Consider the following 57671-nt stretch of genomic DNA (forward strand, 5'->3'; position numbering starts at 1 on the left):
CTCAATTATACCACAGACAAGAGGTTTATGCCTTTTTTATGTGTTAAAGTATTGATTTTTCAAGGTTCAACACACCATGCGGTGTGGGAAGTTTGAGTTATTAATTTTCCAAAAGAAATTCTCCTTAAACCAGCTCCTATTATAAATCATTTTTTCCAAAGGAAATGGCTTCCTTATTCCCAGTTTCTTTGGTACGTTCCTTTTCCTGTTGAAATGTTCAGCAGCACATTCAAAAAAAACCGCTGTCCCACTTTTTCTGTCAGCATCGCGCCATAATATTTTTCCGCCACCGATTTGATATTGGAAGGCCCGATTCCCGCTGGAGGCAACGGTTCATCTAAACAGGTGTTTTCAAATGCCAGCATATAGAAATCGCCCTGCCGCTCTCCGCTGATACGAATTGACTTTACTCCCTCGGTCAACCGGCACGCATTGATTGAATTATCCAAAGCGTATGCAAAAATCACGCACAGATCAAAATCTTCTATCCCACAGGGCCTTGGCAGTAACAGAGAAATCTCTGTTGTAATTTCCTTTGCCAGTCCCAATTTTCCACTCAGCAAAATATCCACTACCGGATTGCCGGTTTGGTATGGAAAAGACAGGGAAGTTGAAAACGTTTTCAGCTTGTTCAGGTATGCTTTGCTTTCATCCAGTTCTCCATGATTTAACAGCCCATTAAGTACAGACAAGTGATTTGCAATATCATGGCGAAATGCCTCCGTTTTTCATATCTTTCGAATCCGATAACTGTCCTTTACAACGGTTTTCAGACATAACCCTGCCTTAAAATCCCTTGTTCCAGTTACACATTCCCTGATCGGAACGGCAAATTCTTTATCTAACCCCAATGGAGTAAACTCATTGCTGTGAAACAAAACCATTGGCGGATTGGTTACCGTTAAATGTTCCTTTCTGATTCTTCCGACTAACTTCCCCAAATGCGTGTCGCATTCCAGTTGATGCAGGCTCTTTTCCTGTTCGTGTAATTGCTTTTTCATCTCTTCCCTTTTCCGGGTTGATTTCACTCGGCAGAATCAGCCCTATTTCAGCATAATATCTGAGAGTTTTGGCAGACACGCTGTATATTTTTGAGAACTCACCAATAGACAGCACTGATAATCACCACCTTTTCTTTCTTACCAGTATACACGTTACCGTAAGGGAAAAGTCAAAGGCATTTTTTATTGAATCCGTTTTCTTTCTGCCACGCAGCCAAACCGGCAAAGCGCATGGAAAAGTGAAAAAAGATGCCTGGGGCAGACATTCCGTATCTACACGATGGCCTCCACCAGCACCTTATCTCCCACAGCAACTTCTTTGACGCCGATTTCTTTTCTTTTATTAAACTGAAATGTCACCATATACCCTGTTTTCAAATGGTAATGCTCCAGATAATCTGACAATTGCCGTTCCCCCTCCGCATGTCTTGCAGGTCCATACCAGACCTTGGTTTCGATGATAAAACGCTCTCCATGATAGTCCACAATCAAATCCGTTCGTTCTCTGTTTCTTGTCTCGGCTTCCACATAACAGTTCCCCTGCCCGTTAATTACAGGCTTTAAAAACAGCATAAAATACCGCCGTCCGTCATCTTCATAAAATTTCTCTCCCAGATCCCCGTAGAGGTCATCAAAGTGTATCACAAACCGCTCTATGACCCTCTTCATATTCAACCGTCCGTTTTCTATAAAGAGGTTTTTGTCTTTCCATGCGGCATCGCAGATCCCCTCCCGCTGCATTTCCGGGGATACAAGGAAAAAATTATACAGCAATGTTTCGAATATCCGGTTCGCGATTTGTACCAGATTGTCCCTTATTTTTACAAAGCCAAACATCAGAGCAGCTTCAATCGACCGTACTCCGATTACATAGGAGATTTCTTTTCCCTGGAAGAGAAGGCTTCGGAGCATCGAATCCAACTCTGGATAGTCCTCTAACTTATGGAGCAGCGAATCAAACAACGTGTTTGGTTCAGATAATAAAATGCGGACCGCCTTCAAAAATCCATCTTCCGTCCACGCGCTCTGCCTGTCTGGAAATAATTCATCACCGGCAACCCTTTCATCCATAAGTTTACAAAGCCTGGATACCAGATACGGATACCCTGATGTATAATCATGAAGCAGCCCCGCGATCTGACAGATGTCCATATTGGTATGATGGTCCTTCTCGTATTCGTTCAGCATTCCGATAATATCTTTTACCGAAAAACTCATATCTATCAGGAAATCTGCCGCAATATTCCACGGACTATTGACCTTCTGTTCCTCATCAGAACGGATTTTTCTCTTTATGCTTTTCACATCATAAATCCCTGCAAGGATCACAGAGTGGAAAGCCGCAACACTCTTCCTGTTGATATAATATCCACGAAGCTGTGCAAGAAAATCCAGGAAAACCTGGTTGTTCGAAGCACTGTCCACCTCATCGACAAGCAGGATGACCGGTTTGGGGGCCTCTCTGCAGATATCGCTTAAAAATTCAAATAGCTCCAGAAGTTCCAGTTCTGTTTTATGTTTTTTAAGCTCTTCCTTTAAGGGCATAGTCTGTCTGGGATTAATCCTTGCATCTCTTTCCAACGCCCGAATAAAATGTCTGGCAAAAGCAACGGAAAAAACATTTTCGTCTTTAAATTTTGCCGCACCCAGCATTTGAAAATCCAGACTCACCACGATATAATCCTTTTTTAAAAACGCTCCCAATGCCTGGAGTGTCGTTGTCTTTCCATATTGTCTGGCCCGGTTGATGGTAAAATACTGACCAGCGTCTACCATTTCTTTTATCTTTTGAAGGCGTTCTGTAATATCGACCATGTAATGCAGATCAGGCTGGCAGTCTGCGTTAACGTTGAACATTTTGTCAATTTCCATCTTAATCACCTGTTCCTCTCAAAAATACGATCGTATATCCCCGGTCTGTTTTCAGGCGGCCTGCATTGCGCCTCCAAAGAACCAGTAAAACCGGCTCTCTTTTTTCCTAGTATACAGGCTTTCACAGAAAAATACAACAAACTCATTGCAGTTCCTTTCCTTCTGCGCCCTGCTCGTTACTGGTCAGACCCTGGCCAAAAGTAAAAATGAATATACCAAGCAGCTTCTCTCTGACACGAGGAAGCTACTTGGCATTATTCTGGAAATATGGCTTATTAACAGCGGACCGATTTACTATTTTCGTAAACAATGATAAAATAATTTCATGGAGGGGCGAAATAAGATGATTACTTTAGATAACAGCCAGTGGAATCAATTGGACGAAATGATTCTGAATTTACATATACAGAAGGATGTCACTGCATTGCAGACGCAGATCCTGGAGCGGCTCGCGGTTTTGATTCCCCATCGGCGTTCCTTTTTCGACCTGTGTACCACGCAGAACGGGCAGCGGGTCTTTTTCGCGCCGGTTTCCCTGGGAACTACAAGCCGGACACAGCTTCTGCGGATGGTTTATGAGAAGATGAGCATTGCGGCAGCGTTGCCGGAGGAACCGTTGGATTTGGATAAGTGAGGTTGACAATCCGTTAAAAAATCAGTATTGACTCTCCCGCGGCGTCATGGTTTAGGATGAAACCGAAAGGAGGAAACAAGACCATGAAAACCGTAAAAGAGGTGTCGGAGATCACAGGGGTGAGCATCCGGACGCTGCGGTATTACGATGAGATCGGGCTTCTGAAGCCGGCGGCGATGACCGAAGCCGGCTACCGCTTATATGACAACCGGACCATCGAAAGGCTCCAGGAGATCCTGTTTTTCCGGGAGCTGGAGATCCCTCTGGCGGATATCCGGAGGCTCCTGGACAACCCGGATTATGACCGGGAGCAGGTTCTTCGGACACAGAAGTCCCTGTTGGAGCGGAAGCGGAACAGGCTGAACGGGATCATCGAACTGATCACAGATGTAATGAAAGGAGTCAATATCATGAGCTTTGAAGCATTCAGCAATGAAGAGGTACAGAAGATCTTAGACCATACTCTGGAGTGTATGCCGAAACAGAATCTGGAGGAACAGGCGGAAAAATACGGCGGCCTGGAGCAGTACCGGGAGTACCTGGCGTCCGGCTTTCAGAATAAGCAGGCGCTCTCGGATATATTCCGCTGGTACGGCAGCAAGGAAAAGGCCATGGAAGCCATCCTGCAATCCACCGGGAACACGGAGGATTTTGCGCAGCCCCAGGAGGAAAACGAGCAGATCTACCGGCAGTTCATGAAGGCAAAGGAAACCGGGGATGCATTACTTGCAGAAGAGGCCGTGAAAAGGCTTGCCGAGAGCTACAAGAACATGTTCCGGCTGGACAACGCAAGGAGCATCCTGCTGGATCTGGCGAAGGAATATCTGCAGAACGGGAAACTGGCGGAGGTGACGGACGCGCAGTTTGGAGAAGGCTGCTCGGAATATGCGGCGCGGGCGATCCGGGAGTATTATGGGGTATGATATGGAACAACTGAGGAATCCTGAAGGAAGATGAATGAACTTATGAAGGGCCGGCGGTCACAGAAAGTTCACAAAAAAATTAGCACTCGCTATTGACGAGTGCTAATTTGCGTGTTATAGTACAGATAGAACAAAGGAGAAGGAAAGAAAGGAACCACTTAGAAGTCCCGTTTCCTTCCTGGTATAATCCGCAGGAAGTATCTTGATACGAATTATACGAAGCATCCCCGGTTCGAGTTAACAAGTTGTTTTTCATTAGAAAAGGAGCGATGACTTATGATGACACCCAGTATTTTTGGAGAAAACTTATTTGATGATTTATTTGATGGATTTTTTGATTTTCCCGCGTATGACAACAGGGCAATGGAGAAAGCACAGAGAAAGCTGTACGGACGCCACGCAATGCATATGATGAAGACAGACGTACAGGAGCATGATGACCACTATGAGGTAGACATTGATCTGCCCGGTTTTCAGAAAGAAGAGCTTTCCCTGGAACTGAATGACGGATATCTGGTAGTCGGCGCGGCAAAGGGGCTCAGCAAAGACGAGGAAGATAAGAAGACCGGAAGGTTTGTGCGCCGGGAGCGGTATGCAGGCAGTATGAGCAGATCGTTCTATGTCGGAGAAGAGGTAAAGCAGGAAGACATCCGCGCCAAGTATGAGAGCGGGGTACTGAAGCTGGCGATCCCAAAGCCGGAAGAGAAAAAGCCGCAGGTTGAGGAAAAGAAGTATATTGCCATCGAGGGATAATGGCCCCTCTTTTATAGATGAAGCAACGGATATACAACCCGGAGCGCGGGACAGTGCAGAAGCTGTCCGGCTCCGGGTTTTTGTGATTTGGATAACAGGAGAAAATAGCAGGATACATTGACTGAAATGCTGCGTATGAGTATAATTAAAGAAAAAGTATTGTTAGAGATAACTCGGTAAAGGCGCAATGCGAGCCGGACATGACACAAAAAGCAATACAAAGTAAAGGAGACTGTTTTATGGACAAAAAAGCAATGTACAAGTTAACCTACGGATTATTCGTCCTGACCGCAAAGGCGGACGGCAAGGACAACGGCTGCATCATCAACACGGCCATCCAGGCGGCGTCGGAGCCGAATCAGATGAGCATTGCAGTGAACAAAGCAAATTTTACCCATGATATGATCAAGCAGACCGGAGAATTTACCGTATCGATCATCAGCCAGGATGCGGATTTTGAACTGTTCAAGCGGTTTGGGTTCCAGTCAGGGCGGGACGCGGACAAGTTTGCCGGCTTTGACGCATATGAGACCGGGACCAATGGCATCCGGCATATTACGGAGGGAACCAATGCGTATATTTCTGTGAAGGTAGAGAAGACACAGGATCTGGGTTCCCATACGATGTTTATCGGGACCATCACCGATATGGAGGTTTTGAGCCAGACGCCGTCAGTCACCTACGAGTATTATCTGAACAATATCAAGCCGAAGCCGCAGGCAGCAGGCAAAACGGAGAGCGGCAAGACCGTATGGCGCTGCCGGATCTGCGGGTATGAATATGTGGGGGCGGAGCTGCCGGAAGATTTTATCTGCCCGCTGTGCAAGCACCCGGCTTCGGATTTTGGGAAAGTAGTTTTATAAAATGACAGCTCATTCTGCGGCCCAGTATTACGCTGCATGGCTGCAGGTAAGTACAGTATTGGGGATTGCCCCCTGGCAGGGCAGTCCCCATACTAAATGAAAATTTTCCACCTGTACGGTTGCAATCCGAAGTCTGTAATTTCGGCCTGCAAGCTCAGAGCATAGAGCCTATGTAAACAATGCTTCCAACGGCTCTGTCTTTTTGTACTGGACATATTTTCCCCTGACTGCCCGGCTCACGGTAGACACAGAGACCCTCAAGTCCGCCGCGATGTCCTCCATTCCCATGGGCTTCAAGGAGTCCCGATGTATAAAATAATCCTCCTGCCGCGCCAAAATCGCTTCCATAATGCGGGTAATGGTTTTTCGCCTCTGTTCCACACAGCCGAACACAAACCTGGCCCGTTCCAGTCGTTCCTTGAAGTAAGCGGTGAGCTCGGGATCCGTCGCGTCCTTCATCATGTGGATGTAATAATCGCTGAACCGGTATTCCCCCATCCACTGGTCGTTGATCTCCACGGTCCATTTTCCCCCTGGGCGGGACACGATGATATCCGGCACAACATAGGATGATTCCTCCGACTGGACGTCCATGAGCGGGCGGGGGTTCAGGCTTCCGATCAGGTGGATATATTCCTTGACCCGGATCGTGGAAATGCCCAGGCTCCGGGAGATGGTTCCGATTTGTCCGCTGACCAGCTCTGTCAGATAATCCCGCAGAAGCACGCATAATGTTTCCTCGGCAAGATCCTTTGCCTCCAGCTGCCTGATCAGGCATTCCGCCAGATTCGGCGCAAAGATCCCCGCAGGCTCCAGCTCCCGCAGGACGGCAAGGCACTGATCCAGCTCCTCCTTCGGATAGCCGGACTCGGCGGATAGCTCGCCGGAATCATGGGTGAAAAATCCCTTATCGTCCAGACAGTCCACCAGATAGCTCATCATTTTCATCTGTTTCTGGGAATAGTCCTTCCAGTTCAGTTGTCCCAAAAGGAGTTCCTTTACCGGGTCGCCGGATCTGGCTGAAAATTCCTGCTCAAAATGTTCTCTGTCGTCAGGATTGCCGGGGTGCTGGTCTGCGTAGGAAGTCCCGGCATCGGACTCAGAAAACTTTTCAATGCTTGTCATCAGGTCATTTTCCCGCTGCTCCGCGCGCTCCAGCAGCGGGTTTTCCAGATATTCATTTACCATAAAATCCTCCAGCTCCTGGTTGGTGAGCGCGAGAATATCCAGGGACTGTACCTGGCCGGCGGACAGGACCTGCTTCTGTTCGGCGGCGGTGTAATTCATTAAATCCATAGGCTTCCTCCGTGATTCGTATTTTTCGTTAACAGCTTTTACCCCAGGCCGACTATATCTCGGTTGGCTTTATAGTAGTTAGTTCCGGCGGCCTTATCCTTTTCCAGATAGTGATGCTCCACCAGATTTTCCAAAATCTTTTTCCGGAAATAAGAAGAGTCGCTTAATTCCAGATATTCTGCGATCTCGGCGGCCTTCCTTGCGGTATTGTAGCAGAAGGACAGTACCTTTTCATCATGCGGGGTCCCATTTGGTACAGGTACAAATTCCACATTTTCGGCATCATCCGCGATCACACCCTCGGAATAGGTCAGATCCGGCAATACCAATGTAAAATGATCCGACGCGGAATAGATATAGGGGCGATGGCGCTCATCAGCATCCATATATTCCTGCATGATTTTATCAAAGCCTGTGCCTGCCGCTTCCATAACATTGCATTTGACCAATATCCCGCAGATCAATTCATTTCTTCTTTTGGAAATTATTTTAGACAGATCATAAGTTTTGCCAATCTTTTCTCCCTGATAAAAACTTCCCGGTGAAGAAATTTCGAGCCTGTCTTTCAACATATCGACTTGAATCTGCGTTCCATCCAGAAAATAATCTCGGTGTGCTACGGCGCTTACAATGCCTTCAAACAAGGCGCGTTCCGGATAAGAATCAATCGTTACGCGAGAATTTGCCAGCTTGATAAAGGTATGGTTCATTCGCTGCTTTACAAATTCCAGCATATAGCAAATGCTGTCTGTGATATTTCCTTTGAAACGATTGATGGTGACGATTCTTTCGCTGCCTTTATTAAAACCTGAAAAGACAGAGCACTGCACTTCTGTTTTGGGCTGATCATACCCGTCCCGGAACAGCAGGGCACCGTTTTTAAGTTTGTGATCCGGCGTAAAAAATCCAAGCGACATCAGCGCTTTGTCCGTCAGCTTTGCGCCGCCATTATGCTCCTGGTGAAATGCAAAAAGTTTGGAAAATTCCTCTCTTACATAGATTTCTTCCGATTCAAGAATATCAAATTGTGTGTTGCTGCTCTTAATACTCATCTGAATGATTTCTTCATAGGTCGCGCCGTTTGTAAATCCATCCCGCCTCATATAAATAGAAGGGATATGATTAAATTTTACAATGACCGGTTTTATCAGAGATTCCGTTACATCCACCCTGATCAAATATAATTCCCGTCCATTTTTTTCATATCGGATGAAAGATATCCGCAATGCGGGCCTTGGAAACAGGTGTTCATTAATCTGATTATTCAAAAAGTTGCGCTCATTGTCCGCATCTTTTCTGGAGAATCCGATTAATTTGTTTGTCTTATCTTCTACGCCGATGAAAAAAGAGCCGCCTTCCGCATTAGAAAATCCTGCGATCGTCTTGAGCCAGCCGACAACATCATTTCTGCTCAGCTTTGCTTTGCATTCCATATTCATATCTTCTATTGCAGAAATCGCAACCAATTGTTCCAGATACATGATCTCCTCCTGTGAATCGATATCTTTGAAGTACTTCAATTATACTTCAAAGCAACTTCAAAGTCAACTTCAATACGACTTCAAAATACGATTGGAGAGGTTGAAATCCATTTGATTATCTTCTATAATAGGGATATACTTAGCAACTTCGGATCAGGAAACGGATATGGAGGCAATATGGAGAACATTTTTATATCGGATATCACAATAGAATGTGTCAGGCATTTGAAAAATATTACGATACCACTGTCAGACGGAGAGAGAAAGCATTTGATTCTTACAGGCAAAAACGGAAGCGGAAAGACGAGTGTACTGGAGGCGCTGTCTGATTATTTAAATCTTCGAATCACTTCCAAAGAAGTGGCAAATATATTACGTAGTCTAAGCAGTCTTCTACAAGACCCAAAAGCAAGGAGGGATGAAAAAAACTGGGTCGAATATCATGAAGAAGAATTAGAAAAAACGGGTGCCACAAAAACAGGTGTGAAATTACGGTTCAATTGCCAGGAGGAATTACTAAGAGATTACTTTAAAGAGGGAGAATTTGTTTTAGCATACTATAAAGCAGAGAGGGCATTTTATGCAGAGCAGCCAGGCCATATTGAAAAGGTAGAGCTGAAAGATATATATACGATGGAAGAGACGCCACGGCAGGAATTTATAAAATATTTGGCGGATCTCAAGGTGACGGAAGCATTGGCCAGAAGTAACAGAAAACAGGAAAAAGCAGAAGCAATTGCAGAATGGTTCGCGAAGTTTCAGGATTTGTTGCAGAAAATATTTGACGACTCATCTCTTGAATTGATATTTGAAGAAGATACATTTTCATTTTCCATAAAGGAAAAAGACAGAGAAGTTTTTGACTTCAATACATTGGCGAGCGGTTTTGCGGCGGCTTTGGATATCATCTTAGACGTAATGATGCGAATGCAGAAAAGCAAGGGACGGATATTCGATTTCAACATGCCGGGAATTGTTCTGATTGACGAAATCGAGACTCATCTTCATCTTGAACTGCAGAAGAAGATACTGGATTTACTGACAACAATATTTCCAAATATCCAGTTTATCATGTCTACGCATTCGCCTTTCATATTGAACAGCCTGTCCAATGCAGTGATATATGATCTGGAAAAAAGGATGCTCGTACAAGATGGGCTGGCGAATATTCCTTACAGCGGCATTGTTGAGGGATATTTTAAATCCAGCGAACTGTCATATTCGTTAAAAGAGAAATATGAGAGATATAAGATACTTACTCAGAAACATGACCTGTTAGATGATGATTTTGAGGAGATTGCGCAACTGGAAATGTATTTGAACGAGATCCCGGATTACCTGGCGCTTGGCATTACTACAGAATACCAACGGATAAAAATGGAATTTGAGAACAGGGAGGACCTTTGATGGTTAAGGTAAAACGTACGTTTCCGGCCCCTGTGTCTTTGGAGATTGAATCAAAGAAAAGAACCGGGAGCTATGAGAAGCCGGATGTGATAAGACAACTGAGAGACGATTTTCATAATAAATGCTATATATGTGAAATGAAGAATCTGCAGGATCCTGAGGTGGAACATTTACTGCCGCATAAAAACGGAAAATATTGGGACAGGAAGTTTGACTGGAATAATCTTTTCTGGTCATGCGGCCACTGCAACAGTGTTAAAAACCAAAAGAAGTATGATATGGGAATCATAGACTGCTGTAAGCTGGATCCTGAAAAAGTGATTTTTTTCAGGATGACTGAGAATGCGGTTGCGGCAGATGCAAAAAACGAGAATGATGTATCGGCAGTAGTGACGGCGGAGCTGGTCTGCGAAGTATTTAATAAAAAGAATACGGGGTTGAGAGATTGCAAAACGGAGATGAGATTTCAGGAGCTTACCAGGGAAATGAATCTGTTGTATGATAATCTTGAAGAAATAAAAAAGCACCCGGATTCTAAATTCGTATTGAGAAAATTGAAAGCATTGCTGAGGAGAGAATCGGCATTTGCGGCATTTAAAAGGGAGTATATCCGGGAACATGCAGAGCGTTTCCCTCAGCTCAGGCAATATATTGAATGATACAATGAGTTACTGTTTGAAAAGTGGTAAGGAACTGTGCAAAAATAACTTGCCTTTTTTGCGCGGTTCCTAAGCTTCTTACAGCGTGAACTCTCCACCGGGCTGCTTTCAGTAAAACTCAGCCCGCCAGATACAACCGATACAATGCGCCTAACTCTCGGATCTCCCGCATCAGCCTTCCCTTTTCCTTCTGGAAATCCCGGCGGGGCATCAGCGCGATCCGCTGAACTACGGCAAAATTCAATCCGCAGATAAAGGAGACCGCGGCATCGGTATCTAAGTCCTTTTTCAAATCCCCCTCCTGCTTTGCCCGTATCAGCAGATCGGTGAAAAATTTGGTAAGCCTGTCCGCATGAGGCAGGGTAAGCCGCGCCATGGCTTCCATGGTATCGGGCGTTTCCTGATTCTGGGAATGTATTTGAAATAAAAGCAGCAGCGACAGCTCCTCCTGATGCTCCATCGCGTCCGCAAAAAAATCCTCTATAAACCGTAAAAAGTCATCCAGAGCGTTTTCGCCGGATGAAAAATTTTGATATGTGGGCGTCCATTGCCCGAGGATCTCCTTTTGCAGCGCCAGCAGAATATCATCACTGTTTTTAAAATATTTGTAAAGCGTGACCGCGGAAATATCGAGCCTACGGGCCAGTTTTTGGATATTGAAGGAATCCATTCCCGCGGCAAGGATCATGGCACGGGCGGCATCTAAAATTTCCTCCCGCCGTTTTCGGCGGATCTGTTCAAAATAAGCGGATTGATCCATTGTAATTCTGTCCTTTTCATTTTTCTGAGGTTTCTTAACATATCAATTCAAAGGGAATAGCCGGTATATCTGCCTGATTGTACAGATTGACCAGATACCACCGGGTCCGCGCAAATTCTACGGAGACTTTCCCGACCCCTTCCGGAAGCAGGATCACCAACTTCTCGCCTTCCACATCAGCGGTAACTGGAATTTCCTCTCTGCGGTCTGCGCTGCCTTCCGCATCAGTACCAGCCAAGATCGTTTCGCTGTAATCCGCCCTGCTTTCCTCACCGGCGTCAGCCAAGATCGCTTCGCTGTAATCCGCGTCACCTTCCGCGTCAGACGCAGTCAAACACTCATCTCCGCAGCCGGCCCCATGTCCGGCTTCTTCACAAGCGGGCTTCTCCGCACCGGAAAATTCCACTGGATAGACATGCAGTGCCTCCACCGCGTCACCCTTGACCTTCAGCCCGCCCTCCGCGTTCTGAAACACGATCTCAATGCGGCTGCCGTCCCGCCGGATGCTTTCTGCCATGGGCGCGTCGCATAGCAGCGATTCTCCGTATACATGCCCTCTCGCCAGAAGCGCAAGGCGTTCCCCTACGACCTTTTTGTCCTTTGGATGAATGTCCATCTGCTCTCCCGCATCGGAAATGGAGCATAAATATGCATTGCTTACGGTTCTCGCAGCCATTTCCTGACAGCTTCGGATCGTCATGTAATCCCGATTTCCCGGACCGTCCAACAGCCAGTTTTCCCATCCCGGAAGCTGCACGAACAGGAAGGGAAGCCCGGCATCCTTCCAGAGCGCGCGCCAGTCTCCGATCAAAGCAGCCAGCATGTCCCGGTACAGGCACTGCTTCCCGGGCTCATCGTCGCTTTCGCCCTGATACCAGAGAAATCCGCAGATCCCATAGGGGGCGATCGTTTTCAGCATATGCTCATACAGAGATCCCGGAATTTCACACGGCATCATGCATTCCAGATAGTCCTCCGTGCCGGCCGGCATGTTCTGAAAAAAATCCGCCAGCTCCTCGGGGCTGAGTGTCCTTGGCAGCACGGTTTCCCCGAAAGGATCACCAAAGGGGTCTCCCCTGTGGTTCATCGGATTGCCGTGCTGCTTTTCCCAGTATTCCTCCAGATCCATTTCCGCGATCCGGTCCTCGTACATCTGCATCCACGGCTTTCCCGCGCGCTCCACGCTTTCCGCAGACATCCAGGCGCAGGATCGTGTTCCGCCCCAATTGCATCCGATGATCCCCACGGGAACATCCAATACGCGCTCGAGCTCCCGTTCAAAATAATATCCGACCGCACTGAAATATTCCAGATTTTCCGGATCCGCTTTCCGCCAGATCCCCATCCTGCTGTAGTCAAATTCCTCCGCCTGTCCGTCATAGCTGACCTCCGGCACATCAAAAAAACGGACTCTCGGATTGCTGCAGTTCTTCAAGGCTTCCGCCCGGTGCTTTTCATAGCGCATGTGAAATTCCATATTGGACTGCCCTCCGGCAACCCAGACTTCGCCAACCGCAACCTGAGAAAATGTGATTGCCTCCGATTCCCCTGCCGTGGAAACAGAACGCAGTACGAGCTCTTCCTCATCGGAGGCATCCAATGGGGGCAGCGTCAGCGTCCAGTTGCCGGCCGCGTCCGCAGCGGCTTCCCCCTGTCTGCCCTGGATCTCCCCGCGGATCGTCTCTCCCCGCGCGCCGGTCCCCCAGATGACGACAGGCTTGTTCCTCTGTAAAATCATTCCGTTTTGAAATATTGCTGCTGGTTTCATCCTTTTCCTCCTCTGAATCCCCATGAAGCAATCATGTGCTTACATGCTGTAAAATGAATTAATATCATATTAACTCATTTTCGCGAAATTTGCAATAGCTGATAAATGAAAAAGCAGAATGGACTTTAAATCTTAGTACGCCGATAAACGACCGAATATGCAGATTTAGACAAGCCAAAATAAAAGTTTATTTCATGACAGATCCTTAGCGCGGAAAAGGTTAAAATCTGTCTTATCTTTTCACTGATTTTGTTGTAAAATAGAAATAGAGTGAATGAAAAGGAGACGATTCAGCATGAAGAGAAGGAAGAAAATCTATCTGTATATGACCGCTGCCCTGATACTTCTTTATTTTGGGCTGGTGTCGCTTCTTTACTTTTCTGAATATTCCAGCGGCAGCGCGATGATCCGCACCTTCGGTGACGCGGTCTGGTATTCCCTGGTGACGCTGACCACGGTGGGATACGGCGACCTGACGCCGGTCACTCCCCTGGGATATGCGGTCGGAGTGGTATTCCTCCTTCTGTCCGCGGGGATCATGATGACCTTATTCGGCGCGGTCATATCCTTTGTCACCAGTGAGGGGCTCCCGCTCCTCCTGCTGGGCCTGCAGAGGAAAAAGGACTGGTATTACTTTGCGGATTATGGTCCGGAATCCTATACCCTGGCGGCCAACATCTACAAGGAGGATCCGAATACGGTGATCATCTTCGGGGAAAAAAGGGAGGACCAGATGGAATTTCCGGACTATCCCTGTCTGTTCATCAGCGTTTCCCCCAGCCGTATCGTTGCGTGTAAGAAAAACAAGGGGAAAAAATGCAGAGTTTTTCTCATGAAGGAAAACGATATCGGCGTGAACAGCCGCGCGGTTGACCTGTATCGATTGCCGGTGGAGGTTTACGCAAGGACAACCAACGGTCAGGACCATGTCTCAGGAAATATCAATTTTTTCCACAGCTATGACTGCTGCGCCAGACAATACTGGCGTTCCAAGCCGCTGTGCAGCCATGAGGATACAATCATCATCATTGGATTCGGGAACTATGGGCGATGCATTCTGGAAAGGGCGATCCTGATCAACATTATTTCTGCGGATCAGCACGTGGCCTATCATATTTTTGGGGATCCCAGGAGATTTCTCGCCATGCACAGCCATCTGCGGGAGACGTTTTCCGTGGGGGCGGTTTCGGATACAATTGATTCTCTGATCTTCCATGACGACGCCTGGGAAACATATCATGAACTTCTGGAGCGGGCGGACCGCATCATCATCTGTCCGGATGACGAGCCGGAGGGGTGGAATATATTCTGGAGACTGAACCGGTATTACAGGATTCGCGGACAGATCGACCTGCACAGCAGCCGGAAGGCTCCCGGAGTCTCCTATTTTGGTACAAATGAAGAAATCTACACTCCGAATCAGATCATGCGGACAGGACTGAACAAGGCGGCGATCATGATCAATGAGCTTTTCCGCAGCTCGGTTTCTTATCCTACCTATAGCTGGGAGGAGCTGGATGACCTCCACCGGGAGTCCAAGATCGCCGCGGCAGACCATATACTGATGAAGATCCGCGTCCTGCTCAAAGACGAGACGATCACGGAGCTGACCTCCGGGACGGTGGAAAAAGCGTATCGTACATACTGTGAAACAAAGACTGACAAGTCTATGCAGGAGATGTACCGCAGGCTGGACCATATGCGGTGGCTCCGTTTTTATACATTTTATAACTGGAGCTACGGCCCCGCCCGGGATGATGCCGCAAGACAGCATCCCATGTTCTGCCCGTACGCAGAGCTGACGGAAGAGCAGAAGCGGGAGCGCGATGCCGCGTGGGAGCTTTTGGGAAGCATCTCCTCGGCGCTTTAGAATTTGACTTGTGTTTTGGCGGGAGCAATACAGCTCATCTGACAAGCTGCGGATACTTCTCCTTATTCCTGCGCTTGCATTCATACATGATCTCATCCGCCTTTTGGAGGATCTCGTCATAGGACAGATGATTGTCTGCCCCGTCGATATCCACAACGCCGTAGCTGAAGCTGCACTGATACTCGGCATATCCTCCGGTCTGGAAGTCCCGCAGGATCTCCGCCATCTTCCGCTCAATCAGCTCACCGATGCTGCCGCTGAGCACAAGGCAGAATTCATCTCCGCCGATCCGGGCAAATGTATCCTCGCTCCGGAAATTCATCTTGATCAGCTCTACGAAATTCTGGATATAGATATCGCCTTCCAGATGTCCGTACTTATCATTTACATATTTGAGTCCGTCCAGATCGAGATAGCAGAGCGTGGTGTTCTGCTCCTCCCGGAGGACCATTTCCATATACTCTTCAAAAAACAGACGGTTCTTGATCCCTGTACCCGGATCATGGTACGCTTTGCTGGTCAGAGTATGGGCGGCGCGCTTCTCATCTGTGATATCAACGATGATGTGTACGTAGGAGTCATGCTCCTTCCACTCGATCGGAAATGAAGTGATCCGGTAATAGGTGTCGGCCTCGCCGGTCATTTCCCACACCTTGTACTGTTCCTCACTGTTCCACTTGAGGATCTCACCGTGGAACGGGAGCCGCTTTTTACAGGCAGTGCAGACCTCCGAAGCCACGAGCCCTTCCTGTTTTTTCTTATTGCAGTACAGGATTTCCTTTGTATTCATATCAATAACGAGGAGCCACTCCTTCCGTTTGCTGAGCATCTCAATCATCAGCTCGTTATAGCCCTCTATCATCTCGGCGCGGTTCTGGGATCTTATGACCTCTTCCTTCAATTCAGCTTCCCGTGCCCGCAGCTTTTCCAGCTCTTGATTCAGCCGGGCCTCCCGCACCCGCAATTCCTCAACTTCCGCCTGCAGTAATTGAAAGTCATGCTTCAGGGAACGGTAAGGCTCTTCCAGTGTCGAATCTGTCCGACTGTTCATCAAAGTTTTATCTTCCACGATCAATTCCCTCCCTGGTTTGATTTCTATGAGTTATTTTAGCACATTTTAAAAACACTTACAATTCATCCGGGAGAAAATAAAATAAATATCTGCTCAGTAGTTTAGTCCTGATTCCGCCAGTCCAGCGGGCTCACTCCCGTATTCTTCTTGAACAGCCGACTGAAATACCCCTGATCCTGATACCCGATCATCTCGCTGACCTGCTTCACGGACAGCTCCGGGTTGTGGGACAGGTAATGCTTCGCCTGGGACAAACGCATCTGGGTGATGAATTTCAGGGGGGAGACCTGGTACTGCAGCTGGAAGATCTTCGTTAAATAGCTGGGGCTGTAGTGCATGCTGCCCGCGATCAGGTTCAGATTGATATCCATATTATAATTTTGGACCAGGTAATCCCGCAGGGTGGCGGCGATCTGCTCCGGGGAGTTCCGGGTCATGGATTCGTTGAAAATGTCCTCGTAAGCCTTCTGCTCGATCTGATACTGCTTCCGGATGTTCCCAAGGGCCAGGGTCAGCTCATCAGGATCTACAGGCTTTAACAGATATTCGGACACTTTCAGGCGGATGGCGCTCTGTGCGTATTCAAAATCAGAATATCCGCTGATGATGATAAATTTTGTCAGAGGACAGTGGTTGTAGACATTTTTCAGAAGCTCGATCCCGTTCATGACCGGCATCCGGATATCCGTGATCAGCAGATCCGGGTTATGTTCTTTTACAAGCCGGTAGGCTTCGTCCCCAGTCTGTGCCTTCCCCGCGACTTTAAAATCGGGGGCGCACGCTTCGATCTTTTCCGCCAAATGGTCTAAAAGCAGGCGCTCATCCTCTGCCACAATGACTGAATATTTTGTAGTTCCCATAATGCTTTCTCCTAAGTAAAATATGCTCCGGGCCGATAACGCCGTGTTTTTCCGGAACCTACGGAGCCTTCGCGCGTCTCCCGATGGTCACGATCCCGTGGTGCTGCCCGGTATTTCCATATTCAAAAATGATCTGTTCCCCGCAGTGCAGGCGCCAGCGTATGTATACATTGAGCAGTCCCAGACCGTCGATGTTCAGCTCCGGCAGGCCGGGCTGTTCGTCCGCGGTTTGGATGCGCTTCCGGATCTGCTCAAGGGCTTTTTCGGAAAATCCGGTGCCCGAATCCTCCACCTCAATCCGCCAGGCGTCTTTGGTGATCACGCTCCGGATGGAAATGTCCCATGGAGGCTTGCAGTCAATCCCGTATTTCAGCGCGTTTTCCACGATGGGCTGAATGATCAGCTTGGGCACGGGCACATACAGGATGGACTCGTCCACCTCGATGGTGTAATTCAGATTTTCCTGAAAACGTACCTTCATGCAGTACAGATACTTCCGGACATAATCTATTTCCTCACGAAGGGTGACGGGAGCGTTGGAACTGCCTGTGATGTACCGCATCATCCGGGTCAGATTCCGGCAGATCGTGATGACTTCCTCTTTCCGCTCCTTCTCCGCAAGCACAATGATGCTGGCCAGCGTATTGTAATAAAAATGCGGATTGATCTGGGACTGCAGGGCCAGGCTTCGGGACTTCAACTCCTGGGCGCGGGAATCCAGCAGCGCGTTCATGGAATTTTTCAGGTTTACGTTCATATCGGCAAATTCCTGGTTCAGCTCTTCCAGCTCTGCGAAGGAATTGCTCAGCTCCGCCTTGTTGTTTTCATCCAGCGTATCCAGCACGGTACTGCGGATGACCCTCTTCAGCTTCCGGATCGGTTTGATGAGCTGGCGGGAAGTCATATAGGAAAAGACCAAGCAGAGTCCCACCATCAGAAATACAACCATGATCAGAAAGTCCAGCATATTTCGGACCGGAAGAAGAACCTGGGCTTCATCCTGGACGATCACATGTGTCCAATGGGTGTAGGAGGACGTTTTGTGAGTCACCAGCTCCCGCTCCCCTTTGGCGCCCCAGGTTTTCAGGGACTCACTCTCCGGCTGTCCGCTTACCAGAGAATAATAGTCCGACGGGATATGGGATTCCTCAGACTCCACGTAAGGATAGACCTGTCGGCCGTCAGAATCGTAAATATAGACTTCCGGGGCATTTTTGGTCCGCTTCTTGTAAGTGATGATGCTCTTGAAAACAGAGGAACACTTTTTCATGGTCTCAATCACGCCGATCTCTTCCTTGGAGCTGTCCTGCAGTGTGCGGTAGAGGGAAATATACCAGGTGGGCGGCGTGCTGGAGGTGCCGCTTGTCTTTAAGTCGTTTGTGGCATAGGGCAGGCTGATGGTCTTTTTTCCGGCGTTTTTTGAAACCTCGTCCATCCAGCCCAGGGTGCTCAGATCTATGGGATAAATGTTCGTCTTGGTTCCCACCTGCAGGAGATAACCGTTGTAATCGTAGAGGTTGATCTGATCCGCGTTCAGGTTCGTTCCGTTGATGGACATGAAAAGTGTGGTCAGATTTCGAAATTCATCGGAGGCGGCGGGCACGTCCATCCACTCGGACAGCTGTTTTTTGATCCTGCTGCTGTATGCAATGTTGATGGAAACGTTGTCCAGCTCGCGCAGCTCCGCATCGGTCCGGGAGAGGAAGGTGCTGTTGAGCTCCTGCAGATTTTTGGTCTCCCGCTCGATCAGGATCTCGGAGGTGTACTGGAAGAAAAAGATCGAGAAGAGGAACACGACGATCATAGCCATGAAAAAATAGGTCAGGAAAAAATGGGTCTGGAGTTTGTGCCTCATATGAAAATGTCCTTTGTGCGGTTTTATGAATTACTTCTTTTTTAAATATTTGATGGCGCATATTATTATCAGAATAGCGGCGGTTATTTTGACAATTGATTCAAAAACAGCGAAAAATATCGATAAATAAGCAAGATACATGGCGAACCTCCTTTGTTGTTTGAATATTCATATGTTTAAGATGATTATAACATATAATTACACAAAAGGAAAAGAAAAGGGAAAAGATATTCTTGCAATTGCATTAGTTTGTTTATACCCTTTAGCGCACTGTCTTGTACAGATCTAGCCGCAGTACACGGGAATGTCAAAAAATTCAGTCAAAATCAGAAAATCAACGAGAGAATGCACAACACGAACTCTCTGAAAGAATCAAAAATGTATAAAATAAATAAATAGAAGTGAAAAATGTACAAAAAACTGTGAAAATTGTAAAAAATGTCCTAATTTAAAAGCGGAAAGTACATAGACTGAACCGGGAAAAGGAGGTAGGATTAGTGTAACAAAAAACACAGGACTTTAGAAGCAGTCAAGGGAGGATGAAAAGTAATGAAGAAAAAAATGATCAGTGCGTTGTTGTGTACGGCTATGGTGGTTACGATGATTGCCGGGTGTTCGGGGGGATCTTCGGACGGCGGAAGCCAGGGCGGAGACTCCGGCGGAAGCACGGAAGCCGACGGCGGCAGTGACGGCGGGGAAGACGCAGGCAGCGCGGATTTCGCGGGGGAGGAATTGAGCATCCTGGTATCCGCGGGGTGGATGGATAACCGGTATGACGATACCATTGCAAGATTTGAGGAGACCTATGATGTGACCGTGGATCTGCAGACGATTCCGGCGGATCAGTACAGTGATATCCTGCAGTCCAAGCTTTCCACGGATTCCTGCGCGGATATCTTCTGGATTCAGTCCAATCCGTTTGCGATCAGCTCCGTGATCGTGGACCCGGAAAAATACTGCATTGATTTTTCAGACGCAGGCTGGAAGGACATTATGCCGGAAGCAAGGCTGTCCTCCTGCGAATATGAGGACAAGCTGTACGGACTGCAGATCTGGCACAATTCACCGGAATATGTCATGGTCTACAACAAGACGTTATTTGATGAACTGAAGCTGGACATTCCGACGACTTACGATGAACTGCTGGAGGTCTGCGAAAAGATCGCGGCAGAGGACATCACACCGTGGTTCCTGCCCGGAGCGGACGGATGGCAGCATCAGCTTGCGTTTTTCCAGATCGGCGGCGTGTATGAGGAGGCAGAGCCGGGACTGTATGACGCGCTGAACGAAAATACGGCTACCTTTGCGGACAACGAGAAGATGCTGGAAGTGCTGGAACAGTTCAAGGAATTATCTGACAAAGGATATTTCGGAGAGGACTGGATCGGAACCGACAGCGCCAACATGGCAAATGAATTTGGCGACAGGAACTGTGCGATGGCAATGGCAAATTCCAGCTATATCAAGCAGATCCAGGAAGAAACCGGCACAGAGGATGAATTTGGTCTGTTCCTGATCCCGCTGGGCGACAACAGCAGCTTCCCCACCAATCCGGCAGGCCCCACCATGTTCGGCTATAAGGGAACAGAGCATGAAGAACTGGTTAAGACATTCTTTGATTTTGTGACAACCACAGAGAGCCTGCAGGAAATCCTGGACAATTCGCCGGCGTATACCAACCTGGACGTGAACGACGACGAACTGGAACAGCACTGGCTGCCGGAGGAAGAGGAGTTCATGGGAACTGTGGATGAGGACAAGATGGGTACGGCAGTGCTCCAGACCGGAACCAAGTACACCAACGACTACTGGGGAGACTTCGGCGCAGATATGATCTCCTTCTGTCAGGATCAGAGCGAAGCAAACGACGTCCTGAAAAATATGGATGCCAACCGGGCGGAGGCGGCGAAGATCGCCGGCGACAGCGCCTGGAAATAAATAAAACTGTAAAGACGCGGTTCACAGCAACCCAGCAGTTCCTTATGTGAACCGCGATAAGAGAAGCAGAGAAGGTAAAGTGCCGGAGGGGAGGCGCGCGGCATTCCCCCGGCGCTTTCTCAGGAATTATGAAAAAAAGAACAAGCCGGTTTTTCATGGTTCCGTAACTGGAAAGTGGTGGTTTTTTTGAAAAAAAATAAAATTTATCCCATGTGGTTCCTGCTTGTTCCGCTTGCGCTTTACAGTGTATTTTTCCTTCTGCCCAGTATCCTGGGAATCGGATATTCGTTTACGGACTGGAACTCCCGCAGCATGGGGGAAGTTAACTTTGTGGGACTTGAGAACTACATCGAAATATTTACATCGGACAAGGATTACCTGTCAGGGATCGGGCATACCCTGATGTTTACGGTCATTTCCAACATCGTAAAGCTGATTCCGGCCCTGTTTCTGGCAATCATGCTGAACGAGGGCATACGGGGGAAGGGGCTGTACAGGACGCTTCTGTACCTGCCGTCCATTCTGCCCTATGTGATCATCGGTATTTTGTTTACGTCGATTTTGAATTACAACAACGGTATGCTCAACAGCGTGCTGGAATTTCTGCATCTGGATTTCCTGAAACAGAAATGGCTTTCAGACCTGAATGTGGTGTGGAAATCCATTTTCGGGGTGGATGCATGGCGGGGAGTCGGTTATGTCATGACCATCTTCATCGCGGGACTGAGCACCATTCCAAGATCCTACTACGAGGCGGCGCAGATCGACGGGGCCAACTTCTGGCAGAGACTCCGGTATGTGACGCTGCCCATGATTTCAGGCTCGGTCATGATCAACCTGGTATTCGGCATTACCTACGGACTCAAAGTATTTGACATCATCTACGTGCTGACCAACGGCGGGCCGGGGCATGCCACGGAAGTGATCACGACCTATTCCTACCAGCTCTATTCATCCGGGCAGTACGGAATGTCCACGGCGCTGAATACGATCCTGCTGCTGATCACTGCGGTGGTGGGTGTTCTGATCGTGAAAAATATGAGTAAGCAGGAGGTGCAGCAATGACGAAAAAAAGAATACTTGCGGTTTTGAAGCATGTGCTGATGATCCTGCTGTGCCTTGCGGTGGTGCTCCCGTTTTACCTTGTGGTGATCAACTCCTTTAAGACCAAGGGGGAGGCGGCCAGGATGAACCTGTCGCTTCCGACGGAGTGGCAGTTTTCCAACTACACGGAGGTCATTCGGAAAGGAAAGCTGATCCAGGGATTTCTCAACAGCCTGATCTATGCCGGCGTGTCCACATTGATCGGCGTGATCAGCTCCGCTATGGCGTCCTTCGTGATGAGCCGGAGACGGACAAGGGTAAATTCATTTTTGTATTATTTTGTACTCTGCGGGCTGTTTTTCCCGGTAAACTATGTCACCCTTTCCAGAGTGCTTGGCACCTTCCAGCTTACCAATACCAAGGCCGGGATCGTCATCGTATTTACCAGCGCCATGATTCCGTTCTGCGTATTTACGATCCGGAACTTTATCTCGTCCGTGCCGGTGGAACTGGATGAGGCGGCGGTATTGGACGGGGCGGGGCCCTTGTCCCTGTTTTTCCGGGTGATCATGCCCATGCTCAAGCCGGTGCTCTTTACCTGCTTTATCCTGCAGTTCATGGGCGTGTGGAGCGACTTTTTGACTCCCTTGTATCTGTCGTCCAAGAGCAAGCTCTTCCCGATGACCATGGCGGTGTACCAGTTCTTCGGGAAAAATACAAACTATTGGAATTACATATTCGCGGATATCGTGCTGACCTGTATCCCGGTGATTCTCGTGTACCTGATCGGGCAGAAATACATCATCGGAGGGCTGACCTCCGGAGCGGTGAAAGAATAGAAGCAAATTGGTTACAAAAAAAGGAGGAAAAATATCATGAAAGATTTAGCAATGAACACGAAACTGATCGTACGTCCCATCGTCGGATGCCTGACCCACTCCCATTTCTGGGAGGGCCCGTGCCGTGCGGGGTACAGGGAGGACATGACCGTGGAGGCGGAGTCGGCTGCGGCTGACCAGGCATTTGAAGCGGCGAAGAAGGTGCTGGAAGGCGCCGCGGAGGAAATCCATTTCTTAGAAGCGGTGGACGCCCGGTATGATGAAAAATTTATCGTGGGAAAGGATGTTTTCGCGAAAATCGAGGAGGACATGGATCAGGTAGACTTCTTCCTCTGCATGAACTGGCGGATTCCGAAACTGGAGCGTTACAAAAAGCCCATCGTCATTATGCAGAATGGAAATGAAGGAATTGATTTTGCGGCGTACTGCAGAAACATCGGCGTGGAGGCGTATGTGGCAATGGATATACAGGATCTGAATGAGATCGCGCACCTGTTATGGGTAAGGAAGGCTGTGTCCGAGACCCGGGCGCTTGTGCTTACCGCAGGCGGACAGCCCACCTTCGGCATCCAGAGCCTGATCCGCGATCCGGAAGTGCTGCGTCAGAGGTATGGTTTCGAAGTGATCAAGCTTCCCTTCCGTGAAATTTTCAAATATATGGATCAGATCACCGACGAGGAGGCAAAACCGATCGCGGACCGGATCATCAACGGCTCCAAGGAAACGAAAGTGAATACAGACTGGTTTATCAATGATGTGAAATATTATCTGGCGGCGAAGAAAATGATGGACATCTACGACTGCAACGCATTTTCCACAGCGTGCCATGAGCTCTGCACCTCCGAGATTCCCCAGGAGCGGAAGTTCACGCCCTGCATGTGCCATTCTCTGATGAAGGACGAGGGGATTCCAAGCGGCTGTGAGGAAGACCTGAACGCACTGCTGGCCATGACCATTCTGCAGTACGCTGCCCGCCGTCCGGCATTTATGGGCAATCCGAACCACGAGACGGACGAGCTGCTGCGCATCCACCACGCGGTTCCGGCGCTGTGCATGAACGGATACGGCACGAAGCCTTTGGAATACAAGCTGTGGGCATTTACCGGGCAGGGCTTCGGCGGAAAGCTGCAGGTTGATTTTACGGAAAATGAACAGGATCATGTGACGCTGGCCCGCTTCAACCCGGCAGGGGATACGGTCTGCGTAAAGGTGGGACAGGTGCTCCGCTCCGAGTATGACGAGGTTTACTGCAGCCCCTACTATTATATCCAGATGGACGACGCGAGAAGGTATATGCATCATTTGGCGGGCTTCGGACATCACCAGGTGCTGGTGTTCGGAGACTATATGCAGGAGCTGAAAGACCTGGCCGAGATCATGAACTTCAAGGTGCTGGAGGGCTGACCGGATATGATGTATTTGAATAATGCAGCAACGACATATCCCAAGCCGCAGTGTGTGACAGACGCGCACACTGCGGCTTTATCTGCACCTCCCGCCGGGCAATTCCGCAGCAGCGGGCAGGGCAGGGGGAAGGATGTGTTTACAGGCTGCCGGGAAAATCTGGGCAGGCTGCTGGGGATCGGCAGCCCGGAGCGGATTTATTTTACATCGGGGGCAACGGATTCGCTGAACCAGTTGTTCCATGGAATGGAAAGAAAGGGAAAAAAGATCCTGGTCACCCAGACCGAGCACAACAGCGTCCTGCGCCCTTTGTATAACGGGATGGCGGCGGGGGCGGAGGTGGAGATCCTGCCCTGTGACAGATACGGACAGGTCAGCCCGGAGGTATTTGAGGAACGGATCAGCCCGGAGACAGGGCTTTTAGTTCTGAATCATTGCTCCAATGTGACCGGCATGATCCAGGACGCCGCCCGGTTCGGGGAAATTGCAGAAAAGCACGGGATTTTATTTATGCTGGACGCTTCTCAGAGCGCGGGATGCATTCCCATAGACTGTGATGGCTGGCATGTGGACGCGCTGGTATTTACCGGTCACAAGGGGCTGTTCGGCCCCCAGGGGACGGGCGGATTTTTCCTGCAAAAAGGCGTGGGGATGCGGCCTTACCGGTACGGCGGTACGGGAAAGGACAGCAGCAGGCTGGTCTACGGGGACGGCGATTATGAGTACGAGACAGGCACCCAGAACGGGCACGGGATTCAGGCTTTGGGGGCCGGGGTGGAATACATTCTGGATTGCGGCGTGGAGCGGATCGCGGAAGCGGAAAAAAGGCTGATGGGAATTTTGTATGACGGACTCTCGGAAATACAAGGCGTGACGGTTTACGGAGAGAAGGGGCGCAATCTGGGGCCGGTGCTGAGTATGAACTTGGAAGGGCTGCGTCCGTCGGAGCTGGCGTATATCCTGCAGAACGGATACGAAACGGTGGTTCGGGCGGGACTCCACTGCGCGCCGCTGATTCATCAGGCTATGGGAACGGAGGAGCAGGGCACAGTGCGGGTCAGTATTTCGGCGCTGACAGAAGAGCAGGAAATCCTGCAATTTCTGGAGATCCTGCGGGAGATCGCGGCAGCGGCGAAAAATTGACGGAGTATGCGCCGCGGCTGGACAGGGAACAGGCAGGAGGTAAATCATGAACATATTGGAGATCATCCCATCCCGGGAACGGTGCGCGGAAGCGGGATGGCACGCGTATGATTTTATATTGGAGCGCCCCATGGATGACGATTTCATCAGATCACTGCGCCCGCTGGGGAGCTTTCTGTACATGCAGATGCTGAAAAAACCATTTTTTAAGATCGAATCGGATCATTATTTATTGAAGGGAATCCGGGGGGATGATTTTTTCCGGATGGCGGTTCATGGGGATTATCTGGATGAAATAAAACATGTAGAGAATATGATTTTAAATGGATGAGCAGGATGAAGCATTTCCCAAAAGGACGACAGGCGATCATGGGGCGCGCCATGGATGAAGCACTCATGGATGACAGCCCTGCATTATTAAAAAAGAAATGGGAATGAAACAGGCGGGATTAAGAACAGGAAGGAATGACATTATGAAATGTATACAGACAGAGCATTATGCGGAATTAACACGGGAAATGTTTTTCCTGCGTTTGATTCCGGTGGAGGAAGAGGTGTTCCGGTGCGTGTTCAGCCAGGAACCGATTGCGGACACAGAATCGGTATTCATTGACCGGAGGGCGTTTGCCACGGTGCCATATTCTATGGAAGAAACCGAACATAGCTTTCAGATTCGGACAAGCCGTGTGCAGGCGGAAGTCCTGAAGGCGGACGGGCGGATCATCTGGACCCGGCTGGCGGACAGCCGGACAGGTGAGGCGGGGGGCGCTCATGTGATTCTGGAAGAGGGCGGAAGGGAGCTGGAAAAAATTGACGTCATGCGTTATACTACAGGAGACGAGGCGCCTATCATCAACCGGGTAAAAACCGTGGACGGAGAGCGCAATTTTATCCAGAACCTGAAACAGGTGGCGGACCACCAGGCTTACAAAGGGCGGCTGCATTTTCGGTGGAAGCCGGAGGAAGGGATCTACGGCCTGGGGCAGGCAGAGGAAGGGGTCTACAATTACAGGGGACATGACCAATACCTGTACCAGCACAATATGCGGATTCCCATGCCGGTTCTCTTGTCGGATCAGGGCTACGGGATGCTGTTCAATTGCGGCAGCCTGATGACCTTCCACGACGGCCCAGACGATTCCTACCTGTTTTTCGATACCATTTCCCAGATGGATTATTACTTTATCGCAAAACAGACACCCGACGGGATCATCGGCACGATCCGGTCCCTCACCGGGCGCGCGGCCATGCTGCCGAAATGGGCGTTCGGCTATATCCAGTCCAAGGAGCAGTATTATACGGCAAAGGAGCTGGCCGACGTGGTGAGAAAATACCGGGAGCTAGGGGTGCCGCTGGACTGCGTGGTGCAGGACTGGAACACCTGGGATCCGGGTAACTGGGGCGAAAAGCTGGTGGACAAGTCGCGGTACGGGGATCTGAAGGAGCGCATGGAGGAGATTCATGGCATGCTCGCCCATTCCATGGTGTCTGTGTGGCCCAACATGAATACAGGGGGGAAGAACCACACGGAATTTTTCGGGGCGGGACATCTGCTCAATGACTATGCCACTTACGACGCATTCTCCGAGGAGGCCCGGGAAATGTACTGGCAGCAGGCGAAAAAAGAGCTGTTCGACGGAGGCTTTGACTCCTGGTGGTGCGATTCCACGGAGCCCTTCAGCGGCCCGGACTGGGGCGGCGCCATGAAGCGGGAGCCATGGGAGCGCTACAGGCTGGTAGGAAATGAGCATAAAAAATATTTGCCCTCCGAGCAGGCCAACTTGTTTGCGCTGATGCACGCAAAGGGGATCTATGAAAACCAGAGGAAGGAGACGGGGGACATCCGTGTGCTGAACCTGACCCGCTCCGGGTATGCGTCAGGGCAGAAATACGGCGCGGTGCTCTGGTCCGGCGATACCTATGCGTCCTGGGAAACGCTGAAAAAGCAGATTACGGAGGGCTTGAACATGGGCCTGTCCGGCTACCCCTATTGGACGTTGGATATCGGCGGATTTTTCACGGTGGGAAGCAAATGGCAGAACCGGGGCTGCGGCTGCAATACAGACCCTTCGCCGAAATGGTTCTGGAAGGGAGACTATAACGAGGGCGTGTCGGACTACGGCTACCGGGAGCTGTATGTCAGATGGCTGGAGATGGGCACATTTCTCCCTATGTTCCGTTCCCACGGCACCGATACGCCCCGGGAGATCTGGAACTTCGGAAAAAAGGGCGAGCCGTTTTATGACGCCATTGAGAAATACATCCGCCTGCGGTACGATCTGATGCCGTATATCTATTCCCTGGCCGGGGACGTGTGCCTGAACCATGGGACGATGATGCGCAGTCTCCTGTTCGATTATGCGGCGGATCCCCAGGCGCGGAACATGGATCAGGAATTTATGTTCGGGAAGAGCCTGCTCATCTGCCCGGTGACGGAGCCCATGTATTATGGGAAGGAGAACCAGAAGCTGGAAGCGGAGAAGGTGTGGACCTGCTACTTGCCTGCGGGAGACGACTGGTATCATTACTGGAGGGATTGGAAATATGAGGGCGGTCAGTTTGTGACTGTGGACGCGCCGCTGGATGAGATGCCGGTATTTGTGAAAGCGGGCTCGATCATCCCGATGAAAAAGGGACTAACCTATGCGGATGAAAAAAATGAAAATCCGCTGGAGATCCATGTATATCCGGGGAAGGACGGGGCGTTTACACTGTACGAGGATGAAGGGAATAACTACCATTACGAGGACGGAAGGTATGCGCTGACAGAATTTACATGGGACGAAGCAAAGCGGAAGCTGACAATCGACGATACGGCGGGCGGATTTGACGGGATGGAGAATGGATGGAGAAAGAATGTGAAATTACGCATCCATTGAGTCAGGAACGCGCGATGCATGGCATCCGGTCAATACCGTGATGGGGCGGGTTCATAATAATGGAGGAGACACAAAAAATGTACAAAATATTCTATGCGGATCATGCGAAGGAATGGCTGCAGGCGCTGCCTCTCGGTAATGGCCGTCTGGGAGCGATGGTATACGGCGAGCCATCTACGGGCAGGATCCAGATGAACGAGGAAAGTGTGGTCTACGGCGGTCCGATCGACCGGATCAATCCGGATGCGTCGAAGCATTTTCCGGAAATCCGACGCCTGATAAAGGAAGGAAAAATCGAGGAGGCCGAAGAGCTGAGTGTATACGCCTTGTCCGGAACACCACAGAGCCAGAGGCCGTTCCAGACACTGGGGGAATTTTCCTACAAGATTCAAAACAGCGGCGGTGAGATTTCCGGGTATCGGCGTGAGCTGGACCTGGAAAATGGAATCGTCACGGTCCGTTATCAGCAGAATGGGATCACCTATATAATGAAGGCTTTCATTTCCCTGGAAGCGGATACTCTGGCGGTGGAATTCTCGGCGGACAGGCCGGGAAGCCTTTCCATGTCGGGTCTGCTGACGAGAGGGAGATACTATAACTGCGCGGGAAGCGCGGGAGAGGACACGATCTATATCGACGGGGATCTGGGAAAAGGCGGGAGCGAGTTCTGCATACAGGCGAAGGCCTGCGTACAGGGCGGAAGTGTTCAGACGATCGGGGAGCATCTGGTGATCAGAAATGCCGACCGGGCGGTGATCTATGTGAACGGCGTTACCACCTATCCGCTGCGGGAGAAGAAGATTACCGACTGCTATGCATATCTGCGGGAGCAAATGGCGGGGCTGACGTTTGAAGGCTTCGAGGAGGTACGGGAGGCACATATCCGCAGGCATTCGAAAATGTTTGGCAGGTCGGTGCTTGTGCTGGGAGCCGGGGCAGCGGAGAACAAAGCGCATCCGCAGATGACCGCGGATCTGGAGCGGCTTCCCACGGATGAGCGTCTGCGTCGGATTGCCGAGGGTGGTACGGATCATGGAATGGCGGCGCTTTACTATGCATACGGCCGCTACCTGCTGATGTCCTGCAGCCAGCCGGGAGGGCTTCCGGCCAATCTGCAGGGGATCTGGTGCGAAAAGCTGGAGCCCATCTGGGATTCCAAATACACCATCAATATCAACACCCAGATGAATTACTGGCCCGCGGAGATCTGCAACCTTTCCGAGTGCCATATGCCTTTGTTCGGGCATCTGGAGCGGATGCTGGAAAATGGAAAGCGCACGGCCCGGGAAATGTACGGCTGCCGCGGATTTGTGGCCCACCACAATACCGACGTGTGGGCGGATACGGCTCCCCAGGATCTGGCCATTCCGGCGACCTATTGGGTGATGGGCGGCGCATGGCTGGCGACCCACATCTGGAAGCATTTCCGGTATACGATGGATCAGGATTTCCTGGAACGGATGTACCCGATTTTGTTTGAATGCGTACAGTTTTTCGGGGATTTCCTGATGGAGGATGAGGGGGAGCTGGTGATCTGCCCGTCCGTTTCTCCGGAAAATACATATATCATGAAAAATGGAAAGACCGGGCGGCTCTGCATGAGCTCCACCATGGACACGGCAATCCTGCGGGATATTCTGATCCAGTTTTTGGAGAGCGAGCGGATCCTTGGAAAGCAGTCCGACCTGGGAGAGCAGGCAGTCCGGATTTTGGAAAAGCTGCCCGGCTTTGATGTCGGCAGGCACGGTCAGCTGATGGAATGGCGGGAAGACTATGACGAATGGGAGATCGGCCATCGGCATTTTTCCCATCTCTATCCCATTTTTCCGTCCAATCAGATCAATGAATATGAAAATGCGGAGCTGCTGGAGGCTGGAAAAAAGGCACTGGAGCGGCGCATGCAGCACGGAGGAGGACATACGGGATGGAGCTGCGCGTGGCTCATCAACCTGTACGCGCGGTTCGGCGACGGGGACAGCGCGGTCCGGTATATCCATGACCTGTTAGGAAAGCTGACCGCCCCCAACCTGTTCGACATGCACCCGCCGCTGGACCGGATTCCGGGCATTCCCTGGGTATTCCAGATTGACGGCAACCTGGGCGGCGCCTGCGGGATCGCGCAGATGCTGCTGCAGAGCCATCTGGACGAGATCCGCCTTCTCCCGGCTCTGCCCTCATCCTGGAAAGAGGGGCGTGTGACGGGACTTTGCGCGGAAGGCGGATTTGAAACGGATATCTGCTGGCAGGACGGGAGGCTGAAGGAAGCGGTTCTCTATGCGAAGAAGGGCGGAAGGGCTGTAGTCCGCTGCGGGGAGAAGCTTGCGGTGTCCACGGCCGGGAAGGAAGTTCCGGTTTCTGTGGATGAAAAGGGGCGTTATGTGTGGGAGACGCAGGTAGGGGAAGCTTACCGGATGGAAGCGGTTTCCATTGGATAGCGATACTCTTTGTTCTGGAAATATGCCTGGTGCTGTGTTACAATCAGATAGATAAATCGATTGGAGGTATAAAATGAACAGACCTGTTACAACATTATTTATGCTGATGTCTGTTGACGGAAAAATCAGCACCGGTGCGTCAGACAGCTTAGACGTGGATAAGGATTTTCCTAAAATCACAGGAGTGAAGGAAGGATTACATCAATATTATGAAATCGAACAGACAACGGATCTGTGGTCGCTGAATTCCGGCAGAGTGCAGGCCAAGATCGGCGCAAACACAGAGGACATGCCCCCAAAAACGCCTGTGTCCTTTGTTTCGATTGATAATCAGCATCTAAAGGAACATGGCATACGTTATCTTTGTGCTTTATCAAAACAATTTGTGCTGGTTACATCGAATGAAAACCATCCGGCATTTGAAGTGGAAGAAGACAACCTTCATATCATATATCAAAAAGAACTGTCGCTGAAAGAGGTTCTTACAAAACTAAGATCAGAATTTGGATGTGAGAGGATCACGATACAAACCGGCGGTACATTAAACGGGCTGTTTCTTCGTGAAAAGCTGATGGATTACATTGATATCGTTGTCGCTCCTGTTTTAATCGGCGGAAAAGATACTTCTACCTTAATTGACGGACAATCCTTGTTGTCAGAAAGCGAATTATCAAAATTGGGTGTGCTGAAATTACAGGAATGCGTGGTTTTGGAAAACTCATATCTTCGATTGCGGTATGAGGTGATTCATGGATAAGCTTTCTGTTGTGTTCAGGAGATTTTCCTGCTTACCATTCAGAAAACCTCCTGCTTATCTGGATAAAAGCACGAATTTTCTGAAAGGGAAGGGAATAGAGTCCCTTGCATTGATATGTTGCAGATATACCGGAATCCGATGTTCCAGTATCATTGAACTTTAGAAAATACGCTTTTTCTCATTTTAGCATACAGACATTGGGCAGCGCAAGAAAAAATTCAGTGCATTTTCGTAGAAAAAAGCCTGGCATCATGATACAATCGAATAGACAAATTGGGATTTACCGAGCAGATACAGGAGCGTAATCATGAAAAACTATACACAGATTTATGTAAAAAGTGCAAGATGCAGATCGATTGGATGCAATAGGAGAGATAGGAATTGTGGAGGATAGTGTAAATGGGAAAAGAACTATCGGAAATGCCTTTGGAAGAATTATGGGAACTGTTTCCCGTGTTCCTTGTCCCACATAATGATAAATGGAATATATTTTATGATGAAATGGAATCTTTCCTGAAAATCACATTGTCACAGTGCCAGGTTGAGAGAATTAGTCATATTGGGAGTACTGCAATATCTGGAATATGGGCAAAAGATATTGTTGATGTACTGATTGAAGTATCAAAGGATTCCGATATTGAGAACACTGCAAAAGTAATTGAAAAGAACGGGTTTATTCGGATGTCAAAAGAAGCGGGCAGAATATCGTTTAATCGTGGATATACGAAAGACGGATTTGCTGATAAAGTTTTTCATGTACACCTCCGCTATACTGGAGATAATGATGAATTGTATTTTAGAGATTATTTGAATGAGCATACACAAATAGCCAAGGAATACGAAAAGATGAAATTGAAATTGTGGAAGATGTTTGGACATAATCGGGATGCTTATACTGACGCAAAGACAGAGTTTGTTAAGAAATGGACATCTGAAGCAAAAAATGTTTACACAGGAAGGTATCAATAACTTCCTGTTTGGCGGGAAGATATAGGAAACAGAAAATCGGGATTTATGAAATTGGAGGAATAAATTATGTGGGAAGAATTAGGAATCAGTGGCGGAACTGCAATCATTATTTTGATTGCATTGTATTTTATTGTGAAGTGGGCAGTAAAAAACGGTGTAAAAGAAGCGTATAAGGATATTACTGGAAAGAAAACAGCTGAGGATACTGAAATTGAAACGGCACTCGGACTTGACGATGAAGATAAGTAAATTCCAGTTTGTCGGGAAGTTGCAGGAAGTGTAAAAACGGGATTTGTAACGAGGAGAAATCAAATGAAAAGAGAACAAAAATCATTGCGGAGAAGCGGGACGGATATATGTGAATTTCTAAAAGAATTTTATGATGAATGGACATGATGCTGATGCAATTTCGCATTTTGACAAGGAGGTTTCATGAGTAGGGACAAAGTTGTATTATTTGAGACAAATGATAAAAAGATAACCTTATCTGTACAAATAGAATGGGAAGCATATCAATAATGCACTAAAAGAAGAAGTGGATTATTGAACTGTCGCAAAATTTGCGACAGTTCAAAGGGAGGGCAGATGAAATGGAAATGATGGTTACAGTAATTTTAAATTGTTTATAATAATTTTGGTATACTCGAATCGAGTTCGAAGGGAAAAGAAGATGATAGGACTTGGAGCAATTATCAATAGTGTCAGCATAGTGACAGGCGGAGTGATTGGCCGCTTTGCCGGAAAATTATTCAGGCCGGAACAGCAGGAATCATTAAGTAAAGCCTGTGGGATCAGCGTCCTTTTTATAGCCATTGCCGGAGCAATGGAGGGAATGCTGGAAATAAATGGCCAGGAGATCAGCAGCGGAAAATCCATGCTGGTTGTGCTTTGCCTTGCTTTGGGAACAATGATCGGTGAATTAATTGGCACTGAAAAAGGCTTCGAACATTTTGGAGAATGGCTGAAGAGGAAAACTGGAAACGGAAGTGACACAAGTTTTTAGGATTTGGAGGAAAGAATTACTATGGATGTCAGACTGGTGAGAATAGGCATTGAAGATGCAGAAAAATTGTGGAATATGCAAGTAATAGCTTTTAAAGAATTATATGACAAATATCAAGATACAGAAACCAGTCCTGCAACAGAGCCTATGGACAATATAATTATGAGATTAAACCAGCCATTTACTTATTACTATTTTATCATCACAAATGGCATAGCAGCAGGTGCTATCAGAGTTGTTGATAAACATGAATATGGTGTAACTAAGCGAATATCCCCTGTTTTTGTAATGCCGGAATACAGAAATAGAGGATTGGCGCAAAAGGCAATAAAATTAGCAGAAGAAAAACATGGATGTTCCGATTGGGAATTGGATACAATATTGGAGGAAAAAGGCAACTGCTATTTATATGAGAAAATGGGATACTGTCAAACAGGAGAGTTTAAAACGATAAACGAAAAAATGACATTGGTATTATATAAAAAGAATTGATGCAACTTCCAAAAGGAACGGCAATATCTGTCCTTAGTGAAGATGCAAACATTGAAGCAAACTTTGTTTGTTCAGAAAAACATGGAACATTTTTTAGAGAACATATTGGAAATAGTTTTTCATTTAATGTAGCTTAACTTCTGATATTTTGTTTTCGGACGATAGAATAAAGTTTTTATTTAAGTCTGATATTAAGGAATATCCGGAGCAACAGACTTCAAAACTTCCTGTTGTTCCAGATTCTTGTATTTAACCGACTACCAGTTCGCAGATCTCTTCGAATGTTTTTCCAGGATTCTGCATGATCACATTGTAGATTGGAAGAACTTCCTCCGATTCAGTCTCCATCTCTTCTGCGATGTCTGACAGAGACTTGTTCTTTGCGCATTTTTTCCAGATCAGAGAGACGCGTTCTGTGAGCCTTGCCGCCTCTGCTCTTCTTTCTGATTCCTCAACAGGTACTACAACTCCTTTTTCTACGGCCTCTCCTACAGCCTTCTCCGTTTCTTCTTTCAGCCTTCGGTCGAATTTTTTCTGCACAAATTCCATAAAAGTATCCTCTATGCTCATACCATTTACCTCCTTAAACACCTTCTCATTTGCATGTATGATTGCCTCCAGAGCCGACTTGTATAATTCATTCTCCTGGTTCTTCTGATAATCCTCTATCAGTTTTCTGGCATTATCCGAACCTTTCAGGTTATTGGTCAGACTTTTCAGCCAGAGATTTTCCTTTTCGGACAGCTCCTTCGTCACCAGAATCTGTATGGAAAATACATCGCCCTTTACATTGTAGATACCATCTTCCGCCTTTTCGACCTCATACTTCCGAATCGTCCGCAGATGCCGGATCAGCTTTCGGGGATATCGTTCCGAGACAAACGTGATCGTCACTTCCTTTGCGGAAATACTGTCTGCACGCGTTACATCTGCTTTGTTCTTGATGATCAGCACATCAATCTGCATCGGCTTTTTACTCAGGTGATGTTCATTTTCATATGTCAGCTTGTCTGCCTCGTCTTTCAGCTCAATCTGAATGTCCGCATAAAATGCAGGGTGCCAATAGATCACTCTTTTTTTCTTCAATTCCATAGAAAACCTCCTTATTCTGTTGTGTCCAGGAGATTTTCCTGCTTACCATTCAGAAAACCTCCTGCTTATCTGGATAAAAGCACGAATTTTTTGAAAGGGAAGGGAATAGAGTCCCTTGCATTGATATGTTGCAGATATACCGGAATCCGATGCTCCAGTATCGTTGAACTTTAGAAAATAAGCTTTTTCTTATTTTAGCACACGGACATTGGGCAGCGCAAGAAAAAATTCAGTGCATTTTCGTAGAAAAAAGCCTGGCATCATGATACAATCGAATAGACAAATCATTGTTTGTGGAAGGAAATGATGGAAATGGATTATGGCATCAAATACAGGGGCTAAGTTATATTCAAATTTAGGATTTATTCATAATGGAAATTTCATGCAATATAAACTTTAGTGACAACATCAGATTTTTTCAAACACAATACCTCTCCCAACCAAAGGTTGAGTTTGGTGATTCTACTTACAGTTCGTGTATAAGAACTGATAAGAATTGTAAAGTGTAACATGAAGGAGGCATATTTTGATGAATCAAATTGATACAGGAAAGGTCAGAACTTTGCAATATTTTAGGTGTTACGGTCAATGAACTATTGAGTGGGGAGAGGATAGAAATGAATAATTACGAAAAAAAAGTCAATGAAAATCTCATTGAATTGAAAAGGAAATATGAGAATAACATGAACAAGAATGCCATAATATCAACAATATACACAAGCGCTATGATAACTGGTATTATGGTATGCTGCATATGCGACATTGCTATTTCGGGAACATTGACATGGTCGCTTATCGTGCTTAGTTCTATATTGGTTACATGGATAGCAACTTTTCCGGTTATATTATCGACTTAAGGCTTTTGCTTTTATCATTGGAGATTATGCCCGAAGAAAAGGTTATGTAAGATAAGATGTTTTTTGAATCACTTCCAAATTCCAATTTATGAGTCGAAAGGAAAATCTATGAAAAAAATCAGTTTGTTTATTGCGATGAGCCTTGACGGATATATTGGAGATAGTAAAGGCCGCGTTGATTGGCTGGCCGGGCAGGGTAATGATGATAACATTGACGCATATTCTGAATTTGTGAAAGATATTGATACTGTGATAATGGGGTGGAATACTTATCATCAAATTGTTACTGAACTTTCACCAAACGAGTGGGTATATAGCGATTTTGCAACCTATGTTGTAACACACAACCCAAAAACGTCTTCTGAGAAAATTCATTTTACCAATGAAAGCCCCGTTGAGTTGATAAAAAAACTACGAGAAGAAAACGGAAAAGGGATTTGGATATGCGGTGGCGCAAACCTTATCCAGCAGTTCGTTAAGGAAGATATGATTGATTGTTATTATATTACGGTTATTCCAACGATTTTAGGTTCAGGCATTCGGCTTTTTGAAAAGACTGACCATGAAATTAAGTTGAGGCTGCTCAAAACACAATCGTATAATGGTATGACGGATTTAATCTATATAAAAAGATAAATTCCCATTTTTTGGGTGGCTGAACGGAATATATCGTTTGGCAGCCTCTCAAAAGATAAGAATCTAAAGGAGAAATTCAAATGAAAAGAGAACTTGGGATTGCAAGATGTGGTCTGGCCTGCTGTTTATGTTCTGAAAACATTACATGTAATGGCTGCAGCTCTGATGAGTGCATTGATAAAGAATGGTGTGAAAATCGAAAGTGCTCGATTGAGAAAGAAATATCAAACTGTTTTTTATGTGAAAATGACTGCCATAAAGGAATCTTGTCGAAAATGAAACCATACGGATTTACAGAATTCGCGAAAAGATATGGGATTGAAGAACTGCTGGATTGTCTTGAAAGAAACGAAAAAAATGGAGTGATCTACCATCGCGAAGGGGTAATAGGAGATTACGACAATTTTGACGATTTAGAAAAATTGATCGAGTTTATAAAAAGCGGTATATTGGCATAGCTAAGAGTCTTAAATATTACAGAAAAAATTGCCTGGTATGAACATGGATGAAACTGAGTATAGGAATAAGGAGGGGTTATGAGTAGGGACAAAGTTGTATTATTTGAGACGAATGATAAAAAGATAACCTTATCTGTACAGATAGAAAATGAGACAGTGTGGCTAAATCGTAACCAAATGTCGGATTTGTTTGAAAGAGACGTTAAGACAATTGGTAAGCATATCAATAATGCACTTAAAGAAGAAGTGGATTATTCAACTGTCGCAAAATTTGCGACAGTTCAACGGGAGGGCAATAGAGATGTAGAAAGGGATGTTGAATATTATAATTTAGATATGATTATATCTGTTGGATATCGTGTTAAATCGAAACGGGGTGTAGAATTTCGCAAATGGGCGAATTCGGTTTTAAAGCAATACATTTTGCAGGGATATGCTGTAAATAATAGTCGTATCAATCAGCTTGGCGAGGTGATACGGATTATGAAACGTACAGAAAATGAATTGGATAGCAGACAAGTACTAACCGTCATAGAAAAATATAGTGAAGCATTAGAATTGCTGGATTCTTACGACCATCAAAATATGACCCGCCCAACCGGGAATATTGCGATATACGAACTTACTTATGAAGAATGTCAGGAAGTAATTAAAAATATGCGATTTGGAGATGAATCTGATCTTTTTGGAAAAGAAAAGGACGATTCTTTTAGAGGAAGTATAGGTAATATCTATCAGTCGTTCGATGGTCAGGATATATATCCTACATTGGAAGAAAAGGCGGCTCATTTACTTTATTTTATCACAAAGAACCATAGTTTTTTTGACGGAAATAAAAGAATAGCAGCAACAATATTTCTGTATTTTTTAGACAAAAATAAGAGACTTTTTGCTGACGGGAGAAAACTTATAGATGATCATACTCTTGTAGCACTCACAATAATGATTGCGGAATCAAGACCAGATGAAATGGAAATGATGGTTACAGTAATTCTAAATTGTTTAAAATAATTTTGATATATTCGAATCAGGTTCAAGGAAATGAATCATAAGTATTAATAATAGATTAGTTTTGAAAGATAAATTCCAGTTGTGCGGAAGTTGTAGGAAGCGTAAAATCAGAAGCTGTAAAGGAGATCCCCCATGAAAAACATAAGTTCAGAAGCTGAAAAAATAATGGTTGAACGTTTTGGAAAAGATACTGTCATTGCATTAGCAACCGTTGAGGACGGAGTCCCATATGTAAGAAGTGTAAATGCATACTATGAAAATGGAGCATTTTATATCATTGGAATTTATAAGAACACTCCCGTGCGGTAATGCAGATTGCAATGAATTGATTGCTGTGTTGAAGCTATAAGGCAGAAGAGGTGACCAATATGAAAACAAAATCCAAGAGAAAAATTCTCATTATTGTATTATCTGTCGTAATTGTGCTGCTCATTGTCGGAGATTGGGCATTATCTGTGATAATATACAATGAGAATTTTAACCAGCGTTTTGAAAGTGATGAGGCATTTATACGGCGTGTTGATGATTTTAACGGATTGCAGTGCACGAAATATGAGTTTGTTTCCAATAAAGGACAGAAATTGACGGGATATCTGTATACCACGGAGGAAAGACCGCATGGAATCGTCGTAATGGCTCACGGATTTGGCGACGGAGGGCACAACTCTTATATGGACTGTGCGAACTATTTTGCGCATCATGGATACAGCGTTTTTGCTTATGATGCTACGGGAAATGATGAAAGCGAAGGAGAAGGAGTCGGAGGGCTTCCGCAGGGAGTCATAGATCTTGACTATGCAATCACATTTGTGGAAGAAAGCGGGAATTTTCCGGATCTGCCAATCGTTTTATTTGGGCATAGCTGGGGCGGCTACAGTGTTTGTAGTGTACTTACATATCATCCTGAAGTAAAAGCAGTTATTGCGTGTTCCGGTTTTAACTCTTCATCGGATATGTTTGAAGCAGAGGGGAAAAAACAGGCGGGGAACGGTATCTATCTTATACTGCCGTTTGTGAAGCTCCACGAGAGGATGAAATACGGCGGCTATGCCTTAAATACTGCGCTGGACGGATTCTCAGAGAGCGATGCCGCCGTTATGATCCTGCATAGCTTTGATGATGAAGTTGTTCCGGCCGAATACGGCTACGACATTTATTATGAAAAGTATAAAGATGATTCCCGGTTCCGTTTCATTCATTTCGAGGATAAGGGACATAATTATTTCAATGATGACACTTATAGGGATGAATTTAATGCGGAATTTGACAAATGGCTTGAAACGCTTGATTACGATTATAATGCCTCCGAAAACAAGGAACGGTTTTCGAAGGATAGAGCTGACTATATACATAAAAACCTTGACAGGGAAAAAAGGTTTAATTCATTGGATTTAGAGCTGTTCGGGGATTTTGTTGATTTTTATGATGAAAAGATATAAGGGGGTTGTATATGACCCACAAGATTTTGAAAGAAATCATGTTTTATATCATTTCCCAATTAACGGGAATTAGCTGAAAATAGGTAAATTCTGCTCAATTGCTTGTGGGGAAAAGTATCTTCCCCACAACCTTCAGCTTGGCGGGCAGCCAATATTATTTCCATCGGAAACCCTGGATAAAAAAGAAAAACTGGAAGATGTCTGCGGATATATGAATTTCTGGGCAGATGCTATCATTGTAAGGCACAGAAATATGGATGTGATCAGGGCGCTTGCGCGATACTCTGCTGTTCCGATCATCAATGCAATGACAGACAGGAATCATCCTTGTGAGATTATCTCAGATATGTATTCATTATCTAAAATCAGAGAAGAATTTATAAAGGACAAATATCTTTTCTGCGGTGAATCCGGCAACATTGGTCTTTCATGGAAGGAGGCGGCGGGCGTTTTAGGATTTGAATTTTCGCAATGCTGCCCACAGGGATACGAGATGGAAGGGGTACAGGTATATAGAGATATAAAAGAAGCGGTTAAAGGCAAAGACGTTATATGCACAGATTCATTTCCGGCAGACAAACTCGGGGATTTTAAGAATTATCAGATCACAAAAGAAATTATGGATATGGCAAATGAAAATGCTGTTTTAAACCCTTGTCCGCCATTCTATCGCGGCGAGGAAGTATCCGAAGATGTGATCGATTCTGATTATTTTGCCGGCTATCAGTTTAAGAGATTTTTGTTAGAGGTACAGCAGGCTATTGTGATTTATTGCATGCTTGATGAACGAAAGTAGGATTGAAACGAGGTATATCAGATATGGCAGATCTTGAAGTGATCCATGAAAAGGATTCTATTCATGTGATCAAGGAGAAGGGCACGGAAGTCAATTATTATATTTTTGATGAGGCGGAAATCCATTTAAACAGGATTATGCCGCATACGGTCCAGGAGTGGCATTTCCATGAAAAAATTGACGAAAATATTTTGATCACTAAAGGAAAATTACTGTGCAAATATGTAGACTGCAATGGAATTGAAAAATCCTGCTATGCGGTCAAAAATGATATTGTAAGAGTTCATCACAGTGTCCATACGTTTAAAAATGATACGGATGAAATAACGGAATTTGTCGTATTCAGATTTGTGCCGGACGGTACAGATAAGAGAGAAATGATAAAGACGGATAAAAAAGTTGTGAAGCATGCTCATTGAAATATCAAGTCTTTGACTGATATGGTAAGAAAAATGCAAAATGGACCAGCTTTAATAGAAAAATGGCTGCGTAATAAAAATACGATAGAATTCCTTGGCATTTGGGAAGAAATGTATAATGCAGATTTCAATATTACTGCGTATGAAGAAATTATGTTGGAGGCAGGCTTGAATCGTTTTATTATGTCGGTTAAGCAGTGGGTATCACGAACGAACTCTAAGGGCATTATAGCGAAAGCCGGCAGATATGGAGGCACATATGCCTACAAAGATATTGCTTTTGAATTTGCGAGCTGGTTGTCTCCGCAATTTAAACTATATTTGATAAAAGAATTTGAAAAGTTAAAGAAAGAGGAACAAGCACTGCTGGGATGGACTGCCAAGAGGGAACTGGCAAAAATAAATTACCGTATACATACAGATGCAATTAAGTCTAATCTTATTCCACCGGAACTTACGTCGCAACAGACAAATGAACTGATATGCATTTCCAATATGGAGAACATTAATGCGGTACTGATTGAAGATGGTTTAAGTCAACAGGAACGTCTGATAAAACTTAAATAGGCATGATCACTGAAAAGGGGCAGGGCATATGAAAACGGATGACTATAAGGAATATATTTCGGCAGAAACTATGATGGGGCCAAACAGCGTAAGGATATTGGAAGAGCTGTTCCATAAATATCCGCTGCGGCTTCATCCGGATGATGTGGTCCTCGACCTGGGATGCGGGACGGGACTGACAAGTCTTATCATTGCGAAAGAGACCGGAGCGAGAGTTTTCGCAGATGATCTATGGGTAAGCGCGGAAGAAAATGGGAAGCGTTTTGCTGAATGGGGTGTTGGAGAGCAGATCACGCCTGTTTGTGAAGACGCGAATGATCTTCATTTTGAAAAAAAGCAGTTCCGTGCTCTGATCAGTATCGACTCCTATCATTATTTTGCGGGGAGCAAGGGATTTTTTCGGGAAAAGCTTTTGCCGTTTTTGAAAGAGAATGGAGTGGTTTTGATCGGGATTCCCGGTCTGAAAGATGAATATACAGGCAGAGCCGAAGAGCTTCTTGTCAATTGGCTTGGAGATGAGAGTTATATGTTTAAAAGCCCAAAGCAATGGAAAGAACTCATCGGCAGAAGCGACCGGATCGAGTCGGTGAAAACCTGGGAAATGGACTGCTTTCGCCAGGCATGGGGCGATTGGCTTGCGGCAGATAATAAATTCGCCCTCGGCGACAGGCAGCACTTTGAAACCATCATTAAACCATATACTTGTTTTGTGGGCATTTATATCGGGCTGAAAAAGGCAAAACGGGCCTGCTGTTATTGGAGAGGTGAAAAACAATGTGCGATATCAGGCTGTTCCGAAGCGTAAAAGCAGATTACGATACGGCAGTGATGATCTGGAAAAATCCATGTTCAGCATGATGATGTTGATAAAATAATGGAAAACTACGAGTGGGAAGACATCATCATATCTGTATCGCCTTCTTATTGGGCAGACATTCTCGGACAGTTTAAAGCTTTTATTGACAGATGTACACCCTGGTGCAATACCCATGAGCCGCATGCAGCTTTAAGCGCTGGAAAGAAAGGCTATGTAGTGGCATTAAGAACCGGAACAAGCATGAGAGAATGTCAGCGCATTTTTATGCCCGCAGAGCCGCACAGCTTTTAGTCGGACTTTATATACTGGTTTATTTGGGATTCATCTGCGGCGAAAATATGCAGATTGAGGGATTTTGGTATTATCTTTTTACGGGAGTGTTTGAAGCCGCAACCATCCATTATGCAGTCGCAAAAATTTTCGGGCCGCTGCTTTTCGGCAGGGGCTGGTGCGGATATGCCTGCTGGACTGCAATGGTGCTTGATTTTCTCCCGTACAGGGTCCCGGTGGCTCCAAGAAAACAGATCGGATGGATACGGTATATTACATTTGCGGGTTCTCTTATATTTGTTTCTGCATTTTTGAAGCCTGTGAGTTATTTTTCACTGCTCCGGATTCAATGTGATAAAAGCAAATGTGTATCTTGCGGCAAATGCAAAAAAAGTGTGTCCAATGGATGTTGATGCTACGGATAATTCCCGTAAACGAAAGAACGGCACGGAATGTATACTTTGCTTTGAGTGTGTGAAGAATTGTCCAAAGGGCGCACTGTAAATTGAGACTGAGTGAAAAATGGGGCATCTCTTGTTCGCTCTCAAAAGGTGCCCCATCTTGCGCTCACTTTTTCTAAAAAAGATATTCTTCCAGACAGATTCCCCGCTCATACATCTCGGTGGCCGCCTCCACCCCGACATACCGATAATGCCAGACCTCCTCGGCCACCCCGGTGATGTCTGTTTTATTTCCGGGATATCGGAAAATAAATCCGTATTTATAGCTGTTTTCCTGCAGCCACAAATAAACATCCCAGGTTGCTCCGTTAATATCTACCGCAAATCCAAGCTGATGCTCGCTGTAACCCGGCAGGGCGACCCACTGCTCTGCCAGCTCTGCAGCTTCGCTCTCGGAATACCCTTCCTTTTTGAATTCGCAGATTTTTTCATCGTAAAGCTTCTGCTGCGTCTTTGCCGTGCGGTAGCCGGACACGACAAGCGGCAGTTCCCCCAGGTTCCCCTCCCTTGCGGCTTCCAGCATCTGCATCAGCGGTTCGTAAATGCGTTTGTCAACCGATTCGCCGCCCGGCGCCTGGACCAAATCCGGCTCATAATTGTCTGGAATGGGATTCTGCTGATTGACTAAAGTAAGCTGCCATGGGACATCTGTATCAGAAGCCTGCGATTCTCCTCCCTGTACTGCGGAAGCCTGCGCTGGTTTTTCTGCTGTCCCTTGCTCTCCGTGTATATCTGCGGCAGGCGCATTATCCCCAAAAGAAATGGCCGGAATCTGAAAGGCTCCTTCTTTTTTCAGGCTTTCTTTCCAGGAAAATCCCAAAACCATGATAGCACATAGACACAGAAAAAGCGGGACGGTCAGACGGCTTACAAAACGCTTGCGCCTGCGGCCCCGGTAAACATTATTTGGGAAATTATTTCTAATATATTTTTCTCTCATCATAAAAACTCCTTTCCGTATGTGCGCATGCGGCACAGAAATAAAATAATGCCTCTGTCAGTACCTATTATACGGAACAAAGGAGTTGAGAACTTTAATATGAAATTGTTTAATTCCTAAGAAAATCCTAACCCGGATAAACCGGTATATCAACATCTAAATGCCCCTGACTTTAGACGCTGGTTGGTTTCCTAAATATGTTATCTTTTCTTAAATCGGTAGTTGGTTCGGATATTACAGAGGCAGAATACCGTTATGCGGATGATACGCCTTATTACATCCGTGATGGGTATACGCCGCAATTGCTGAACTAATATTTGGGGAAGAATCGGCCGATATACCTTATAAGCAGATATTAAGATGACCTACAGATTAAGGGAGGGCAAGTTATGAAAATTTATTCGGCAAACAATAATCTTACGAAAGTAATCTCTTCTAACCCGGTATTTTCAGCTCAAAAGCAAAAGAAAGGCATCACCCTTCCGACAAAAAACGGACAGATCAGACAAGATAATGGCGGACTATTCCCGGCTGCAGGGCGGGTATTTAATCGACGCCGTATTTAGAATGATTGATCTTTATGGCGCGGAAGATGTATATGATGAATGCTCTTAAGGACAGGAAAGACGATTTCCCGAATTTATATGAAATTTACTTTGCAGAATAAATTCCCGACAGCCCATCGCTGCCCCGCAGGAATAAACATATTCCACCTGTACGGTTGGATGATCTAAAGATCATCCAACCTGCGCATCCATACGTCAAGCTGTCCTGGGCAGGCAGACCGTGATCGTGACCGAATGTCCGCCGCTTTCCGCGTGTATGGAACCGCCGTGCAGGAGGATGATCTCCTTTGCGATCGCCAGCCCCAGGCCCGTGCCGCCGGTGTCGGAGACGCGGGCCTTGTCCAGCCGGTAAAATTTATCAAAGAGCAGGGAGAGCTTTTCCGCGGGAATGTGGTCCCCCTGGTTTTGGAAGGAAACGCGGACCTGTTCGGCCGTTTCTTCGGCTGAGATTGTGATTTCGGTTTTCGGGTCGCTGTATGCCGCCGCATTTCTTAAAATATTGCCAAATACTCTGACCAGCTTATCTGGGTCGGCGCGGACAGTCAGATTTTCATCCATATTTAACACAACGGAATTGCCGTGGGGAGCGAAGACCGGGGAAAGCTCGTCGGACAGCTGGACAAGCAGATAGTACAGATCGACGGGTTCCTTTGCCAGTTGGATCTGCCTGGAATTGTAGCGGGTGATCTCAAAAAATTCATTGATCATTTCTTCCAGCCGATAGGCCTTGTCCAGTGTGATATGCACATTCTTCGCGCGTTCGGCGGCAGACATATCCGGATCTTCGTCCAGAAGATTCAGATACCCGATCACGGAGGTCAGGGGAGTGCGGATGTCATGGGCAAGATACATTACCAACTCGTCTTTCCGCTGTTCCGCAAGCGCGGTTTCCTGCTTCTGCCGCGTCAGTGTCTGCTTGACTGCGTTCAGCTTTTTTTCAAAGGGAAGCATTTCCGCCGATAAATGGATTTGTGCCGTATCTTCTGCCAGCAGGGCGTCGATCCCCTGATTGACTTCTTTAAAATATCGGGTGATCCACCGGAATAAGCGCCAGAGCAGCACAACAAATAGAAAAATGATCGCCGCCGCGAAAAAGATTTCCTTGTAGCCTCTAAAATAATTGTGATAGATATAGAAAGCCTGCTCATATTCGAGCGTTGTAAATGTCACCAATAGAGTGATGACCAGGTTTCCGCCCCGCTGTTTCCAGAGGAACAGATACAGCAGGATCACGGCCGCAACGGAAAGAAGCGCGTTTACGCAGAAACGTTCCATGAGTTTTGACTGAAATTCAGAATATTCTCCTCTGTTGTTAGCCTTCAATTTTATACCCCACCCCCCATATCGTTTTGATATATTTTGGTTTACTCAAGGTGTCGTTCATTTTTTCGCGCAGATGGCGGATATGCACGGTGATCGTATTGTTGGATTTGCTGTAATACTCGTCCTTCCAGATCTGATGAAACAGTTCTTCCGCGCTGATCACGCGCCCTTTGTTTTCCAGGAGGATGCGTAAAATGGAAAATTCGGTCGGGGTCAGTGTGAGCGGCTTTTCATTTAAAAAGCATTCGTAGGTGTCAGGTTTCATCACCAGGCCGGAGTGAGTGAGCAGATCCTGTTCGTCCTCCGAATGGGCCGGGTTGTACTTTTTGTACCGGCGCAGCTGGGACTTCACCCTTGCGATCAATTCCAGGGGACGGAAAGGCTTTGTGATGTAATCGTCCGCTCCGAGCGTCAGCCCCTTGACCTGGTCCATCTCACCGTCCTTGGCGGTCAGCATGATGACCGGATAGGTGTACTTTGCCCGGATTTTTTGGCACAATGTAAATCCGTCGATCTCCGGAAGCATGATATCCAGGATCGCAAGATCCAGCTCAGTGGTATTGATGCACTCGAGGGCTTCCTTCGCGGAGTAAAATTTAAAGACCGTGTAGTCTTCGCTGTTCAGATACACTTCAATTAAATCAGCGATTTCGGCCTCGTCGTCAACAATCAGTATTTTGTCAGACATGGGAAAACCTTCCTTTCTGTGTTTTTTCAGCGCAATTCAGCATGGTTTAACTTTTACGGCACGGATCTGATTATCAATAAGTAATATTCTTCGCGCGGATGATATTATATTTGATGATTGAGGTATTGATATATTCATTAGCATACAGGATCGGGCTGTCGCTGGTATCGTAGTTGATGCCCTTCAAGTACAGCAGCGGCATGTCCGGCAGTTCCCGGAGCTCCGCGTACCCGGACAGACCTTCCATCGCGGAGGACATGATCGTATCGATCTCCACCTTGTCCCATTCGCATTTTTTTCCGGATACATGATAAATGTATTTGAATACGGAATCCTCGTACCTGCTGAACTCCCGGAAAGACGCCTCGTCCCCCACCTGGGAGGCGCTGAAATAATCCCGGCAGAATACGCAGAACTGCCCGTCCGCCAGAAATATTTTCTCGGCGATCACAAGCTCCTCGTCTTCTTTCATATGAAGGAGCCCGCAGATCGCTTCATCCCGGGGGATTTTTTTGATGTCTCCCAGCTTGACCGACGGCTCATAACCGCTGTTCCGGATCATCTGCGAAAATTCCATGCAGGGGTTAAAGTGAACCTTGATGTTCAGGGAATCTACGTTGACAAAGGTGCCTCGCCCCTGCCTGCGGAAAATGAGCCCTTCCGCTGCCAGGTCGTTGAGCGCCTGGCGGATCGTAATGCGGCTGACGCCGATGATCTCGGCAAGACGTTCCTCTCTGGGAAGCTTGTTGTCTTTCTGCAGATCCATGGTGCCGATATATTTCTGAATCTCAAACCTGGCCCGGTCGGACAGGGAAAACGCGTTTAGCTTATAGTTGGACATACAGATCTCCTTTTCATAATGTACATTTGACTCCAAGCATAAAGGATAAGCGGGAATCTGTCAATATAAGTGTGGACCTGTGTGTACAAAAACGCGCACCCGGATGAGTGCGCGTTTTTGTATTCTACAGCGTTATTATTTATAATGCCTTGCGTTTTGCCGCAATGCATCCGGCCGATAAAGCTGTGATTTACGGCTGCCATGAAGAAAACGCATATGTCATGACAAACAGGCTGACGATCAGCAATACATTTCCTGCCATGATCAGCGCGGGCACGGAACAGAGACAGGCCATAAAGGAACCGATTCCCATGATGATCGTTCCGATCAGAGCTGCCAGTTTATATTTTCCCATCATAATCTCCTTCCTACTGTGCGACTTGTTTCTTCGTTACTTTCATCAGGATCGGATAGAGCGCGCCGCCGATGATCAGGCCTTTGAGCGCAGGCAGTCCGAACGGGATCAGGTAGACTCCGGCAAGCGCGATCGCCCAGGTCAGCCATGAAACCGCGTTAAACCGCGCAAATTTTACACTGCCCAGATCCTTGTACTCTCCCTTGTGGATGATGAAGTAATCTGCAAGGATGATGCCTGGAAGCGGAGGTACGATGGTTCCCAGCAGGTCCAGGAAGGAAAACAGAAATCCGACCTGGTAGGGCCTGCACAGTGTAGCAAGCGCGGAGATGGCAAGCAGTACCACAATAATCTTCTGACGGTCCATGTGAAATGCATTGGATAGGTTCAGGGATGTGGAATACAGGTTCGACGCATTTGTGGTAAAAATGTTGGTTGTCATCAGGATCAGGCACGGAACCAGAAGACCCATGGACAGCAGCACATTTGTCAGGTCGCTGTCGCCTACCGCAACGGAGGTGATGGTCCCGCAGAGGATCATGAAAATATTTCCGCCAAGCAGTCCGGTCAGGGTCGCCGCGATGGCTTCCTTTGTGGATTTCGCGTAGCGCATGATGTCCGCGATGCAGGTGGAGGTGGACAGGATCCAGGTTCCGATCACGACGGTGATCCCGCTGGATAACGTAATGTGCCCCTCCGGTGTATAATTCCAAAGCCCGTCCAGACCGATCATGCCTACGGCACGGATGGAGGTGGCCATCGACAGGAAGATGATCGCGGGGATCGCGATGTATCCCAGGATGCTGATGGCTTTGATCCCCTTCATTGCAAAGATTCCCATCACTACTGCGCTGACTGCCATGCAGATCAGCTCCGCAATGTCTCCGAAGCCGAATGCCTGCGCGATAAAATGTCCGTAGGTAGCGGCCTGAATGGTGTACCAGCCGATATTTACGATGGGCACAAACATAGACGCGATTCGGGAGCCCTTTTCTCCGAAGCTGTAGCGTGTCATCAGCGCAAAGGTCAGTCCGGTCTTGCTGGCGATGATGCTGACCAGGATCGCGATAGCGCTCAGGAAGACATTTCCCAGGAGGACCGCAACCAGGATCATTTTAAAATCCAGCCCGGCGGAAAGCCCGCCCCCTGCCATCATGCTGGTGATGACAAATACGAAGCCGGTCCAGACGATGGTCAGGCTGAAATAACTTTTCCGTTCACTCTCCGGTACGGCGGAGAGCGAAAATTCGGTATCTTGTTGTTGTGCTTGATTTTTTTCCATTTGTATCTCCTTATTTTATACCTTGTAAAACGGCCGGATGGCCATAATGGGATGCCCTTGGGTATACCTTGTAAAACAGCCGAATGGCATACGCGGAACTCTCCGGGGAGAGTTTCGCGCGGCGGACGGCTATTGATTCCAGTATCCCTCGTGTACTTCTGCGGCCAGCGGAGCGATCTCCGGGAAAGGTCCGACCACCTGGATGTCCTTCTGTCCCTTTGCAAAGACCTCTCTGCAGGGAAGGTCGAAGGTGGGATTCTGCTCATCGGAGCCGGTCAGGGAAAGCAGCTCTCGCTCGGTCATGGCATAGACGACCCGTCCGATATTGCCCCAGTAAATGGCCCCGGAGCACATGGCGCAGGGCTCTGCGGTGGAGTACAGCGTGCAGTTCCATAAGAAATCCTTTTCATACAGAACGGAGGCACGTTCGACCAGCTGCGTTTCCGCGTGGCCGGTACATTTTTTTGTGGAGATCTCCACATTCTCCTGCTCCAGCAGGATATTGCCCTCCGCGTCTACCAGGATCGCCCCGAAGGGGGTATTGCCTGCTTCCCGGGAGCGTTTTGAGATTTCGATGCAGCGTTTCAGATAGTATTCGTGTTCTTTGTACATGATGTTCCTCATTCCTTTCTTTTGACCTGTATCTTCCATATGTGTGAAAAAAGTAATATGTAATAGGTATTACCTTAAGAAAATTGTAGCATAAAAATAAATTATTGTAAATGCATCAATATAGACAATAAAAATGTAAAAAAAACAGCACATTGCACAAAGGGAGTGAGATGAATGTTGTCAGCATCCATCCTCCTCGTCCTTCGTTACTGCTCACACCCTGACCGGGCGCTCACAGTAACCGTCCTTCTTTTTTGATCAGCAGCCGGCTGTCTCTGTACCTAGACAAAATATAAACTTTAATGTAAAATATAACGATGACAAAACTTTGATATATATATTTAATACTGTATCAAATCCCGACATTTTGTATTTTTATATCCTTTTCGAGGTATCGCTATGGAAGACAAATATCATAATTTAAAAGATATAAGCTATCTCATGATTGTACGAAGATAGAAATAAGAATAAAGAACGTCATTAGAGAACCGCGGAGCCGAGAAATTTTACCAGCGATTCAGGGACAGGTGAAAAGATGCTGTACGATAAAGACATCCGTGAGCCGCTTTTTGATTTTCTGGAAGCGTATTACGGTAAAATGAGGATTTTGGAGGAGAAGCAGATGGGAAGGTCACGGGCGGATATCGTGATGGTCCTTCCGTCTGCGCTTGTGGGGATCGAGATCAAGAGCGACGCGGACACCTATGCCAGGCTTACGCGGCAGGTGAAGGATTATGATCAGTATTTTGACTATAATTATGTGGCGGCGGGGGTAAGCCATGCCATGCATATTGAGGAGCATGTTCCAGAGTGGTGGGGGATCATCACCGTGGAGCAGGTGGACGGGGAGGCGGACTTTTATATCTTGCGCAGGCCGAAGGAGAATCCGAAGGTGAACCGGAAGAAGCAGCTGAGCCTTCTGTGGCGGCCGGAGCTGGCGCACATCCAGGAGCTGAACCGTCTGCCCGGATACCGGCAGCGGAGCAAGCAGTTTGTGACAGAGAAGATCCTGCTCGGCGTCCCGGAGGAGATCCTGCGCAGGCAGGTCAGCGAGGAGCTGTTCGAGCGGGATTATACACGGATCGCGGAGACCATTCTGGAGTATAAGAGAGGGCGGTAGGTGATCAGGATTTGTTTTGGAAGGTTTCTTCCAGGGCAGGAAGATCAGTGCGCATGACAGCTTCCGGAGGCATTTGAACCGATATGATGTGATACGCATTGATGTGCAGTGGTGCCTCACCAGTGTAAAATCCGGGGATAAAACGGTTTCCTATATTGAAAAAAATGTGATCGAAGAATTGCGGGGACTGTTTAAAGGGGCAAATTCAACGGAGTTTATCCATCTCGCGTATCTGACAGGGATTTTGCCCATCAAGAAGATCCGTACACAGTCCGCCTTAAATGATTTTGATGAATTTACCATGCTGGACGCAAAAATATTTGCGCCATATATTGGATTTACGGAAGAAGAGGTAAAAAGTCTGTGCGGCCGGTACGGAAGGGATTTTGAAGAGACGAAACGCTGGTATGACGGTTATCTCCTTGGAAAGGAGCATGTATATAATCCAAAAGCAGTTCTGGGCTGTATGATGTGGGGGGAGTTCCGGAGCTACTGGTCCATGACCGGAACCTTTGAATCCATCCGGCCATTGATCAATATGGATTTTGACGGGCTGAGAACGGCTGTGATCACGATGCTGGCCGGCGAGTCTGTGAGGGTAAAAACGACGTCTTATCAAAATGATATGGTGACCTTCCGGAATAAGGATGAAGTCGGAGGAACTGTTGGATGCGACCCTGGAAATGGATTGCGCGGCCGTAGCGGATATCATTGAGGAGATCCACATGGGTTATGCCTCGAATATCCAGTATAATAATGAAAATTCCCTGAGCAGCGTGCTGAGCATCGCGTACCTTGGAGCTATGAACTATTATTTCAAGCCGGTCAGGGAGCTGCCGGCAGGGCGGGGATTCGCAGATCTGGTGTTCCTGCCGCGGAAGGAATATCCGGAGCTGCCGGCATTGCTGGTTGAGCTGAAATGGAACAAGTCAGCGGATGCGGCCATCAGCCAGATCAAGGACAGGAAGTATGCCGCGGCATTGGAGCGGTATACGGGTGAGATCCTTTTGGTGGGGATCAATTATTCAAAAAAGGATACCAGACACCAGTGCCTGATTGAGAAATACAGTATATAGAAGAGAGGCATGCGGATATCGTAAGACGTATTTTGATATCCGCGTGCTTCGTCATTTGAGGCCGTTCCGGCGTGGCGGCGACGCTGGCAGAGGAGCAGAACCAATCCGCTTGCTTTGTTATGTCAGGCTTTTCCGGCGTCCCAGCGACACACACGCGTACAGCAGGAACCATACCGCGCAGTGCGCCGCCAGGACTGCCAGCTCATTTCCCAGGCTGCCGCTTCCATTCAGGAGCTTCATCAGTCCATAGAAGGTGGCGCTGGAGGGCAGCAGATAGGTCAGCGCGCGCAGGGCTCCGCCGGCCGGGAGGAGCAGGTAGAACAGGATGGGCGGGGCGAGGAAGAGGATCATGACGAGCTTGATGTACATGATCCCCACCATCAGGCTTTCGGAAAAGCCTGCGATAAAAAGTCCGCTCAGAGCCGCGATAAATGCGGACAGGAGGATCAGAAGCAGCAGAGGAACGAGCTGCCCGGCGGTAAGCCTCATGCAGATGAGGGCGGTGACGGCGGCGGAAATGGTTCCGCCGAGGAAGCCGACGGTGAGCTTCTGCAGGGTGTACCGGGCCTTCGTCAGGGGCAGGACCTGGTTGATGCTGAGGATCCCGTCCTCCTTCTCACTGATGATATTCATGGCGTTGAAGGTGCAGCCCATGAACATGGCCGTGACCATGGTGATCACGATCAGAAGGTGCTTCATCATGTCACTGTCCGCTGCGGAGGGCAGCCGTGTGACCTCGTACCGGGCCATCAGGCCGCGGTCCGCGTAAAGCCTGGGGAGCAGGTCCGCCGTGACCGCCGTTCTCGTCATTTCATCGCCGGCCCGGATGGCCCGGATGCCGGAGCCGTCGGACAGGACTCCGATGGTCTGTGTGGAAGGCTCCCTGACGGCCGCTTCCAGGCTTCCCAGGGTGTCGTATGCCGTGACGGCACCGTGCTTTTGGAGCCATGCGGCGGCTTCCGGGGCCAGGTCATCCTGCAGGATGCCGAAGGAGGGCTCCGCTGCGGAGGACAGGTTCAGATCAGACAGGAGATTCAGCGCCAGCCCCACCGCGATGGGCAGCAAAAATGTCAGGATGCACAGCTTGTCGCGGCGGACGGCTTTTAATTGATATTTCAGGGCATTCCAGTTCATGGTTTGTGATTCCTCCTTTTTTCATCTCTTAGTGTCTAATTTCCCGCCGCTTGCGGCGGGGGAGTTCATTTTGATATATGCCCGTGCCGCGGGGGAGATGGAACGGATCCTTATCCTTCCCGCGCCATTTCGCGCCGCAGTCCCCATCCGGCCAGCAGAAACAGCAGGAAAATGGAGGCCCCACAGGCGGCGTAATAGAGCAAGCTGGTATTTGGAATCTCAAAATAGGCGCGCTTCATGGCAAGAAACAGATGGTACATGGGATGAAATTTGATCCAGCCTGCTTCGATCCCTAACTGCCCCGCCAGGAATACGGGGGTCGTGATAAATACTGCCAGCACCAGGTACAGCAGTGAGAATTGTTTGAAATCCGGCAGTACAACGGCGCAGAAAAATCCCACCAGGGCCATCAGCAGGGAGAGGATCCCGGCCTGGAGGAGGACGGAGGGGAGCACGGCCAGCCCTTCTACGAATCCCACATTGATCAGGGTCAGCAGTGCGGAAAATGCCAGGTCTGCCAGCAGGATCAGCGCCAGCTTGGACAGGAGGAAGGCAGTTCCGGACACCGGGAGGACGGCGTGGATGCGGATGGCGCCCATGTCCTTCTCCTTGAACAGCATTGCTGCCAGCCCTAAAAACCCCACCGCCGCCAGTTCAAAGAACAAAAATTCGGCGGTGATCTCCCGGCGGCCCTTCATCTCCCTGTCATCCGTGCCGATGCGGGCGGCAGGGGGGAAGGAGCCGGAATCCGCAGTGGGCAATGATGCCCCGGAGCGCAATTCGGCGGATGATGCCCATGACGCTTTGGAGTTTATTTCGCAGGATGTGAGATACGATGCCGCGCAGGCTGCCCGCAGGTTGTCGAGGGTTTCTATCCCGCAGGATACCATCTGGATTCGGGGCGTTTCCCCGGAAAGGTCGATCCCGACAGAGAGTCCGTCTCCGCAGGCAGCTGTCAGCTCCTCGATTGTATTTACATTTATCACAGGATCCGCCGTACCTTCCAGCCGACCGTCCGGGTCAAAGCAGCAGACCGGAAACATTTCATCGTCCAGCTTCACGTACACAAAATTGATATAGCAGGAGTAGAGCGCCAGGGAGCCGGCGGCCAGCAGGAAAAACCTGGCGGCCAGCATGAGCCGGAAATCCTTTTTCAGCAGTGTGAAAAACGTAAGCTTCATCAGTCAAGCCCCCTTCCTGTGTACCGGATGAACACATCCTCCAAGGTGGGTTCCTGGGAATGCACGCTGAGGATCTCCCCATGGGGAAAGGAAAATCCGGCTTCCAGTTCCCCGATCTCCAGGATTTTTGTGAGCCGCTTTTCAGCGCAGGGCTCCCAGGCCTTTCCCTCAGACTCTGGGCCGGGACGGGAGGCCTGCAGATATTCCACCACGACTCTGCGGGTGCTGTTCTGCTCCTTCAGATTTTTAGGGGTATCCAGCGCGGCGATCTGCCCGTTGGAAATAAATGCGACCCGGTCGCACAGCAGGTCCGCGTCCACCATATTGTGAGTGGTGAGAAATACCGTGGTACCCTTCTTTCTCTCATCCTCAATGATCTTCCGGAACAGCACGGCGCCGGATGGATCCAGGCCGCTGATCGGTTCATCCAGAAATAAAAGCTTCGGACTGCTGATCAGCGCCCGGGCCATGCTCACCCGCTGCCGCATCCCTTTGGAGTAGGAGGACACGGGTTTTTTCAGAAAATCCCGTTTGAATTCCAGCATTTCCAGCAATTCCTCGGGATCCCGGATCTGCTCCGGGGGATAGAAGGAAGAAAAATAATTCAGGTTATCGAGGGCGCTGAGATTGGCGTACAGATAGGGAAACTCAAAGAGCACACCGATCTCCCGGAAAAAATCCCGGGTCCGGACGGCAGAGATATCCCTTCCGTGTACGGTGACTTTGCCGCCGAAGCCCTTCAGGATTCCGGTGAGGATCTTCTGTGTGGTGGACTTTCCGGAGCCGTTGGGCCCCAGAAATCCGAAGATCTCGCCTTCTCCGACCGAAAAATCCAGGCCGTGGAGGGCTTGCTTGTCTTTCCTATAGGAAAAGGTCAGGTTCTTTACTTCGATCATTCCTCATCCCCCCATTTTCCGCGCCGGCTGTTTTTCTTTTCCCCGGTCCGCCGACTCCACCATTTCATGAATTTTACCTTGACCGGCAGCAGGACAGCCAGAACTGCCAGGATCACCAGCCACCAATACCATTCCAATCCTAAAAACATGTTGTCATCCTCCTTTGCTGTAAGGAACTGTCTGTAAATAACTTGTGCATATTGCTCGTCTAAATCTTCATATGCTGCGCCATCTGCACAAGTTATTTCTGAACAGTTCCTAATGAATTTGCTTTTGCGCATGAATTGATTGTATCTGAGGGAAGTATAGGGGACTGGTGTAAAATCCGTGTGAAGGGGAGGTGAAGCGGGGGTAAAATATGCGAAAATGGAATTGCATCTAGTTGAAATAATGGTATAATGTAGAGACTGTGAATCCTCAGACAGATTCTGGACAGGAGAAACACATGAATTTGAAAATCATACGAAGGAGTGCTGCCCATGAATGAGAAATACCAGAAGACCATCTATGCATGCTTTGTGGGATATATCGTACAGGCGATCATCAATAATTTTGTCCCGCTGCTGTTTTTGACCTTCGAGAGTACTTATCAGATCCCGCTGAGCCGGATCACCATACTGATCACATTTAACTTCGGGGTTCAGCTGATGGTGGACCTGCTGTCTGCGGGCTTTGTGGACAGGATCGGATACCGGGTGTCCATCATGCTGGCGCATATTTTCGCCGCGGCGGGGCTGCTGGGTCTTGCCGTACTCCCGGAAATCCTGCCAAATGCTTATGCGGGGCTGCTGATCTCGGTGACGGTCTACGCCCTTGGGGGCGGGCTTTTGGAGGTGCTGGTCAGCCCCATCGTGGAGAGCTGCCCCACGGACAATAAGGAAAAGGCGATGAGCCTGCTCCATTCCTTCTACTGCTGGGGGCATGTGGGGGTCGTACTGTTGTCCACTCTGTTTTTCCGGGTGTTTGGGATTGGAAACTGGAAGATTTTGACCGTGATCTGGGTGATCGTTCCCGTTGTGAATGCATTTATTTTTGCCAGGGCGCCAATCGCGCCGCTTGTGGAAGAAGGGGAGACCGGAATGACGATGGCGGAGCTCTTCCGAAATAAAGTGTTCTGGGTGATGATGCTCATGATGATGTGCGCGGGCGCAAGCGAGCAGGCGGTGAGCCAGTGGGCGTCTACCTTTGCCGAGAGGGGGCTGGGCGTGAGCAAGACAGTGGGAGACCTTGCGGGCCCGATGGCATTTGCCGTGCTGATGGGAAGCGCAAGGGCCTTCTACGGAAAATTCGGAGACAGGATCGACCTGGACCGGTTCATGGCCGGGAGCGGGATCCTCTGCGTGATGTCGTACCTGTGCATCTCCCTTTCACCCTCCCCGTTCCTGTCCCTCGTGGGCTGCGCGGTCTGTGGATTGTCGGTGGGGATCATGTGGCCGGGGAGCTTCAGCAAGGCGGCCGCGCTGATCCGAAACGGCGGGACGGCCATGTTTGCGCTGCTGGCGCTGGCGGGGGATCTGGGCTGTTCGGGCGGCCCGACGCTGGTGGGCTATGTTTCCAGCATGGCCTCGGACGACCTGAAAAAAGGGATCTTGGCCGCGATCGTATTTCCGGTATTGTTGGTGGCGGCGGTGGGGATCAGCCGCAGGCCGCAGGCCGGGAGATCATAGCGACGAGCGGTGTTCTAGGAAGGAAATGTATGTGCCGGGTATGGAGAAGTAGAACATCACTCCGTCCGGCATATTTTTTACCCCGTAATCCAGGCCCTGCATGGACAGAATCTGTGCCACAATGGACAGCCCCAGTCCGGAGCCGTGATATTCGGCATCCGGATTGCGGTAAAACTTCGTCCAGATCCTGGGCAGTATTTCCTCCGGGATCGGGCTTCCCTCGTTGAGGACGGAGAAATGCAGGAGCTCCCCGCGCATGGTCAGGGACAGCTCCAGCCTGCCGCCAGGACATACATGTTTCCGGGCGTTCAGGATCAGATTGTCCAGCACCTGCTCCATGCGTTTTCGGTCGGTCTTTACAAAAATCTTCTCCTCCGGCAGTTCATACTCCAACTGGAAATCCGCATCCGGAATGTCGGTCAGCAGGCGGCCGGCCGCGGTTTCTACCAGTTCCACAAAATCAAAGGTTTCCATTACAAGCTCAGAAGCGCCGCTTTCCAGCGCCGACAGATCCAGCAGGGTGGTGATCAGGTCGCTCATACGTTCGGTCTCGGAAATGATGATGTCGGTGTACCGCTGCCGCATTGCCTCATCGGTCTCGTCCTGGATTCCTTCCGCATACGCGCGGATGACTCCCACAGGCGTTTTCATTTCATGGGACAGGCTGTCGGTCAGATCCTTGCGCTCCGCAAGAAGGCGCTGCTTCTCTACCACATCGGCTGCGAGGCGCGCGTTGGCATCCTCCAGCTGCGAATTGGCGTCTTCGAGGCGCGCGTTGGTATCCTCCAGTCGCAAATTGGCGTCTTCGAGGCGTGCGTTGGTATCCTCCAGCTGTGAATTGGCGTCTTCGAGGCGTGCGTTGGTATCCTCCAGCTGTAAATTGGAGTCCTCCAGCTGTGAATTTGCGCTTTCCAGGCGCGCCAGCGTCTGCTGCAGGTTTTCGGACATTCGGCAGAGGCTGGCGGAGAGCTCCCCGAATTCATCCTCCGAGGTGATCCGGCAGGGGTCTGAAAAATCCAGATCTGCCAGACGCCTGGCCGCTTCGTTGAGCCGGGAGACCGGATCGGAGAGAAAGCGCCCCATCAGAAAATCCACTGCCAGGATCAGGGGAATCACGAATGCGAGCCAGATCAGAAGGGATACGTCCGGCTCGGCGGATGCATGGATGGAAAATATGTAAGAAGCGATCA

At 48.2% G+C, this 57671-nt stretch carries 56 protein-coding genes and 3 pseudogenes (1 of these 59 running past the window's edge); 36 read left to right on the forward strand and 23 right to left on the reverse strand.

From position 1 onward, the window contains the following. Positions 1-173: 173 nt before the first annotated feature. From ACTOY7_RS11210 to ACTOY7_RS11220, 3 genes are all read right to left on the reverse strand, one after another. Positions 174-692, reverse strand: coding sequence for a GHKL domain-containing protein (locus ACTOY7_RS11210; protein ID WP_482672181.1), 519 nt, complete (start codon positions 690-692; stop codon positions 174-176). Between the two features lie 169 nt (positions 693-861). Next, positions 862-1116: a MerR family DNA-binding transcriptional regulator gene (locus ACTOY7_RS11215; protein ID WP_482672182.1), complete on the reverse strand. Its 255-nt coding sequence runs from the start codon at positions 1114-1116 to the stop codon at positions 862-864. A gap of 158 nt (positions 1117-1274) precedes the next feature. Beyond that, positions 1275-2873 (reverse strand): AAA-like domain-containing protein, encoded by a 1599-nt coding sequence (locus tag ACTOY7_RS11220; RefSeq protein ID WP_482672183.1) that lies wholly within the window; start codon positions 2871-2873, stop codon positions 1275-1277. 343 nt (positions 2874-3216) lie between these two features. On the opposite strand from ACTOY7_RS11220, the gene ACTOY7_RS11225 reads away from it, so the two are divergent. The 4 genes from ACTOY7_RS11225 (at position 3217) to ACTOY7_RS11240 (ending at position 6046) form a co-directional block, all read left to right on the forward strand. Beyond that, a complete protein-coding gene (locus ACTOY7_RS11225; RefSeq protein WP_300885680.1) occupies positions 3217-3507 on the forward strand; it encodes a hypothetical protein in 291 nt (96 codons plus the stop codon). Positions 3508-3590: 83 nt separating this feature from the next. Further along, on the forward strand, positions 3591-4430 hold the full coding sequence (locus ACTOY7_RS11230) for a MerR family transcriptional regulator (protein ID WP_482672184.1): 840 nt from the start codon (positions 3591-3593) through the stop codon (positions 4428-4430). A gap of 276 nt (positions 4431-4706) precedes the next feature. Continuing rightward, on the forward strand, positions 4707-5183 hold the full coding sequence (locus ACTOY7_RS11235; RefSeq protein WP_482671099.1) for an Hsp20/alpha crystallin family protein: 477 nt from the start codon (positions 4707-4709) through the stop codon (positions 5181-5183). Positions 5184-5422: 239 nt separating this feature from the next. Then, complete coding sequence (locus ACTOY7_RS11240) at positions 5423-6046, forward strand: flavin reductase family protein (RefSeq protein WP_482671100.1); 624 nt, start codon at positions 5423-5425, stop codon at positions 6044-6046. Positions 6047-6214: 168 nt separating this feature from the next. Here the strand turns inward: ACTOY7_RS11240 and ACTOY7_RS11245 are convergent, their stop codons facing one another. Together ACTOY7_RS11245 and ACTOY7_RS11250 are read right to left on the reverse strand one after the other, a co-directional pair. Then, positions 6215-7342: an RNA polymerase factor sigma-54 gene (locus tag ACTOY7_RS11245; protein ID WP_482671101.1), complete on the reverse strand. Its 1128-nt coding sequence runs from the start codon at positions 7340-7342 to the stop codon at positions 6215-6217. 38 nt (positions 7343-7380) lie between these two features. After that, entirely contained in the window at positions 7381-8823 is a 1443-nt protein-coding gene (locus tag ACTOY7_RS11250) for an ATP-binding protein (protein WP_160283668.1), read from the reverse strand. Between the two features lie 177 nt (positions 8824-9000). On the opposite strand from ACTOY7_RS11250, the gene ACTOY7_RS11255 reads away from it, so the two are divergent. Beyond that, on the forward strand, positions 9001-10230 hold the full coding sequence (locus ACTOY7_RS11255) for an AAA family ATPase (RefSeq protein WP_160283667.1): 1230 nt from the start codon (positions 9001-9003) through the stop codon (positions 10228-10230). Beyond that, entirely contained in the window at positions 10230-10889 is a 660-nt protein-coding gene (locus ACTOY7_RS11260; protein ID WP_482671102.1) for an HNH endonuclease family protein, read from the forward strand. The genes ACTOY7_RS11255 and ACTOY7_RS11260 overlap by 1 nt, the downstream gene beginning before the upstream one ends. Before the next feature lie 118 nt (positions 10890-11007). Here ACTOY7_RS11260 and ACTOY7_RS11265 read toward each other — a convergent pair whose 3' ends face one another. Together ACTOY7_RS11265 and ACTOY7_RS11270 are read right to left on the reverse strand one after the other, a co-directional pair. Beyond that, positions 11008-11649 carry a TetR/AcrR family transcriptional regulator gene (locus tag ACTOY7_RS11265; RefSeq protein ID WP_482671103.1) on the reverse strand — a complete coding sequence of 214 codons (642 nt, stop codon included), beginning with the start codon at positions 11647-11649 and terminating at the stop codon, positions 11008-11010. A 34-nt stretch (positions 11650-11683) separates the two neighbouring features. Beyond that, a complete protein-coding gene (locus tag ACTOY7_RS11270; RefSeq protein ID WP_482671104.1) occupies positions 11684-13417 on the reverse strand; it encodes a sialate O-acetylesterase in 1734 nt (577 codons plus the stop codon). A gap of 295 nt (positions 13418-13712) precedes the next feature. Between ACTOY7_RS11270 and ACTOY7_RS11275 the strand changes: the two genes are divergently transcribed. Continuing rightward, the gene (locus tag ACTOY7_RS11275) at positions 13713-15287 is read left to right on the forward strand and encodes an ion channel (protein ID WP_482671105.1); all 1575 of its coding nucleotides are present in this window, start codon (positions 13713-13715) and stop codon (positions 15285-15287) included. A 34-nt stretch (positions 15288-15321) separates the two neighbouring features. On the opposite strand, the gene ACTOY7_RS11280 is transcribed toward ACTOY7_RS11275, so the two are convergent. From ACTOY7_RS11280 to ACTOY7_RS11290, 3 genes are all read right to left on the reverse strand, one after another. Next, positions 15322-16356: a diguanylate cyclase domain-containing protein gene (locus tag ACTOY7_RS11280; protein ID WP_482671106.1), complete on the reverse strand. Its 1035-nt coding sequence runs from the start codon at positions 16354-16356 to the stop codon at positions 15322-15324. Between the two features lie 104 nt (positions 16357-16460). Beyond that, entirely contained in the window at positions 16461-17219 is a 759-nt protein-coding gene (locus tag ACTOY7_RS11285) for a response regulator transcription factor (protein WP_482671107.1), read from the reverse strand. Between the two features lie 58 nt (positions 17220-17277). Then, positions 17278-19074 carry a sensor histidine kinase gene (locus ACTOY7_RS11290; RefSeq protein ID WP_482671108.1) on the reverse strand — a complete coding sequence of 599 codons (1797 nt, stop codon included), beginning with the start codon at positions 19072-19074 and terminating at the stop codon, positions 17278-17280. Between the two features lie 549 nt (positions 19075-19623). Between ACTOY7_RS11290 and ACTOY7_RS11295 the strand changes: the two genes are divergently transcribed. From ACTOY7_RS11295 to ACTOY7_RS11355, 13 genes are all read left to right on the forward strand, one after another. Beyond that, positions 19624-21012: an ABC transporter substrate-binding protein gene (locus tag ACTOY7_RS11295; protein WP_482671109.1), complete on the forward strand. Its 1389-nt coding sequence runs from the start codon at positions 19624-19626 to the stop codon at positions 21010-21012. A 186-nt stretch (positions 21013-21198) separates the two neighbouring features. Continuing rightward, a complete protein-coding gene (locus tag ACTOY7_RS11300) occupies positions 21199-22077 on the forward strand; it encodes a carbohydrate ABC transporter permease (protein WP_044990233.1) in 879 nt (292 codons plus the stop codon). Beyond that, positions 22074-22895, forward strand: coding sequence for a carbohydrate ABC transporter permease (locus ACTOY7_RS11305; protein WP_004075550.1), 822 nt, complete (start codon positions 22074-22076; stop codon positions 22893-22895). Before ACTOY7_RS11300 ends, ACTOY7_RS11305 begins: the two co-directional genes overlap by 4 nt. A 36-nt stretch (positions 22896-22931) precedes the next feature. After that, positions 22932-24299, forward strand: coding sequence for a hypothetical protein (locus tag ACTOY7_RS11310; protein ID WP_160284680.1), 1368 nt, complete (start codon positions 22932-22934; stop codon positions 24297-24299). A gap of 6 nt (positions 24300-24305) precedes the next feature. Further along, positions 24306-25442, forward strand: coding sequence for an aminotransferase class V-fold PLP-dependent enzyme (locus ACTOY7_RS11315; RefSeq protein ID WP_482671110.1), 1137 nt, complete (start codon positions 24306-24308; stop codon positions 25440-25442). A gap of 46 nt (positions 25443-25488) precedes the next feature. After that, complete coding sequence (locus ACTOY7_RS11320; protein ID WP_482671111.1) at positions 25489-25773, forward strand: hypothetical protein; 285 nt, start codon at positions 25489-25491, stop codon at positions 25771-25773. Between the two features lie 142 nt (positions 25774-25915). Next, positions 25916-28321, forward strand: coding sequence for a glycoside hydrolase family 31 protein (locus ACTOY7_RS11325; RefSeq protein ID WP_482671112.1), 2406 nt, complete (start codon positions 25916-25918; stop codon positions 28319-28321). Positions 28322-28398: 77 nt separating this feature from the next. After that, a complete protein-coding gene (locus ACTOY7_RS11330; RefSeq protein ID WP_482671113.1) occupies positions 28399-30756 on the forward strand; it encodes a glycoside hydrolase family 95 protein in 2358 nt (785 codons plus the stop codon). Positions 30757-30829: 73 nt separating this feature from the next. Further along, entirely contained in the window at positions 30830-31513 is a 684-nt protein-coding gene (locus ACTOY7_RS11335) for a dihydrofolate reductase family protein (protein ID WP_482671114.1), read from the forward strand. 399 nt (positions 31514-31912) lie between these two features. After that, the gene (locus ACTOY7_RS11340; RefSeq protein ID WP_482671115.1) at positions 31913-32482 is read left to right on the forward strand and encodes a GrpB family protein; all 570 of its coding nucleotides are present in this window, start codon (positions 31913-31915) and stop codon (positions 32480-32482) included. Positions 32483-32548: 66 nt separating this feature from the next. Continuing rightward, positions 32549-32731, forward strand: coding sequence for a DUF6019 family protein (locus tag ACTOY7_RS11345; protein ID WP_160284673.1), 183 nt, complete (start codon positions 32549-32551; stop codon positions 32729-32731). Positions 32732-33152: 421 nt separating this feature from the next. Further along, positions 33153-33485 carry a DUF554 family protein gene (locus ACTOY7_RS11350; RefSeq protein WP_482671116.1) on the forward strand — a complete coding sequence of 111 codons (333 nt, stop codon included), beginning with the start codon at positions 33153-33155 and terminating at the stop codon, positions 33483-33485. A gap of 21 nt (positions 33486-33506) precedes the next feature. Beyond that, positions 33507-33977, forward strand: a complete 471-nt coding sequence (locus ACTOY7_RS11355; protein WP_482671117.1) for a GNAT family N-acetyltransferase — start codon at positions 33507-33509, stop codon at positions 33975-33977. A gap of 249 nt (positions 33978-34226) precedes the next feature. On the opposite strand, the gene ACTOY7_RS11360 is transcribed toward ACTOY7_RS11355, so the two are convergent. Continuing rightward, complete coding sequence (locus tag ACTOY7_RS11360; protein ID WP_482671118.1) at positions 34227-35069, reverse strand: hypothetical protein; 843 nt, start codon at positions 35067-35069, stop codon at positions 34227-34229. Positions 35070-36034: 965 nt separating this feature from the next. Here ACTOY7_RS11360 and ACTOY7_RS11365 point away from each other — a divergent pair. From ACTOY7_RS11365 to ACTOY7_RS11415, 11 genes and pseudogenes are all read left to right on the forward strand, one after another. Next, the gene (locus tag ACTOY7_RS11365) at positions 36035-36562 is read left to right on the forward strand and encodes a dihydrofolate reductase family protein (protein WP_482671119.1); all 528 of its coding nucleotides are present in this window, start codon (positions 36035-36037) and stop codon (positions 36560-36562) included. A gap of 80 nt (positions 36563-36642) precedes the next feature. Then, complete coding sequence (locus tag ACTOY7_RS11370) at positions 36643-37020, forward strand: DUF3795 domain-containing protein (RefSeq protein ID WP_482671120.1); 378 nt, start codon at positions 36643-36645, stop codon at positions 37018-37020. A 78-nt stretch (positions 37021-37098) separates the two neighbouring features. Beyond that, the gene (locus ACTOY7_RS11375; protein WP_482672185.1) at positions 37099-38031 is read left to right on the forward strand and encodes a virulence RhuM family protein/type II toxin-antitoxin system death-on-curing family toxin; all 933 of its coding nucleotides are present in this window, start codon (positions 37099-37101) and stop codon (positions 38029-38031) included. Between the two features lie 132 nt (positions 38032-38163). Next, a pseudogene (locus tag ACTOY7_RS11380) lies at positions 38164-38310 on the forward strand (pyridoxamine 5'-phosphate oxidase family protein); the annotation flags it as partial. An 89-nt stretch (positions 38311-38399) separates the two neighbouring features. Beyond that, complete coding sequence (locus tag ACTOY7_RS11385; RefSeq protein WP_482671175.1) at positions 38400-39470, forward strand: alpha/beta hydrolase; 1071 nt, start codon at positions 38400-38402, stop codon at positions 39468-39470. Between the two features lie 97 nt (positions 39471-39567). Then, positions 39568-40266 (forward strand): ornithine carbamoyltransferase, encoded by a 699-nt coding sequence (locus ACTOY7_RS11390; RefSeq protein WP_482671191.1) that lies wholly within the window; start codon positions 39568-39570, stop codon positions 40264-40266. 23 nt (positions 40267-40289) lie between these two features. Then, positions 40290-40685 (forward strand): cupin domain-containing protein, encoded by a 396-nt coding sequence (locus ACTOY7_RS11395; protein ID WP_482671176.1) that lies wholly within the window; start codon positions 40290-40292, stop codon positions 40683-40685. A 9-nt stretch (positions 40686-40694) separates the two neighbouring features. Further along, a pseudogene (locus tag ACTOY7_RS11400) lies at positions 40695-41252 on the forward strand (KilA-N domain-containing protein); the annotation flags it as partial. Between the two features lie 28 nt (positions 41253-41280). Further along, positions 41281-42057: an SAM-dependent methyltransferase gene (locus ACTOY7_RS11405; protein WP_482671177.1), complete on the forward strand. Its 777-nt coding sequence runs from the start codon at positions 41281-41283 to the stop codon at positions 42055-42057. 36 nt (positions 42058-42093) lie between these two features. Next, entirely contained in the window at positions 42094-42360 is a 267-nt protein-coding gene (locus ACTOY7_RS11410) for an NAD(P)H-dependent oxidoreductase (RefSeq protein ID WP_334306099.1), read from the forward strand. After that, positions 42333-42843 (forward strand): annotated as a pseudogene (locus tag ACTOY7_RS11415) (4Fe-4S binding protein); the annotation flags it as partial. The gene ACTOY7_RS11410 and the pseudogene ACTOY7_RS11415, both read left to right, overlap by 28 nt. Before the next feature lie 72 nt (positions 42844-42915). Here the strand turns inward: ACTOY7_RS11415 and ACTOY7_RS11420 are convergent. After that, entirely contained in the window at positions 42916-43740 is an 825-nt protein-coding gene (locus ACTOY7_RS11420) for a M15 family metallopeptidase (RefSeq protein ID WP_482671192.1), read from the reverse strand. Between the two features lie 389 nt (positions 43741-44129). Between ACTOY7_RS11420 and ACTOY7_RS11425 the strand changes: the two genes are divergently transcribed. Then, positions 44130-44306 (forward strand): hypothetical protein, encoded by a 177-nt coding sequence (locus ACTOY7_RS11425; RefSeq protein ID WP_160280876.1) that lies wholly within the window; start codon positions 44130-44132, stop codon positions 44304-44306. Between the two features lie 195 nt (positions 44307-44501). Here ACTOY7_RS11425 and ACTOY7_RS11430 read toward each other — a convergent pair whose 3' ends face one another. The 6 genes from ACTOY7_RS11430 to ACTOY7_RS11455 all read right to left on the reverse strand — a co-directional run bounded on the left by ACTOY7_RS11430 (position 44502) and on the right by ACTOY7_RS11455 (position 49407). Continuing rightward, on the reverse strand, positions 44502-45581 hold the full coding sequence (locus tag ACTOY7_RS11430; RefSeq protein ID WP_482671193.1) for a sensor histidine kinase: 1080 nt from the start codon (positions 45579-45581) through the stop codon (positions 44502-44504). Positions 45582-45618: 37 nt separating this feature from the next. Next, on the reverse strand, positions 45619-46317 hold the full coding sequence (gene vanR, locus ACTOY7_RS11435; RefSeq protein WP_160280877.1) for a VanR-ABDEGLN family response regulator transcription factor: 699 nt from the start codon (positions 46315-46317) through the stop codon (positions 45619-45621). 73 nt (positions 46318-46390) lie between these two features. Beyond that, positions 46391-47158 carry a GntR family transcriptional regulator gene (locus tag ACTOY7_RS11440; protein ID WP_160280878.1) on the reverse strand — a complete coding sequence of 256 codons (768 nt, stop codon included), beginning with the start codon at positions 47156-47158 and terminating at the stop codon, positions 46391-46393. A gap of 190 nt (positions 47159-47348) precedes the next feature. Beyond that, the gene (locus tag ACTOY7_RS11445; protein ID WP_160280879.1) at positions 47349-47516 is read right to left on the reverse strand and encodes a hypothetical protein; all 168 of its coding nucleotides are present in this window, start codon (positions 47514-47516) and stop codon (positions 47349-47351) included. 10 nt (positions 47517-47526) lie between these two features. Continuing rightward, positions 47527-48795: a cytosine permease gene (locus tag ACTOY7_RS11450; RefSeq protein WP_482671178.1), complete on the reverse strand. Its 1269-nt coding sequence runs from the start codon at positions 48793-48795 to the stop codon at positions 47527-47529. Between the two features lie 129 nt (positions 48796-48924). After that, on the reverse strand, positions 48925-49407 hold the full coding sequence (locus ACTOY7_RS11455; RefSeq protein WP_160280881.1) for a nucleoside deaminase: 483 nt from the start codon (positions 49405-49407) through the stop codon (positions 48925-48927). Positions 49408-49942: 535 nt separating this feature from the next. Here ACTOY7_RS11455 and ACTOY7_RS11460 point away from each other — a divergent pair. The 3 genes from ACTOY7_RS11460 to ACTOY7_RS11470 all read left to right on the forward strand — a co-directional run bounded on the left by ACTOY7_RS11460 (position 49943) and on the right by ACTOY7_RS11470 (position 51603). Beyond that, positions 49943-50527: a sce7726 family protein gene (locus tag ACTOY7_RS11460; protein WP_160280882.1), complete on the forward strand. Its 585-nt coding sequence runs from the start codon at positions 49943-49945 to the stop codon at positions 50525-50527. Positions 50528-50600: 73 nt separating this feature from the next. After that, the gene (locus ACTOY7_RS11465) at positions 50601-51242 is read left to right on the forward strand and encodes a P-loop NTPase family protein (protein WP_330690673.1); all 642 of its coding nucleotides are present in this window, start codon (positions 50601-50603) and stop codon (positions 51240-51242) included. Beyond that, entirely contained in the window at positions 51193-51603 is a 411-nt protein-coding gene (locus tag ACTOY7_RS11470) for a PD-(D/E)XK nuclease domain-containing protein (RefSeq protein ID WP_482671179.1), read from the forward strand. Before ACTOY7_RS11465 ends, ACTOY7_RS11470 begins: the two co-directional genes overlap by 50 nt. A 117-nt stretch (positions 51604-51720) precedes the next feature. Here ACTOY7_RS11470 and ACTOY7_RS11475 read toward each other — a convergent pair whose 3' ends face one another. The 4 genes from ACTOY7_RS11475 to ACTOY7_RS11490 all read right to left on the reverse strand — a co-directional run bounded on the left by ACTOY7_RS11475 (position 51721) and on the right by ACTOY7_RS11490 (position 54963). Then, entirely contained in the window at positions 51721-52737 is a 1017-nt protein-coding gene (locus tag ACTOY7_RS11475; RefSeq protein ID WP_482671180.1) for an ABC transporter permease, read from the reverse strand. Between the two features lie 110 nt (positions 52738-52847). Beyond that, complete coding sequence (locus tag ACTOY7_RS11480; RefSeq protein WP_160280884.1) at positions 52848-53918, reverse strand: ABC transporter permease; 1071 nt, start codon at positions 53916-53918, stop codon at positions 52848-52850. Next, positions 53918-54814 (reverse strand): ABC transporter ATP-binding protein, encoded by an 897-nt coding sequence (locus tag ACTOY7_RS11485; RefSeq protein WP_300885416.1) that lies wholly within the window; start codon positions 54812-54814, stop codon positions 53918-53920. The genes ACTOY7_RS11480 and ACTOY7_RS11485 overlap by 1 nt, the downstream gene beginning before the upstream one ends. Continuing rightward, positions 54811-54963, reverse strand: coding sequence for a hypothetical protein (locus ACTOY7_RS11490; RefSeq protein WP_300885417.1), 153 nt, complete (start codon positions 54961-54963; stop codon positions 54811-54813). The genes ACTOY7_RS11485 and ACTOY7_RS11490 overlap by 4 nt, the downstream gene beginning before the upstream one ends. Positions 54964-55293: 330 nt before the next feature. On the opposite strand from ACTOY7_RS11490, the gene ACTOY7_RS11495 reads away from it, so the two are divergent. After that, a complete protein-coding gene (locus ACTOY7_RS11495) occupies positions 55294-56481 on the forward strand; it encodes an MFS transporter (protein WP_160280886.1) in 1188 nt (395 codons plus the stop codon). On the opposite strand, the gene ACTOY7_RS11500 is transcribed toward ACTOY7_RS11495, so the two are convergent. Continuing rightward, a protein-coding gene (locus ACTOY7_RS11500; protein ID WP_482671181.1) for a sensor histidine kinase crosses the window boundary here: on the reverse strand, positions 56476-57671 show its 3' portion. It continues 79 nt past the right edge of the window; only the last 1196 of its 1275 coding nucleotides appear in the window; the start codon falls outside the window, past its right edge — the gene reads right to left on this strand; its stop codon occupies positions 56476-56478. The genes ACTOY7_RS11495 and ACTOY7_RS11500 overlap by 6 nt on opposite strands.

This window comes from Schaedlerella sp. (assembly GCF_056796775.1).

What these genes read in the sequence shown, in the direction of transcription:
- ACTOY7_RS11220 (WP_482672183.1), bottom strand. Translation starts at nt 2,873, where the DNA reads ATGGAAATTGACAAAATGTTCAACGTTAACGCAGACTGCCAGCCTGAT.
- ACTOY7_RS11225 (WP_300885680.1), top strand. Translation starts at nt 3,217, where the DNA reads ATGATTACTTTAGATAACAGCCAGTGGAATCAATTGGACGAAATGATT.
- ACTOY7_RS11230 (WP_482672184.1), top strand. Translation starts at nt 3,591, where the DNA reads ATGAAAACCGTAAAAGAGGTGTCGGAGATCACAGGGGTGAGCATCCGG.
- ACTOY7_RS11235 (WP_482671099.1), top strand. Translation starts at nt 4,707, where the DNA reads ATGATGACACCCAGTATTTTTGGAGAAAACTTATTTGATGATTTATTT.
- ACTOY7_RS11240 (WP_482671100.1), top strand. Translation starts at nt 5,423, where the DNA reads ATGGACAAAAAAGCAATGTACAAGTTAACCTACGGATTATTCGTCCTG.
- ACTOY7_RS11245 (WP_482671101.1), bottom strand. Translation starts at nt 7,342, where the DNA reads ATGGATTTAATGAATTACACCGCCGCCGAACAGAAGCAGGTCCTGTCC.
- ACTOY7_RS11250 (WP_160283668.1), bottom strand. Translation starts at nt 8,823, where the DNA reads ATGTATCTGGAACAATTGGTTGCGATTTCTGCAATAGAAGATATGAAT.
- ACTOY7_RS11255 (WP_160283667.1), top strand. Translation starts at nt 9,001, where the DNA reads ATGGAGAACATTTTTATATCGGATATCACAATAGAATGTGTCAGGCAT.
- ACTOY7_RS11260 (WP_482671102.1), top strand. Translation starts at nt 10,230, where the DNA reads ATGGTTAAGGTAAAACGTACGTTTCCGGCCCCTGTGTCTTTGGAGATT.
- ACTOY7_RS11265 (WP_482671103.1), bottom strand. Translation starts at nt 11,649, where the DNA reads ATGGATCAATCCGCTTATTTTGAACAGATCCGCCGAAAACGGCGGGAG.
- ACTOY7_RS11270 (WP_482671104.1), bottom strand. Translation starts at nt 13,417, where the DNA reads ATGAAACCAGCAGCAATATTTCAAAACGGAATGATTTTACAGAGGAAC.
- ACTOY7_RS11275 (WP_482671105.1), top strand. Translation starts at nt 13,713, where the DNA reads ATGAAGAGAAGGAAGAAAATCTATCTGTATATGACCGCTGCCCTGATA.
- ACTOY7_RS11285 (WP_482671107.1), bottom strand. Translation starts at nt 17,219, where the DNA reads ATGGGAACTACAAAATATTCAGTCATTGTGGCAGAGGATGAGCGCCTG.
- ACTOY7_RS11290 (WP_482671108.1), bottom strand. Translation starts at nt 19,074, where the DNA reads ATGAGGCACAAACTCCAGACCCATTTTTTCCTGACCTATTTTTTCATG.
- ACTOY7_RS11295 (WP_482671109.1), top strand. Translation starts at nt 19,624, where the DNA reads ATGAAGAAAAAAATGATCAGTGCGTTGTTGTGTACGGCTATGGTGGTT.
- ACTOY7_RS11305 (WP_004075550.1), top strand. Translation starts at nt 22,074, where the DNA reads ATGACGAAAAAAAGAATACTTGCGGTTTTGAAGCATGTGCTGATGATC.
- ACTOY7_RS11310 (WP_160284680.1), top strand. Translation starts at nt 22,932, where the DNA reads ATGAAAGATTTAGCAATGAACACGAAACTGATCGTACGTCCCATCGTC.
- ACTOY7_RS11315 (WP_482671110.1), top strand. Translation starts at nt 24,306, where the DNA reads ATGATGTATTTGAATAATGCAGCAACGACATATCCCAAGCCGCAGTGT.
- ACTOY7_RS11320 (WP_482671111.1), top strand. Translation starts at nt 25,489, where the DNA reads ATGAACATATTGGAGATCATCCCATCCCGGGAACGGTGCGCGGAAGCG.
- ACTOY7_RS11325 (WP_482671112.1), top strand. Translation starts at nt 25,916, where the DNA reads ATGAAATGTATACAGACAGAGCATTATGCGGAATTAACACGGGAAATG.
- ACTOY7_RS11330 (WP_482671113.1), top strand. Translation starts at nt 28,399, where the DNA reads ATGTACAAAATATTCTATGCGGATCATGCGAAGGAATGGCTGCAGGCG.
- ACTOY7_RS11335 (WP_482671114.1), top strand. Translation starts at nt 30,830, where the DNA reads ATGAACAGACCTGTTACAACATTATTTATGCTGATGTCTGTTGACGGA.
- ACTOY7_RS11340 (WP_482671115.1), top strand. Translation starts at nt 31,913, where the DNA reads ATGGGAAAAGAACTATCGGAAATGCCTTTGGAAGAATTATGGGAACTG.
- ACTOY7_RS11345 (WP_160284673.1), top strand. Translation starts at nt 32,549, where the DNA reads ATGTGGGAAGAATTAGGAATCAGTGGCGGAACTGCAATCATTATTTTG.
- ACTOY7_RS11350 (WP_482671116.1), top strand. Translation starts at nt 33,153, where the DNA reads ATGATAGGACTTGGAGCAATTATCAATAGTGTCAGCATAGTGACAGGC.
- ACTOY7_RS11355 (WP_482671117.1), top strand. Translation starts at nt 33,507, where the DNA reads ATGGATGTCAGACTGGTGAGAATAGGCATTGAAGATGCAGAAAAATTG.
- ACTOY7_RS11360 (WP_482671118.1), bottom strand. Translation starts at nt 35,069, where the DNA reads ATGGAATTGAAGAAAAAAAGAGTGATCTATTGGCACCCTGCATTTTAT.
- ACTOY7_RS11365 (WP_482671119.1), top strand. Translation starts at nt 36,035, where the DNA reads ATGAAAAAAATCAGTTTGTTTATTGCGATGAGCCTTGACGGATATATT.
- ACTOY7_RS11370 (WP_482671120.1), top strand. Translation starts at nt 36,643, where the DNA reads ATGAAAAGAGAACTTGGGATTGCAAGATGTGGTCTGGCCTGCTGTTTA.
- ACTOY7_RS11375 (WP_482672185.1), top strand. Translation starts at nt 37,099, where the DNA reads ATGAGTAGGGACAAAGTTGTATTATTTGAGACGAATGATAAAAAGATA.
- ACTOY7_RS11385 (WP_482671175.1), top strand. Translation starts at nt 38,400, where the DNA reads ATGAAAACAAAATCCAAGAGAAAAATTCTCATTATTGTATTATCTGTC.
- ACTOY7_RS11395 (WP_482671176.1), top strand. Translation starts at nt 40,290, where the DNA reads ATGGCAGATCTTGAAGTGATCCATGAAAAGGATTCTATTCATGTGATC.
- ACTOY7_RS11405 (WP_482671177.1), top strand. Translation starts at nt 41,281, where the DNA reads ATGAAAACGGATGACTATAAGGAATATATTTCGGCAGAAACTATGATG.
- ACTOY7_RS11420 (WP_482671192.1), bottom strand. Translation starts at nt 43,740, where the DNA reads ATGAGAGAAAAATATATTAGAAATAATTTCCCAAATAATGTTTACCGG.
- ACTOY7_RS11425 (WP_160280876.1), top strand. Translation starts at nt 44,130, where the DNA reads ATGAAAATTTATTCGGCAAACAATAATCTTACGAAAGTAATCTCTTCT.
- ACTOY7_RS11430 (WP_482671193.1), bottom strand. Translation starts at nt 45,581, where the DNA reads ATGGAACGTTTCTGCGTAAACGCGCTTCTTTCCGTTGCGGCCGTGATC.
- vanR (WP_160280877.1), bottom strand. Translation starts at nt 46,317, where the DNA reads ATGTCTGACAAAATACTGATTGTTGACGACGAGGCCGAAATCGCTGAT.
- ACTOY7_RS11440 (WP_160280878.1), bottom strand. Translation starts at nt 47,158, where the DNA reads ATGTCCAACTATAAGCTAAACGCGTTTTCCCTGTCCGACCGGGCCAGG.
- ACTOY7_RS11445 (WP_160280879.1), bottom strand. Translation starts at nt 47,516, where the DNA reads ATGATGGGAAAATATAAACTGGCAGCTCTGATCGGAACGATCATCATG.
- ACTOY7_RS11450 (WP_482671178.1), bottom strand. Translation starts at nt 48,795, where the DNA reads ATGGAAAAAAATCAAGCACAACAACAAGATACCGAATTTTCGCTCTCC.
- ACTOY7_RS11455 (WP_160280881.1), bottom strand. Translation starts at nt 49,407, where the DNA reads ATGTACAAAGAACACGAATACTATCTGAAACGCTGCATCGAAATCTCA.
- ACTOY7_RS11460 (WP_160280882.1), top strand. Translation starts at nt 49,943, where the DNA reads ATGCTGTACGATAAAGACATCCGTGAGCCGCTTTTTGATTTTCTGGAA.
- ACTOY7_RS11475 (WP_482671180.1), bottom strand. Translation starts at nt 52,737, where the DNA reads ATGAACTGGAATGCCCTGAAATATCAATTAAAAGCCGTCCGCCGCGAC.
- ACTOY7_RS11480 (WP_160280884.1), bottom strand. Translation starts at nt 53,918, where the DNA reads ATGAAGCTTACGTTTTTCACACTGCTGAAAAAGGATTTCCGGCTCATG.
- ACTOY7_RS11485 (WP_300885416.1), bottom strand. Translation starts at nt 54,814, where the DNA reads ATGATCGAAGTAAAGAACCTGACCTTTTCCTATAGGAAAGACAAGCAA.
- ACTOY7_RS11490 (WP_300885417.1), bottom strand. Translation starts at nt 54,963, where the DNA reads ATGTTTTTAGGATTGGAATGGTATTGGTGGCTGGTGATCCTGGCAGTT.
- ACTOY7_RS11495 (WP_160280886.1), top strand. Translation starts at nt 55,294, where the DNA reads ATGAATGAGAAATACCAGAAGACCATCTATGCATGCTTTGTGGGATAT.